This is a genomic window from Mycobacterium sp. 852002-51961_SCH5331710 (assembly GCF_001665535.1).
Lineage (GTDB): Bacteria > Actinomycetota > Actinomycetes > Mycobacteriales > Mycobacteriaceae > Mycobacterium.
The window spans coordinates 1-57,671 of record NZ_LZSQ01000044.1 but is presented as its reverse complement, the minus strand read 5'-3'; the positions used below and the strand labels follow the sequence as shown (position 1 = coordinate 57,671).

General features: G+C 61.1%; 34 protein-coding genes and 1 riboswitch (1 of these 35 running past the window's edge). Of the genes, 19 read left to right on the top strand and 15 right to left on the bottom strand.

Annotated elements, in window-relative coordinates:
- A protein-coding gene (locus A5752_RS07330; RefSeq protein WP_082963796.1) for an SEC-C domain-containing protein crosses the window boundary here: on the top strand, positions 1-733 show its final stretch. It extends 1,787 nt beyond the left edge of the window; 733 of the gene's 2,520 nt are visible here — the last part of the coding sequence; its start codon lies beyond the left edge, outside the window; the stop codon is at positions 731-733.
- Between the two features lie 222 nt (positions 734-955).
- Here the strand turns inward: A5752_RS07330 and A5752_RS07325 are convergent, their stop codons facing one another.
- The 7 genes from A5752_RS07325 to A5752_RS07295 form a co-directional block, all read right to left on the bottom strand.
- Positions 956-1,366 carry a type II toxin-antitoxin system VapC family toxin gene (locus A5752_RS07325; protein ID WP_156613686.1) on the bottom strand — a complete coding sequence of 137 codons (411 nt, stop codon included), beginning with the start codon at positions 1,364-1,366 and terminating at the stop codon, positions 956-958.
- The gene (locus A5752_RS07320; protein WP_067083748.1) at positions 1,363-1,620 is read right to left on the bottom strand and encodes a type II toxin-antitoxin system Phd/YefM family antitoxin; all 258 of its coding nucleotides are present in this window, start codon (positions 1,618-1,620) and stop codon (positions 1,363-1,365) included. The genes A5752_RS07325 and A5752_RS07320 overlap by 4 nt, the downstream gene beginning before the upstream one ends.
- A 72-nt stretch (positions 1,621-1,692) precedes the next feature.
- Positions 1,693-2,418, bottom strand: a complete 726-nt coding sequence (locus A5752_RS07315; RefSeq protein WP_197500566.1) for a hypothetical protein — start codon at positions 2,416-2,418, stop codon at positions 1,693-1,695.
- Positions 2,419-2,645: 227 nt separating this feature from the next.
- On the bottom strand, positions 2,646-3,794 hold the full coding sequence (locus A5752_RS07310) for a serine hydrolase domain-containing protein (protein WP_067083744.1): 1,149 nt from the start codon (positions 3,792-3,794) through the stop codon (positions 2,646-2,648).
- Positions 3,795-4,178: 384 nt separating this feature from the next.
- Positions 4,179-5,429 carry a serpin family protein gene (locus tag A5752_RS07305; protein ID WP_067083742.1) on the bottom strand — a complete coding sequence of 417 codons (1,251 nt, stop codon included), beginning with the start codon at positions 5,427-5,429 and terminating at the stop codon, positions 4,179-4,181.
- 128 nt (positions 5,430-5,557) lie between these two features.
- Positions 5,558-6,190: a hypothetical protein gene (locus A5752_RS07300; RefSeq protein ID WP_067083740.1), complete on the bottom strand. Its 633-nt coding sequence runs from the start codon at positions 6,188-6,190 to the stop codon at positions 5,558-5,560.
- 32 nt (positions 6,191-6,222) lie between these two features.
- Positions 6,223-6,334: riboswitch (SAM riboswitch) on the bottom strand.
- Positions 6,335-6,476: 142 nt separating this feature from the next.
- A complete protein-coding gene (locus tag A5752_RS07295; protein WP_067083737.1) occupies positions 6,477-7,151 on the bottom strand; it encodes an NUDIX hydrolase in 675 nt (224 codons plus the stop codon).
- Between the two features lie 79 nt (positions 7,152-7,230).
- Between A5752_RS07295 and A5752_RS07290 the strand changes: the two genes are divergently transcribed.
- The 3 genes from A5752_RS07290 to A5752_RS07280 all read left to right on the top strand — a co-directional run bounded on the left by A5752_RS07290 (position 7,231) and on the right by A5752_RS07280 (position 10,491).
- Positions 7,231-8,685: an ADP-ribosylglycohydrolase family protein gene (locus tag A5752_RS07290; RefSeq protein ID WP_156613684.1), complete on the top strand. Its 1,455-nt coding sequence runs from the start codon at positions 7,231-7,233 to the stop codon at positions 8,683-8,685.
- On the top strand, positions 8,672-9,409 hold the full coding sequence (locus A5752_RS07285) for an ankyrin repeat domain-containing protein (RefSeq protein ID WP_067083734.1): 738 nt from the start codon (positions 8,672-8,674) through the stop codon (positions 9,407-9,409). Before A5752_RS07290 ends, A5752_RS07285 begins: the two co-directional genes overlap by 14 nt.
- Before the next feature lie 548 nt (positions 9,410-9,957).
- The gene (locus A5752_RS07280) at positions 9,958-10,491 is read left to right on the top strand and encodes an HI_0787 family protein (RefSeq protein ID WP_067083732.1); all 534 of its coding nucleotides are present in this window, start codon (positions 9,958-9,960) and stop codon (positions 10,489-10,491) included.
- A gap of 46 nt (positions 10,492-10,537) precedes the next feature.
- On the opposite strand, the gene A5752_RS07275 is transcribed toward A5752_RS07280, so the two are convergent.
- On the bottom strand, positions 10,538-11,707 hold the full coding sequence (locus tag A5752_RS07275) for a M48 family metalloprotease (RefSeq protein ID WP_082963793.1): 1,170 nt from the start codon (positions 11,705-11,707) through the stop codon (positions 10,538-10,540).
- A gap of 1,121 nt (positions 11,708-12,828) precedes the next feature.
- On the opposite strand from A5752_RS07275, the gene A5752_RS07270 reads away from it, so the two are divergent.
- From A5752_RS07270 to A5752_RS07245, 6 genes are all read left to right on the top strand, one after another.
- A complete protein-coding gene (locus A5752_RS07270; protein WP_231983347.1) occupies positions 12,829-14,592 on the top strand; it encodes an ATP-binding protein in 1,764 nt (587 codons plus the stop codon).
- A gap of 2 nt (positions 14,593-14,594) precedes the next feature.
- The gene (locus tag A5752_RS07265) at positions 14,595-15,755 is read left to right on the top strand and encodes an exonuclease SbcCD subunit D (RefSeq protein ID WP_067083728.1); all 1,161 of its coding nucleotides are present in this window, start codon (positions 14,595-14,597) and stop codon (positions 15,753-15,755) included.
- A 22-nt stretch (positions 15,756-15,777) separates the two neighbouring features.
- A complete protein-coding gene (locus tag A5752_RS07260) occupies positions 15,778-19,173 on the top strand; it encodes an AAA family ATPase (protein ID WP_197500565.1) in 3,396 nt (1,131 codons plus the stop codon).
- 5 nt (positions 19,174-19,178) lie between these two features.
- Positions 19,179-20,147, top strand: a complete 969-nt coding sequence (locus A5752_RS07255; RefSeq protein ID WP_067083724.1) for a hypothetical protein — start codon at positions 19,179-19,181, stop codon at positions 20,145-20,147.
- 87 nt (positions 20,148-20,234) lie between these two features.
- Positions 20,235-21,257 (top strand): hypothetical protein, encoded by a 1,023-nt coding sequence (locus A5752_RS07250; protein WP_067083722.1) that lies wholly within the window; start codon positions 20,235-20,237, stop codon positions 21,255-21,257.
- A 59-nt stretch (positions 21,258-21,316) separates the two neighbouring features.
- The gene (locus A5752_RS07245) at positions 21,317-21,760 is read left to right on the top strand and encodes a hypothetical protein (RefSeq protein ID WP_067083720.1); all 444 of its coding nucleotides are present in this window, start codon (positions 21,317-21,319) and stop codon (positions 21,758-21,760) included.
- A gap of 5 nt (positions 21,761-21,765) precedes the next feature.
- Here the strand turns inward: A5752_RS07245 and A5752_RS07240 are convergent, their stop codons facing one another.
- Positions 21,766-22,443: a PDDEXK family nuclease gene (locus A5752_RS07240; protein ID WP_156613682.1), complete on the bottom strand. Its 678-nt coding sequence runs from the start codon at positions 22,441-22,443 to the stop codon at positions 21,766-21,768.
- A 366-nt stretch (positions 22,444-22,809) separates the two neighbouring features.
- Between A5752_RS07240 and A5752_RS07225 the strand changes: the two genes are divergently transcribed.
- From A5752_RS07225 to A5752_RS07215, 3 genes are read left to right on the top strand one after another with little or no spacing between them, the layout of a single operon-like run.
- Entirely contained in the window at positions 22,810-25,767 is a 2,958-nt protein-coding gene (locus A5752_RS07225) for a PD-(D/E)XK nuclease family protein (protein ID WP_156613680.1), read from the top strand.
- Entirely contained in the window at positions 25,757-29,071 is a 3,315-nt protein-coding gene (locus A5752_RS07220; RefSeq protein ID WP_067083708.1) for a UvrD-helicase domain-containing protein, read from the top strand. Before A5752_RS07225 ends, A5752_RS07220 begins: the two co-directional genes overlap by 11 nt.
- Before the next feature lie 12 nt (positions 29,072-29,083).
- The gene (locus A5752_RS07215; RefSeq protein ID WP_197500564.1) at positions 29,084-30,409 is read left to right on the top strand and encodes a restriction endonuclease; all 1,326 of its coding nucleotides are present in this window, start codon (positions 29,084-29,086) and stop codon (positions 30,407-30,409) included.
- A gap of 44 nt (positions 30,410-30,453) precedes the next feature.
- Here the strand turns inward: A5752_RS07215 and A5752_RS07210 are convergent, their stop codons facing one another.
- Entirely contained in the window at positions 30,454-32,301 is a 1,848-nt protein-coding gene (locus A5752_RS07210; protein WP_156613678.1) for an AAA family ATPase, read from the bottom strand.
- Positions 32,302-32,331: 30 nt separating this feature from the next.
- Positions 32,332-33,498, bottom strand: coding sequence for a DNA cytosine methyltransferase (locus A5752_RS07205; protein ID WP_082963790.1), 1,167 nt, complete (start codon positions 33,496-33,498; stop codon positions 32,332-32,334).
- Between the two features lie 36 nt (positions 33,499-33,534).
- Here A5752_RS07205 and A5752_RS27055 point away from each other — a divergent pair, with 36 nt between their 5' ends.
- From A5752_RS27055 to A5752_RS07180, 6 genes are all read left to right on the top strand, one after another.
- Positions 33,535-34,014 (top strand): very short patch repair endonuclease, encoded by a 480-nt coding sequence (locus A5752_RS27055; RefSeq protein WP_286159384.1) that lies wholly within the window; start codon positions 33,535-33,537, stop codon positions 34,012-34,014.
- Positions 34,015-34,163: 149 nt separating this feature from the next.
- Entirely contained in the window at positions 34,164-37,013 is a 2,850-nt protein-coding gene (locus A5752_RS07200) for a DUF1156 domain-containing protein (RefSeq protein ID WP_067083704.1), read from the top strand.
- Positions 37,013-40,420: a DUF499 family protein gene (locus A5752_RS07195; protein WP_067083703.1), complete on the top strand. Its 3,408-nt coding sequence runs from the start codon at positions 37,013-37,015 to the stop codon at positions 40,418-40,420. Before A5752_RS07200 ends, A5752_RS07195 begins: the two co-directional genes overlap by 1 nt.
- Positions 40,420-41,928 (top strand): ATP-binding protein, encoded by a 1,509-nt coding sequence (locus tag A5752_RS07190; protein ID WP_067083701.1) that lies wholly within the window; start codon positions 40,420-40,422, stop codon positions 41,926-41,928. The genes A5752_RS07195 and A5752_RS07190 overlap by 1 nt, the downstream gene beginning before the upstream one ends.
- A 9-nt stretch (positions 41,929-41,937) precedes the next feature.
- Positions 41,938-42,921: a PD-(D/E)XK motif protein gene (locus tag A5752_RS07185; protein ID WP_197500563.1), complete on the top strand. Its 984-nt coding sequence runs from the start codon at positions 41,938-41,940 to the stop codon at positions 42,919-42,921.
- 1 nt (position 42,922) lies between these two features.
- Positions 42,923-46,018 (top strand): Z1 domain-containing protein, encoded by a 3,096-nt coding sequence (locus tag A5752_RS07180; protein ID WP_067083699.1) that lies wholly within the window; start codon positions 42,923-42,925, stop codon positions 46,016-46,018.
- Between the two features lie 149 nt (positions 46,019-46,167).
- Here the strand turns inward: A5752_RS07180 and A5752_RS07175 are convergent, their stop codons facing one another.
- The 4 genes from A5752_RS07175 to proA all read right to left on the bottom strand — a co-directional run bounded on the left by A5752_RS07175 (position 46,168) and on the right by proA (position 56,451).
- Positions 46,168-47,952 carry a hypothetical protein gene (locus A5752_RS07175; protein ID WP_067083697.1) on the bottom strand — a complete coding sequence of 595 codons (1,785 nt, stop codon included), beginning with the start codon at positions 47,950-47,952 and terminating at the stop codon, positions 46,168-46,170.
- An 88-nt stretch (positions 47,953-48,040) separates the two neighbouring features.
- A complete protein-coding gene (locus tag A5752_RS07170; protein ID WP_067083695.1) occupies positions 48,041-49,906 on the bottom strand; it encodes a DUF262 domain-containing protein in 1,866 nt (621 codons plus the stop codon).
- Positions 49,907-50,037: 131 nt separating this feature from the next.
- Positions 50,038-50,424, bottom strand: coding sequence for a hypothetical protein (locus A5752_RS07165; RefSeq protein WP_067083693.1), 387 nt, complete (start codon positions 50,422-50,424; stop codon positions 50,038-50,040).
- A 30-nt stretch (positions 50,425-50,454) separates the two neighbouring features.
- Positions 50,455-56,451 carry an anti-phage protein ProA gene (gene proA / locus A5752_RS07160; RefSeq protein ID WP_231983346.1) on the bottom strand — a complete coding sequence of 1,999 codons (5,997 nt, stop codon included), beginning with the start codon at positions 56,449-56,451 and terminating at the stop codon, positions 50,455-50,457.
- Positions 56,452-57,671: the final 1,220 nt, after the last annotated feature.

The window sequence follows — 57,671 nt, the reverse complement described above, 5'->3', positions numbered from 1 at the left end:
CGGGGACACCATGCAGTTCTCCGGATCGGTCGAACCCGTCGCACTGCACGAGAGAGATGCGTTGATCGAGCTACTCGACAACGAGCCGGACCCGGCCACGTTGGTGGAACAGTTGAGCCGCCGGTTCGCGCCGCCGAGGCTGACCAACACCGAAGGCGAACCGACCGTCCTCTGCGAGGCGACCGTGCGAGTCGGACCGGGGATCGAGGCAGCGCTCGACGAGAATTACGACCGACCGGATGAGTCGCCGCTGTGGTTGGAACACGTTGTGACCCATGGCATGCGGCGGGTACGTGCCACGCTTGAGCTCGACGGCGACGCGTTGCGGGTCAGAACCAACAGCGAGCAGCGGATGGACCGAGTGCTGGCTGCACTGGCGGCTCTTGACCCGGAAGTGGAGGTGCTCGACGACGCCCGCGTCTCCGTGCCCACCGTCCGCGAGGCCACGACACTTGCCGAGCGGATGCCGCAGACCGGCGAGGGCACGCTGGACCCGGCCGATCCGCAGGTGAGCGAGGCGCTCACCGAGTTCATCCGGGAGTACGAGACCAAGTGGCTCGACGAGCCGATCCCCGCCCTGGACGGTTACACGCCTCGACAGGCCGCCGATGATCCGACGCGACGAGACGACTTGATCAGGTTGCTCGGTACCCTCCCCGCCGGCGAAGCCGCGCGCGGGGGCATGGACAGTGACCGGTTACGGGCCGCACTCGGGCTGATTCATCCTGGCTGACGTCTCCCGCTCCGGAAGCCGCGCTAACCTAATCCGCGGCCGCGTTAACTCCCGCGGGTGAGACCGTTGCGAGATAGTGCCCTTTCACCGGCGGCTTGGCGGCTCCCCTACCGCGACGAACTCATCAACGGGCCGGCACCTTAAGCGTCTCGACGTCAGCCGCCTCAGCGCCGCGCCTCGCAGTGCGGGCCGACCAGCTCGGGCCTTCACCCAGAGTCGTTGTCAGACATGGACTATCGTCAGACCCGCCACACCCTCTAGGACATCGAAGTTCCCGTCCTGAGTGACTACCGGCAGCTGCCTGGCGGCCGCGATTGCAGCGATCCATAGGTCATTGATCCGGACCCGTCGGCCCGCCTCGGCCACGTGGACGCGTAGCAGCGCCCAAAGTCGAGCCGCCTCTTCGTCGACCGGAAACGCGGTCATATCTGCGACCGCATCCAGCGTACGAAGGCGACGCGCCCGGATCTCCGAGGTCCGCGCCGCGAGGACACCTGCATTCAGTTCGGCGAGAGTCACCACCGTCGTGGCCAGCTGCTCCGGAATCAGTGACGTCTCCAGTTGCCGCCCGTTCTCGTCGGCGATGAAGACCGAGGTGTCGAGGATGCCGGCCACGGGCCGATCGGTCGTCACAACTCGTCGAGGTCCTCGGTGGTTTCACCGGCGAGCTCCGCGAGGTCATCACGCAAGCCGGGGTCCGCCTGGCTGGTTTGGAGCCGCTTGACCAATTCTGCCTTCGACACCCACCGCCGACGTTTCGGCTCGACCGCGGCGATCACCGCGACGGCTCGTCCATTCACCGTGATCGTCACCTCTTCGCCTGCTTGAACGCGACGAAGCACGCCGGCCGTGTCGTTTCGCAGTTCGCGGGAGGCCACCGTGGACATGCTACGAGCGTAGCACTTATGTAGCACATCGATGGCCGCCCGAGTAAGACGCCGACAGGTACTCCACGGTGGTCATGCGGTCGCTTCCCAGCCGTAACGGCTGTCGAGCAACGCCGTCACGCTTCTTGACTGCCAAGCGCGGCCGTCAGGAGCGCGTTGACCCGACGAATTCAGCACCCGCGCGGCCGCTGCGCGAGTCACTCCGCACCCATCTACCAGCCAACACACATAGCCGAGGAGGGCCTGGCGGCGCTCGGGCCATGGCAACCCGGCCTGGGGAAGTGTTGGTGGCCAATCATTTTCGTGCGAGCCCACTGGCATGGCAGTCGCAGCCTGCGCGACGACCCTCTCGAGACTTTCCACCCCTGCCGCGGCCAGCGCCGCCCGATCGAGAGCGTCGACGGCCTGCACCTCACACCGCAACGCGTGGTCGATTTCGTTTATGCCACCCGCGTCTGGGACGGGCCAGAAATCGTGGCCCACCAGCAGGTCGAGTCCGTGCCGTTGCAGCACCAGGCTCAACCGACGGTAATGCTGCTCGCGTCCGAGGTCCGCGAGCGGATCAGGCATCCATATCGGCAGCCGGGTCGCGATCGCCCGGGCTACCGCTGCGACGACGGCTTCGACCTCGGTCAAGTGGTCGTGCGAGGCGGGCGCGCCTGAGGCGAAAGCAAACATCGCGGCGATAGTGGCTGAACGCGGCTCGGAGTGAGCCGTCAATTGTTCACAGCGGCGGACGGTTTCGTCGTCGCCGAGCACGATGACCGGTGGTGCGGTCGCGTTGTTGGGTCGAATCAAGGCCAGCTCCCCTCGGCAGGCGAGACACCGGCCCGCGCTGAGGCGGGGCGTCTTCGAAGTTGATTCGACGGTATCGGGGCCTGCCGACAATTCTGTGCGTCCGCGACGAAGTTGCGAAGTCCCGCCCTGAGGAATGGGAAGACCCGACAGGAAAGATTTGAGGGCACGCGCGTCGCCGATACCCGTCTGTACAACGCCTGCGAGTGCGGGACAGGTCTATGACGGCGTCAGGACACCGACGCACCGAGCTCCGCGTAGACCGCGGCTTCGAAGCCGAGGATCGTCTCGACCATCTTGGCGTCGAAGAACGGCAGCAACTGCGTGGCGATGACGGCGCCGATCCCCGCCTTGCGGTCGATCCAGAAGAAGCTGTTGAACAGGCCGGACCAGTCGGCCGAGCCGGCGCTGCGCATACCGGGCAGGTCGACCAGGTACAGGTGGAACCCGAGGCCCCATCCCTGCGGCACGTCGAGCAGCTCGACCGGGTTGGCCAGCTCGGGGACGGTCGGTTCCATCTTCTTCGGTAGCGGCGCCCCGTCGAGATGGTCGCGCAGGGCGAGTTCCACGGTCTCCTGTTTGAGGATGCGCGTTCCGTCGAGTTCGCCGCCGTTGAGCCAGGCGCGGACAAAACGCCCGTAGTCGGTGATCGTGCCGTAGGAACCGTGGCCGGCGGCGTCCCACTCGGGGTTGGCGGGCAGGTCGAGGTCGGTCGGTACGAGGCTGCCGTCCGGCGCGCGAAAGCGGATGGGCAGCAACCGGGCACGCTGTTCGTCGGTCGGGTCGAACGTCGAGTCCGTCATCCCGAGCGGACCGTAGACGTGCTCGGCGAGGTAGTCGGCGAGCGTCTGGCCACTCACGGCCTCCACGACCATGCCGAGCCAGTCGGTGCTGACGCCATACTCCCAGACCGTGCCGGGATTGTTGACCAGCGGCGCGTGGATGCCCTGCTTGAGTCCGTCGAGCGGGGTGGGAAAGCCTTGCTCGGTGCAGAAGGTGAAGAGCTTCTGGTTCATGAAGTGGTAGCCGCAGCCAGCGGTATGGTTCATCAGCTGGAGGACGGTTGCCTGCGCCTTGGGCGCGCGGAGGACGGGTTCACCGCTCTCGAAACCGCCGAGCACCTGGAGCTCGCCGAACTCGGGAAGGATCGACGAGACGGGCGCGTCGAGGTCGACGCGGCCCTGTTCGACGAGCTGCAGTGCGGCGGTGGTGGCGACGGCCTTGGTCATGGATGCATTGCGGAACATGCTGTCGGGCTTCGCATCGCCGGCCACGCCTTCGTAGAGGACGCCGTCGCGGCCAACGACTGTGGCCGCAACTCCGTGTAGCGACCCGGCGGTCACGCTGTTCAGTAGGTCGTCGATTCGCTCAAACCCCATCTCAAGCTCCTTTGCTTGGGGATGCAGAGTCATCATCGTATGCGGTGAAGGGACGCGACCGACCGGAGCCGCCCACCACGGTCGCAGCCGCGGCGACCGCGGTACGCATGGCCGCTACCGGCCTATTTGTGTACCGCCGACCTGATGACCTTCGTCGACATAGCCGCTGATGCTCGGCTTCAACTCTGGGGTGAAGACTTGATGACGTTGGCGCGGTAGATCGACACCCAATCGCTGACCTCCGCAATCGCGGAAGGTGCGCCCGCCCCAGGGTGCACCGCAGGTAGCCAGTCGGGTGCGTGACTTGGTATCGATGGAAACACCGTCAATTGCTAGTGATTGGCTCTTGTCGCCGGTCTGACCCACATCGAGACGAAGCGCTTCCTACGGCGTGACCCAGCAATGAAATAGCGGAACGCCCTCCCAAGCACCGCCGCGAGCGACCGCCACGACGGCGTGCGGCCGGTCGAAGGTGACATCGACACGGTGGATTGTGCGCTCGACGAAGTGCGGAGCACCCGTCGTCATCGCTAGGGCTGTTACGGCGGCGGCCTCGAACCCGTAATCGTTGTACGCGGCCGTGGCCGCCTGCACGCACTCGAGCGGCCCGTTGAGTTCGGGGGCCGCCGCTCTCAGTGACGCGGCGAGTTCGTCCACCCCAGGAGCGGCGGTGAGCGAGCTCTCCACGGAGGCTTCCCAGCGTGGCAGATGACTGCGCCAGAGATAGTCCTCTCCGCCGGGCGCTTCCCACTCGACGAACGACTCGGTGGTCTCGCGGACTGACCACGCGTGGCCGTCGGCGGGAAGGCCGTTGGGCGATCCACCGTGCCACAATGCAGCCTCGTTGAGCTGGGCAACGACCTCATCGACACCTCGCCACACATCGGCTGGCGAAACATCTGGAGCGGCAATGACACTGACGACGTCGACACCATCCTCGCTAAAGGGCTTAGCGACGGCGACCAGCCCTGCGGTAGTTGTGTCGACGATTGTCTGCAGCCCATCGTCGAGGACGAGGAACCCGTTGTCGTCGGTGGCCAATTTCGTAGACCACCGCGGCTGCAGAACCAACGCTGTGGCCAGGACGAGCTCGGTCAACGGGTCGACCTGTAGCGGGAACTGCTCGATGAGCCCGCGGGTGTGCTCCGACGCCCAACGGTCCAGCCCTTCCTGATCGGGCAGCTCGTCGAGCGGGACCGGCAGCGTAGTCGACAGAGAGCGCGACCACGCGCCGAGCGCCGCGGCCACGGTCGGGTGCGGCGCGTCGAGCAGACCGGCGGCCAGCACAGCGGCGTCATCGCAGGAAAGATTGAGCACCTCGGCCAAGCGGACGCGGTGCGCACCGGTCGCGATCGGCGCGAAGCGGGAGAGCAACAGCCACAACCCAAGGTAGGAGATGGCTGGAGTCTGCTCCGCGCTCAGTGTCTGCCGCGCCGACGTCGCGTACGTCGCGATGAGCCCGGCAGTATCCGGGCGCCCCGACGTTGTCCACGCGGAATCGTCATATCTCCCAATGACTTCGCGCTGACCGCACGTCAGGCATTCGGCGGTCCACGCACCCTCCATCACGATGCACCCGCCCAGAGTGAGATCCGGCCGGCGCTCTGCCTCATCGAACAACTCCGGAGTTGGCATGCCAAACGCCCTGCGGTGCAGCGTGGTCGATCCACATCGGCCACAAGCCGGCCGCTCTCTCGTCATGATCGGGAAAATACCGCGGGCCAACGACATTGGTTCGGTGCGTGCTCACGCGCAGCCCGACCTCACACACTCTCCTCGGCGTCCTCCGGCGAAGCACCACCGACCAGATAGCCCGTCTTCGGTGTCGCGCTGAAGGGATCAACCCAGCTTCGAAGTCGTGCCAACTCGGCTGCAAAGGCTATCGAGGCGATGGAACCGCTCCTAGTCCCTGCGAAAGCGCGGTGTCCTTCCGCTCGGGCCGCAGCATCGATGGCGTCCCCTTCCACATCGACGTCGGCCGACATCCTCGCGTGTAGCGCCGCCTTTCTGGCGGGGTCCTTGTGATCGCCGCTCATGAACCCGGCCTTGGCGAGAACCGCGACCGAACTGGCGGGGCCGCTGCCACTGAGACGCAGATCGCTCGGGTCGTTCACCTCCTTGATGCCGCGGAGCATATCGACCGTCTGCGCGGCGACTTGGCTTGGTTCGTCACGCGAGACTTGAACGCTGGCGTCAGCCTCATCACTCCACGCCAACGCGCCGATACTGAGCCACAAGCGACCGTAAGCGTCGCACCGAAACTCTACGAGCGGCGGCATCACCGCGAATCTCGGCGAGATGGTGAAGACGTCCCGAGGGTGCAGCATGCCTGCGATGTACGCGGCGACGAAGGTCTGAAACGATCGCCACTGATCGTCCGAGGTGTAAGACGACATTTGAGAACTCCCCTATTCGAACCTCCGCGCAGGAGGCGCTCTTACCGCCACCGATTGGCGTCGGCCGCTTCGTCATCCGAGCCACCCACGAGCGTGGGGTTGGCGTACCGTCCAGTCGGAGCTTGACGACGGCATCTCGTGAAGCTGCGGCCAAATATACCTCGGCCCGCCGACAATCTCGGTGGAACTGCCCGACCGCACTGACGCCCTATGCCGAGCCAGTCCTGCATCGCGCACTGGAAGATGTGGTGTGGCAGGCGACTCAAGTCGCACGGGCAGGCCACTGTCAAGACTGGCGGCGGCGATTCGACTCGGGCTCGCGGCGGCGGAACAGCTCCGCAGGCCGCCCTCTCGTGCCAGCCGTGGTAGTGCCTGTGGGCTTAAGGTGCAACTCCATTGCCCGACGAAATGTATCGCGTTGGAGGGCGTGCCCGATTACTGCTTCGTGCGCGATGCGCAGCTGACGGAGTGTGAATTCCTCGCCGATCAGACGATCCGGGTCGGGCTTGTCGGCGTAGCGCAGACGTACGTTTTCAACCGCACGCAAGATGATTTCGTCGTGGTCGAATGCCAATCGGCCCGGCGCGGAAACCGGAACGATGCGTGTCGTCTCGGGAATGCGCAAGTCGAGTCGGCTCGCCTGCACCACGTCAACGTGGGCGACCGATAATACCCATCCCCGGTCATCCCGGTTGGGGTCATCAAAGACGTGCAATTGCCTCGGACTCAGGCCGCGCACGTTGGCCTTATCGCGCAGCGAGCGGTCGACGGCTTCGGCGAGGGTCTCTCTTTCGTGCAGGAAGGTCCCGGGCAGCGCCCAACCGCGGGCGCCGGGCCGCCGGACCTGCAGCACGGCCAGTCCGAGATCGGGATCCAAGGTGAGGACGGCCGTGTCCACCGCGACCGACGGCCGCGGATAGTCGGCCAGGCTACGCCCGCTTGGGTCTCGGTACTCGCTCATGTCGGAGCCATAGCGTACAGTGAAATTCAATTAGCGCAGAACTGCGCAAAATAATGCCCCTTGGATGGGAGGCGCGAGGATGACGTCATACAACGACCGTGTTGAGGGTGTTCTGCTGGCGACCGCGGCGGGAGATGCGCTCGGCGCGCCATACGAGTTTCAGCCGCCGCGAGGGCCAAACCTCGAAGTGGCGATGGTTGGCGGCGGCCCGTGGGCGGCGGGTGAATGGACTGATGACACGTCGATGGCGATAGCGATCGCCGAGGTCGCTGCTACAGGCGCCGATCTGCGTGACGCGTACGCGCAGGACCTCATCGTTCAGCGGTGGCGCGAGTGGTCTCTGACTGCCAAAGATGTGGGAATCCAGACGCGTTCGATCCTCGCGGCAGCTTCACGCGAAGGCGTCATCACCGCAGCCAAAGCCCGCGCTGAGTCCATCAAGATGCACAAACACTCCGGATGCACTGCGGGAAACGGGGCCTTGATGCGCACTGCGCCGGTGGCGCTCGCATATATCGACGATGAGCACGCGCTGGTGGAGGCTGCTCGTGCGATCAGCGAGCTTACCCACTTCGATCCAGACGCCGGTGACGCCTGCGTGCTGTGGTCCTGCGCGATCCGGCATGCGGTTCGTACGTCCGAACTAGACGTGCGGGTCGGCCTGCGGCACCTCGAACCCGGCCGTCGTGCGCTGTGGGCTGAGCGGCTCGTCGAGGCGGAGGCGAGGCCTCCGGCGTCGTTCCCGAACAACGGGTGGGTGGTCACGGCTATGCAGGCCGCGTGGTCAGCGATCACTACATCCCCGGCAGGAGCTTTCCCCGCCGACCACCTCCGACTGGGACTCGATGCCGCGGTGCGGGCGGGCTACGACACCGACACGGTCGCGGCGATCGCTGGCGGCCTGCTGGGAGCGGCGTATGGCGCATCTGCGGTCCCCGGTGAGTGGCGGCTGCTGTTGCACGGCTGGCCTGGGATCCATGCGCACGATTTGGTGGCGCTAGCGACGGCGATTGAACGCAAGGGCAAGCCGGACGAGTTCGACTTCTCCTATCCGGGGTCACCGATCCACACGTGCGCGCGCCACCCGTACGACGACGGTGTATTGCTCGGTGGAATCGGAGTCCTACGAAGGCTGCCTGACGAGGTCGACGCGGTGGTGTCGCTGTGCCGCCTAGCAGACGAGGATATGCGCACCGACATTCCCCACGTGGAGGTGCGACTGATCGATCGGTCAGAGCACGACGAAAATCCACATCTCGACTTCATCCTGCTCGACGCGGTGAAGCTGGTCGAGAGGTTTCGGCGGCAGGGGCGGACGGTTTTGGTGCACTGCGTCGGGGCGTACAGCCGCACCCCGACCATAGGCGCGCTGTACGGCGCGCGATTACGTCGGGTGGATGTCGACGATGCGATTCGCGACATCACGGCGGTGCTACCGGGCGCCAATCCGAACCGCGCGTTTCGAGTGGCGTTGAGGCGCATCAGGTTTCGCAGCTCAGATACCCAGACAGGTGGTCAGTATGTCGAACAATGATTCGCCGTCGAGCCGACAGCCCTTTGTCTGGCGTGGGGTGCTGGAGCCCGCGCTGCTTCACGAACACGTCGTGGTGGCGTCTCACCGATTCGCGGACGCCGCGAAGGCCGGGGACTGGTCGGTTGTGTTGCAAATGCTAAACGATCCGACACAACACGTCGACATCAATTGGTGGAGGCCGGGGGGATCCGCGTGGTTCACCGTTCTGCACCAGGCGGCCTGGCATGGCGCACCGGTCAATGTCGTCGCTAGCCTCATCCGGCACGGCGCCCTACTGAGCCTCACGGAGTCACGCGGACGTACCGCCTACGACGTCTTCAAGGATCGTGAGCGCGATGCCTTTCCGGGTACCGCTGTCGGGGTCGATGCGCGCTCACGCACACTGCTGGCACTTTGCCTTAAGCCGCCCGCACCGACGCTCGCGCCGGACGAAGTCCGCGCTCTCGACAACTATCTCGCTGACGTGATTGACGGGCGAATCAGTGTGCTGTTCGATGGCCGCAATCCGCGCAAAGTCCTGCGGTATCCGCCCGTCGACATTCTGCATGAAGTTACGGATCAACACCTTTGGTTTCCGGTGCCCGGCATGTACGGCGGATTCGACATCACGCTGCAGAGCGGCTTTCTCGATGTGAAAAGTTGGTGTCGTGTAGTCGGTGGATCCGGGCAGGAGCATGTAATCACTACTGCGGGCGCGATTCTCGTCGACGAGGGGTTCGTATGACAACCAAACCGACGTACCGCTGGCATCGGCTTCGTGCGGGCGCTCACACGATGACGGCATGGATCGGTGATGCCCAATTGATATACGTTGCGGTGCGCGACGAGACCGGGTGGGTCCTGAGGCGTCGTGTCGCCGGTGCCGCAAAGACAGTTACCTGGAAGCCGACCGCGACTCTACGCGCCGCCAAGCAGCTGGCAGCGGATGACGCTGAGGGAGGACTGCTTTGAAAGCGTAACTGCCGCGACCGGGTTCAAGATGGTCCGCCTCTCGGAGGCGAGCAAAATCTGCGTGAAGGGTGACATAGACATAAATGGTGCTGGGCCTGGCTTCTACAGCTTGGCCGCCCAGCTCACCATACTTCCGAATACAGCCACCCCGGAAGTCAAATTGGTGTTCTGGTCCAGACAGGTCGGCAAAGGTCCACGATCTCTACGCAACACCCCGCCGGCGTGTTCAGAGTTGTAGGGTGTTGTTCCACCTGCTGTGCCGCGTCGCCCTGCAGAGCACCCTTCGATTTCAGAGCGGCAATGTCGTCGAGCAGACGGCATGTGACGAAGCTCCTGGCGAAGTCCGCGGACTCGGCGGACTCGACGAGGCGGATGAACACAGCCGGCTGCCAGCGCAAGTCGCAATCAAGCGCGATAACGACTTCGGCCACGCCACGTCGTCGTCCCATAACCGGGATTGTCCAAGTAGCAACGCACATAGTAGAACTGGACGTCGACACGAGGCTCTCCGGCGACAATATGGATGCCAACCTCGTTGAGGAAATCGCCCGTGTCACGATCCGGGACAAGGTGCGCCGCAACTACTCGTTCGCAACCAAGTATTGCGCCTTCCACCGCCCGGGGCTTTACCCGATCTACGACTCTCTTGTGCATGACATCCTGAATACCCTGCTTAAGCAAGGCGAGACATTCGACAGCTTCGTCCCCGGTGAACAGTGGCGCACGAACTATGCGATCTGGCACAGTCGGTTACCACGGTCCGGGTTCATTATGGATTGGACTCGTTCTCGGTCCGAGATGTCGACAAGTACCTTTGGATGCTTGCAAAAGAGCGGCAGGCCACTGCGCCAGTGACCTAAGTTAAGTGAACAACTGCCCTCGGGTAGGTTGCGACTGGAAGTCAGTTCGGCTGCGTATCGGCCGTCCACGACGAGCCATCCCACCACCGCAACTGGCTATCCTGCTGCGGGTCTGGATACCAACCGGGTGGCTGCTGTTGTGCCGACTGGACACCACTCGCCGCAGAAGCCGATAGTTTCGTGCTCCAGGTCTTCCACTTTCCTGCGACTTCTGCCGCGGCCTGGCGCAGGACGGGAGCGGCCAGTGTCCCATCCAGCTCTTCTGTATCCAACTCCTCATCAGCAACCGTATCGGGGAGGTATTGGAACGGATATTTTTCAGCTTCAGCCAGGTTCCCGTCGCGTAGCAACGCATACTGCCGTGAATGCGCCCACTCTTCGAGTTCCACGAAACGTATCGCTGGCCACGGGTGTGATTTTAGGTCCGGATTGAGAATCAGCTCGGTAACGTAGTACTCGATCCTCTCCATCGTGGTCTTCGGTCTCTTGTCATGCCCGCTAGTTCTCCGGAATTCATCGGCTTGCTTCCGAAACTCGTCTGTCGAGAGCTCGTTTCCGACTATAGAGGCGCCACCGGCGAGCTGGATAAGCATGGTTTGAACGGTTTCGAGATCCTCTGTCACCAGAAGACCGAAACGGTCGGCGCTTAGTTCGGCTTTGCGGGACCAATCGTTCAGATGCCACTGCAGCGCCAGTGCAATCAAGGAGCCGCCAGGTACGGAGGCTGCCATCGCAGCGATAGGAGCGAACTTATTTGCTACCACTTTATAAAAGGTGTGTTGGCACTTGATGTGCCCGAGCTCGTGGGCGATGACGGCACGCAACTGCGCCTCTGTGAACTGGTCGACCAAAGCAGAGTGGAGCGTGAGGATGGGTTTGTACTGGCCGAGCGCTGATGCGTTGACCTCGTGGTGGGTGTTCAAGAACACTCGTGGCGTCTGCATTCCCGCGAGCGCTGAGATCTCCTCTACATGGCGAAATATCGACGCTGCTTGGCGCCGCGACAGGCGGGTGTCATCAGCGAGATGCTCAACGTAGTAGTGGTCCTCGGCCTTCCGTTCGGCGTTCTCTAAGATTCTCTTGATCCAAGAGCGGCCTTCGACGATTCGGTCAATTCGCCGCCGAGCCGAGACGTCTAGGGGATGCCCGAAGTGTCTCGGCTGCACCGACTCCATCCAAGGCCGCGTCACCAGAGATGAACGTTCAGTCATTGCAGTGCCTCCCCCAGCCGGCGTCGGGTTTCAGAAAGAAGATGTTTTAGTCGATTCAGTGATGCAGCGGATGATCACTCGCAAAAGTCACACCGTCCGGACTTCGGCAGCTCAATATGACATGTCTTGCAAACTAGTCCAAGCTCATAAGGGTCATCGCGCCGCAAGATCCGCTTTCTGACGAACCTGGTGACCCCCATTTGCCGGGTGTATCGATATGTGCTGGTTCGTTCGAATACGGGAGTTTGCGTGGGCATGTCCGTTTCATCGCGCACCTGCGAAGGCGAATGTTGAGGAGTTTCGGACGATAGGATCCGCGAGGACATATCAATTTGCGGGAGCTCCGAATTCGTTGCTGACGCCGACGGTGTAATACGAGCCTCACGAACTGTTGAATTGTCCGCGAGAAGCGTGGTCCGATTTCGCAGACTGTCATCGCTGTCTCTCTTGCCCTCGTGGCTCGGCGAGGAGTTAAGCGTCTGACACTCGGAGTCTGCGTCGGAGTTGTGCGGCTCATCTGGCTGCCGTTCCTCGCCATAGGACGTTGCCGCCGGAGACTCAGTTGAAGCGCAACCGGCTGCCAAATCCCGATCACCCACGGGTGTTGATTCAGGGCAACGAGCCGCGCGGCCATCTTTTTCGTGGCTTGCACCGCGCAGGCGGGTGAGAAGTCTGATGAGCAAGCTCGCAACCGCGACCTCTGACAAGAACCTAAAGACGAGTTTTCGTCTACGCATAGCGCTATTCCCCCAGGTAATCCTCAACACCGTGCATCTCCTCCGAAGCAGTCGAGCCGGCCTCGAGGCCTCGACTCCAGAGGCGCGATCCGAGTATGAGGCACGAATACGACAAACAGGTGTGGTTACGGCTCGACAGCGTCCGGATTAGCAGATCGAAGCATTTCGGTCGTCGGGCTCGAGTGCTCAGTTATCGGCTCCGCCGGCCAAGAAAGATCTAGCGTTTGGCACGCCACGCAGCGCCGCTGAAAGTTCGTGTCGGCAGGTGCGCAAACTCGTCAGCTATGTACACGGTTAGCCGAACCTCTGCCATCTGTCGGTGCGATTCTTTACACTCGGGCCCGGTTGCAGCTAACAAGCTGGCAGCTAAGGGGAGGTTCACACGTGGTCGCTGAAGCGGCGCCAAGTCGCGGTGGTAACGGGGCTGCAGCGCCTGATCCGCAAATTGTCGGCTTGGTGGTCGGCACCGAGGACGCGACCCCACTCGTTTTTCACGTCGCCATCCAGCCTGACGCATACCTACAACTCGACGACGTCGTCGCGACCAGCCGAGAAGTACCCGGCCGCGGCGAAGTCCTAACGTCGGGCATCGTCACTGACGTCCGCTCGCGTCACGAGGGCGCCTCCTTCGGCAGCGACGTGTTCCTCATTTCCGACGGTGTGCTGCCTGCCCGCGTGCAGGAAATCGCCGAGATTACGACCACCCGCGTCGAACCCGAGTGGTACGTCCCTCCCCGACCGGGGGCCGTGGCCAAGCGTGCCACCGGCAAAGAGCGGGAAGCCGCCCTCTACTTCGACCAAATGGAAGATAAGGTGCCCGTCGGCGTGGGTCGCGACGGCGAGACTGTCTATATTGACCTCGACTTCGTCGACGGCACCCGCGGCGCGCATGTTTCCATCAGCGGTATCTCCGGTGTCGCCACCAAGACATCCTTCGCTCTCTTTCTGCTGCACTCACTGTTTGCCGGCAATGTGCTGCCCAATGCCCACAACGCAAAGGCGCTCATCTTTTCCGTCAAGGGCGAGGATTTACTTTTCCTCGACAAGCCCAACAAGCGGCTCGCGGGTGAAGACGGCGACGACCTGAAGGCGGCCTACGCCAAGCTGGGCCTCCCGGCGCACGCGTTCAAGTCTGTCGGGTTCCACGCACCGCCCGTCCCTGGGGACCAGAACGCAAAGCCCAATGTCGTCGGCCGGACGTCTGGGGTAAACACATTCTGGTGGACACTCGAGGAGTTCTGCCGAGATCAATTGCTGCCGTACGTTTTTGCCGACGTGGAGGATGAACGCAGCCAATACACCCTCGTTGTGCATCAGGTCACCGCACAGCTGCGCAACAGCATCGACTCCACCACTACCGACGGCGCCGTCACCATCGACGGCGTGTACTGCAGGACCTACACCGAACTCGTCGACCTGATCTGTGAACGCGTCACGGACCAAGCGTCCATGCAGCAGTGGGCAGGCCCGGCGATCGGCGGCGGCACCGCCAACGCGTTCGTGCGACGGCTGCGGTCTAGCCAGCGCGCACTCAATGACCTGATCCGTGGCGATATCCCCGATCGCCAAACCCGCTCCATCAGCACGGCCAACAACCAAGTAACAGTCGTCGACCTACACAACCTAGTGGAGCGCGCCCAGCGCTTCGTCACAGGTGTCGTGCTCGCTGCCGAGACCGCTCGTAAGGAGGCCGCGGGGCCCGGCAGCCTCCTATTCACGATGCTCGATGAGCTGAACAAGTACGCGCCGCGCGAGGGAAACAGTCCCATCAAGGACGTATTGCTCGATATCGCTGAACGCGGTCGCTCTCTGGGCATCATCCTGATCGGCGCACAGCAGACGGCGAGCGAAGTCGAGCGCCGAATCATCAGCAATAGCGCTATCAAGATCGTCGGCCGACTCGACTCCGCCGAGGCCTCGCGTGCCGAGTACGGCTTTCTTCCGACTGGACAACGCCAGCGCGCGACTATCGCTAAGCCTGGCACGATGTTCGTCAGTCAGCCGGCGATCCCCGTTCCGCTCGCAGTCGAATTCCCCTTTCCTGCCTGGGCTACTCGTGCATCGGAAGTCGACGAAGCACCATCCAGCGTGACCAAGAACACCGCCTTCCCTTCGGGAATTCCCATGCCTAGTGACGCGCCGTTCTAACGATGAGATTCCTTCACACCTCCGACTGGCACGTCGGTAAGACGCTCAAAGGACAGAGCCGACTGGATGAACAGGCGGCCGTCCTGAGCGAGATTGTCGACATCGCGCGGCGAGAGGACGTCGACGCAGTACTAATTCCCGGTGATCTGTACGAGACGTCTTCACCGACCGCCGATGCGCAGCGTCTTGTGGTGCACACCCTCATCGAGCTCAGAAAGACCGGCGCCGAGATCATCACAATGGCCGGAAATCACGACCACGCAGCAACTTTCGATGCCTACAGGCCGTTGATGGCCATTGGAGGCATCCACGTGCTCGGCCAGGTGCGACCAGCACACGATGGCGGCGTGGTGTCGTTCAATGCAAAGTCGACCGGCGAACGCGTCAATGTCGCCGTACTGCCCTTCTTAACGACCCGGTTCGCGGTGCGCGCCGCACAGCTGCTCACCGAGACTCCAGCCGAGCACTCGGGCGCCTACGACCAGCAGATCCGCGATATGATCCGTCACCTGCAATCCGGGTTCACGCCAGACGCTGTCAACATCATGATGGCGCACCTCACCATCACGAACGGTCAGCTGGGCGGTGGTGAACGGACTGCGCAAACAATATTCGACTATTTCGTTCCTGCAACGGCTTTCGGCAGTGAGCCCCACTATGTCGCGCTCGGTCACCTACATCGCCGGCAGATTATGGACGCAGCCTGTCCAGTCCACTATTCAGGCTCCCCCATCGCCGTGGACTTCGGGGAAGAGTCCAACCGCAGCGTGGTGCTTGTCGTCGACGCCAGCCCATCCACTCCGGCCAGAGTCAACGACGTCGAGCTGCTCAACGGTCGGCGGCTACGCACGGTACGGGGAACCGTCGCGGCGCTGACAGCACAGGCCGCCGAGTTCGGTGATGATTACCTACGGGTGTACATCGAAGAGCCCACACGTGCCGGCCTTCGCGAAGAAGTTCTCGAAGTCCTACCAAACGCGCTCGAAGTACGCATCGACGTCGCCTTCGCTCCCGATCGGGAGCGCGAGGCGCCGCCAGATCGAACTGATCGCAATCCGATCGAATTGTTTGACGAGTTCTGTGCCGAGCGCCAGATTCAGGACCCACGGCTTAATTCGCTGTTCGCCCAACTACTCGACGAGACCACCTCAGGCCAAGGCTGATATGCGACCTGTATTGCTCGAAATGGAGGGCTTCGCTTCCTATCGTCAGCGGGCGACCGTCGACTTTCGCGACGCTGACTTCTTTGTCCTCGTAGGTGCGACAGGGTCCGGTAAGAGTACCGTGATCGACGCAATGATCTTCGCGTTGTACGGCACAGTGCCGCGCTGGGGAGAACGCAATGCCGTCGCGCCTGCCCTCGCTCCGACAGTCAACCGCGGAACCGTGCGATTGATCTTCGACGCCGGCGGCCAGCGCTATGTCGCGGCTCGCGACGTTCGACGCAGTAAGAGCGGCGGCGTCACCGTGAAGGAGGCGCGACTCGAACGATTCGTGGAATCCGACGCCGAGGGCACAGTCGACGACGAGACCACACCAATGGCGGTTGGCCGTGACGTCAGTCCCGCGGTGTCCGAGCTTCTCGGACTTACCTTCGAACAATTCACAAAGTCGGTTGCGCTTCCGCAGGGTGAGTTCGCTCAATTCCTCCACGCCACGGGCTCAGAACGGCAAGCTATCCTCAAAAGCCTTCTCGGCTACCGTATTTACGACGAGATAATGCGCAAAGCAGGCGCTCAAGCGACAAACGACGAATCACGCGTCAAGGTATTCGAGGAACAACTTGCGGGCTACGCCGACGCGACCACGGAAAGTGTCGATCACGCACAGACAGCTTTGAACGGCCTACTCATTCTTCAGAAGCACGTCGCCGACGTCGCGATACCAGCGTTGCTCGTATCGCTTCAGCAGGCACAAGACGCGCGCGCCAACGCAGACAAACTAGCCGCTGAGAGAATGGCGCTACTCGCACTCGAGATGCCCTCGAACATCGCGGAACTCGACGCCGAAACAGCAAGCCGAACTGAAGCGGTCGCGAGCGCACGAGCAGAGGTGGCACGCATAGAAGAGCTCGACACAATCGCTCGCGCCACGTTGAAGCAGGCGACACCACGGCATGAGCTTGAGCAGGTGATCGCGAGCTGGCAGACGTTGACCAGGCTCGAGGCAGAGCTGCCTCAGCTGAGAACACAGGCCTCAGTTGCCGCCGCTGATCTCGAAACCGCGACCGCGGCCCTTCTGGCAGCCGACGCGGAGGTCGAACACGCCAGGGAGGTGGCGTCTGAATCTGACAGGGTCGCAGAGACCAGCATGCGGAGGCGCGACGAAATCACCTCGCGACTCGTCGCTGTCGAGTCGCTCAGGCCCCCCGAAGGGCTAGACAACCTTGGCGCCCGACTGCGTCAAGCCGATGTCCATCTCGCAGAGGCCAGATCGGCAATGGACAAGGCCGAAACAGCACAAGTCAATGCCGCAGCTACGCTCAAGGCCTCACCAAACGCCGCCACGATCGCCGACATAGCTAGCGCCCTCGATAACATTCGTGCGGGCCTCGCGGACGACCTCGACAGCGCCGCCGCACGCCAGGAGGAGACCGTTAAGGCTGCAAACGCACGCAAGGAAGTGTCGAGAGCCGAGGAAGCGGTGAGAGACGCCGAACGTGCAGTACACGATGCTCAGCACTTCGACCTGGCCACCACGCTGCGGGCTGGTCTCAAGGTAGGTGACGACTGCCCCGTGTGCGGTCGAACCGTCAAGAAGGAACTGAGCGCAGGTGATTCGATTCACTTGGACGATGCACGTGAGAAGTTGCAACAGGCCCGTGAGGCGCACCAATTCGCCGAGCGCGCTGCGTCCGCGCTCGAAACAGCATGCCGACGCTCAGCGACCCTACGCGAAGAACGGCTAGCACGTTGCGAAACCGAGCGGCTCCGACTCATCGACAGCGTGGCCACGGTCGACATCGAGTTGGGGGCGCTATCGGCGTCGATCAACGATCACAGCGATATCGAGCACTTGGAGTCGGCGCGCGGACGTGCGGAGTCAGTCCTGATAGTTGTCCGCGACAAGCAACGCGAACGGGATGGCTTGGAGGAGCGTCGCCGCACCGCGGACACCGAAGTCGAGGCCGCGCGCAGCACGCTACGAAAAGCCGAGGCCTCAGCTAAGGCAGCTCACGCCGGGGCAGACCATGCGCGCAATGCGCTTCAGACCGCACGCGATTCGGTCAGCAGCTTGTCCCCACCGAAGATCGAAGACGTTGATATCGAATCGGCGTGGAGTGCTCTCTTGGAATGGGCTGCAGAACAAGTCAGTGAGCTGCAAGTTCAAAGCGCGTTATTGGAGACCGCTGCAAAAGAGGCACGCGATAGTGCAACTAGCAAGAAGGCAGCGCTCGCGGCGGCCGAAGCCAAAGCCGTTGGCGCACGTAATGCGGCGATCGAAGCGACCGCGCGCAAGACGGAGGCTGATACGCGACTCGACAACGCAGTCACCCAACAGGCGAGACTTGCAGGAGAACTCACCGATGCCCCCGACGCCGCGCAAGCGCAACAGTTGCTGACCGACGTCATCGCTAAGCAAACCAACGTCGACCAATTGGCGACTGAACTGACCACAGCACGCGATGTTCTCGAAAAAGCCACGAATGCACTGGAAGCAAATACGACAGCGCTATCGGCTAGTTGGCAACAGCTCCGCACCCTCCGTGACCCACTCGCCAGCTTTGGGGCACCGCCACTCGATGACCTCCCGCTGACGGATGCATGGACACTAATGGTGGAGTGGGCACAAGCCGAAGCAGCAGCCCGGGCGGCCAAGATCGACGCGGAGAATGCAGCAGCCGAGCAGGCGGATCTCCGCGCCGCAGACGCACAGGCCGCCCTTATCGCCGCGCTCAATGAGCGCAATGTCGCGGTGGCCGAAGATACCTCCGGAGCTGAGCTGGTAACGACTGCGCCAGTCACCGTGGCGACAGCCGTCGCCACTGCAACTGCTGAGAGAGACAGAGCCCAAGAGAGGGTCAACGAGTCGAGCGAACTACGGGCGAAGCTAGACACTGCGCGGGAAGATGCTGCCGTAGCCCGCAGGCTCGCACAGCTTATGCATGCCAACCAGTTTCAGCAGTGGCTCATTGCGAGTGCGTTGGACACACTGCTGGCTGAGGCCTCCACGATTCTGATGGAGATCTCGGGGAATCAATTCGAATTACGCCGAAAAGAGGGCGATCTCGAGGTGATCGACCACAATGACGCTGACATGTCTCGGCCCGTTAAGACATTGTCGGGCGGCGAAACGTTCCAAGCATCCCTCGCACTCGCGTTGGCACTGTCGTCACAGGTGACCGCCCTGTCCGCGGCCGGCGGCAAGACACTGGAATCAATTCTGTTGGACGAGGGTTTCGGAACCCTTGACGACAACACGCTCGACGTCGTCGCCAGTACGCTAGAGAATCTTGCGGCGGCAGGATCTCGACTAGTAGGGGTAATCACGCATGTTGTGGGTCTAGCCGAACGGATACCGGTGCGGTTCTCTGTTCATCGAGACACGCTCGGCTCTCATATACGGCGCGAAGCAGTCTGAGCAAGATGAAGTTCAGCGTCGACGGATGGGATCCTGCATACGGTCCGGCCTTCGAAGTTGACGAGTTGACGGAGTCCACGGCCGCAGTCGACCCCACGATCGAAACGTCGGCCGACGCGTGGGCACCTATGCCACTCAGTGCTCCAGTTAAGCTGCCGACCAGAGTACTTTTCGTTGACGGCGTGCGACGAACCGACGCCCGCGTCTGGATCGATGACGGCGACCCCGCCTCGGATGGCCAACGCGCCGTTGCAGGGTTATGCGCCAGCTACGCCGCCGGTGTCGTGCAGGCTGAAGGCAACACTGCAGAGGTTGTCATCTCTGAGGTCCGCCGACGGTTGATCACCGAAGCGCACTCAGCCACACACGTCGAGACAGAGGCCGGCAACTACACGCTGCATCACGTCACCGCAAAACCCAACCAGCCGATCGCGCTGACACTGTCCAACGCACTCCAAGAGTCGCTATTGGAACTCGAGGCGATCGTGGCCGCGAACGCCAGAGCCGCCGCGCCTCCCGGCCAAGACGACTTGCTAATTGTCGACGGCCCGATGCGCGGCAAGGCTGAACTGCCGAGAATTCTCGGCTACATCAAGACTCATGGCGCACAGTACCTTCCCCCTGACTTGAACGCCGTCGTCGCCGAGTTGGAGACAGACGAACGCACACCAGTGTTCTCCATTGCGACAGGGTGGCAACGCTACTCGTGGTACCTGCGGCTGCCATGCGCACCTGCAGGACCCTGGACGGGCGTGGTGCGCTTAGAGGCTTCACCCAACCTCGATGTCTCCGGGGTGACGGCGCTTGCGAACCTCAGCCAAGCGTTGCTCAAGCGGTTTGCTTCGGTTGAATATAAGGATAGCCGCGCACCCCAGAACCTGGTGCCAATTGCAGGTCTGGAAAAGGATTTACGTCACCGCCTCGGCGCGGCGCCGGTGCTCTACCGGGCGCTTCGGGTGGCGTCGCATGCTTGATTGCCGTTGGGGCGGGAGCGGCTCGAAGCCGTTGCCGAACAAGCGGGTGCACTCAAGTCAGTGTGACGACGTAGAAGGGTCGGCTGAATGACAGATGTCGGGCTCGACATGATCGAGAGCATCTACCAGCAGCTCATGATCGACGATCGATGGGCCGTGCGTACTGAGCGCGGATTCACCTGGTGGGGTTACCGATTGGCACAACATGTCGAGGTCGGCCACGCAGTCCGGTCCGGCGACCTCGACGTATATCAGCTGAGAATCTGGACGGAGGTCGCGCGGAACGTTAGCGCGGAGGCTGACGTGGCGGCGTTGGTTACACCCGCGAATTTTCACCAGTCGATGAACGCCCTGGTATGGGATCCAGCGTCAGCAACGATCAGAGAATGCTGCACCGCCGTTGTTCATCGGGAGAATATCGGGTGGCTTGGCAAGATCGTTGCTACGGCGGCGATTCTTCAGAACGTTGCTGCGCATACTCGCGCGCATGCAATAGCAGAAGTATGCCGTGGTGAGCCTGCTGCTTCCGACCACCCGAGCTCCGGGCATCGCGCCGAGATGGACGACATCCTCAATGTGCCTCAGGCACTGATCATTCCAGCCGGTGCCGAGCCATCGAAGTACGAGGGCCGATTGTCCGAAGGACTGGGCGATTTCGCCGCCCGAATGGGTTGGGTCGGCAACTCTGACGCCACCGGCGTGGTTTTCGAGGTGCCCTTCACGGGGAACCGGCCATTGTTCATGCAGGATCGCAACGCGCCGGACGTGGCTCTTGAAACGGCCCTCGTTCAAATTTTCACTGACCAACCCCACCCGGAGGCCGGCAACGGTGCCCTCACGGTCATGCAGCTGCCCATATCTCCGGGTTCCGAGCATGCGGCAGCGCTGGCAAACGAACTGAACTTGATCGAGTCTCAGGGTGACTTGCGCGCGCCGCTACTGGGGGCGTGGTGCCCCGACATCTTTTCGAAAGACGGCAACGGCCTGGCGTTCTGCAGCTTCCTGCCCAACCTAATTGCGCGGCCCGGGCTGCTTGAGAACCAGATGGTGTATCAGGGGGCACGGGCTCGTTTCGCTCTCGAACAGCTAGGGCGGCTGGGCGTGCTCTAGCAAAAGTCACGTGCCAATCAAATAACGAGAGAGAACGACGACGGGGGTGTAACAAAAACGTGGATACCATCAGACGTTCCATCGCAGAGGCCGAGCTAGACCAGACAATTCCGATGTACAGCGATGGCGACGACAGGTGGATACGGTACGAGGAGTTGTATGCGGAAGTCGACGCCGAGGGCTCAGCCCTCCCACCCGAGCAGTGGCGCGATGGCTACTGGGACGCCGGCGAGTACATCGTCGAGGCAACTGAGGTCGGCATCTACGAGCGCGTAGACACTGTGGCGATGATTGCGACTCGATACTCCGACGGCAAATCACTATGGACCTACGGGCAGATGCGAGACGAAGTCTTTCCTGCAAAGTCCGATCGACAGCTGACGTACGAAGACTGGCTTGCCGCATCGCTCAACACGGGCGCCTACACAAAGGTCGACGTTATTGAGTACCGGGACGAAGAAGCGGACGAAGTCATACACGAACGTCTTATCGTCGACGGATAGGGCCTTCAGCTGTCGGCTGGGGAGAGGTCGATGCTGACGCTGTACAGCAGCCACTCGGTACGCACGCCGTAGTGTGTGCCGAGCTCTTGAACTCGCGTTGCGAGTTCCGGATTGGCTTGCCCGGTCACAATGATCAACCGCGCACCGGCACGGCCCTCCTTCTTAGCTTGTGCCGATAAGCACGACATGTATCGGGCGGCTTGACCCAACAGCCGGTCGTCACCATCGGCGACCTTCAGTTCGAAGCCAACTAGCTCGTCAGTCTTCTTATCGACGGCGAGCAGGTCGATGATGGCGCTGCCGTCGAGGCGCACCTCCCGGTTGCGGAATCGCAATCCCGCCTTCTTAATGTATGGCAACGCGGCCCAATTCATCGCCAGGAACCGTGAGAGCTCCTTCTCCTCCGCGAACCGCTGGCGGGGTTGCTGAAACTTCGGAATCGGCCGCTTCAGGTCGAAGAAGAATATCCGCGTGTCAGGACCGATACTCGGATCCCTCAAGTTGGGGTGGGTCGCGATCCCGGCAGCGTCAAGTCGTTCGTCGAGCTCCTCGAGCAGCTTCTCAGACTTGCGTTCGTAACCCGCCTGCTGGATCAAAGTACGCAAGTAACTACTCGGGCTCTGCTTCAGATTGGGTGCGGAGTCGCCTTCGCGATCGACGCGCTTCCGCGCTTCGTCGACCAACCTCTGAAGCTTGCCTTCTCTAGTCAATCTCGCCGGCACCGCGTGCCCACCTCCGCAGTTCGATCGCCCGCCGAGCAACGGCGGGCTGGCCTTGTCCTATCACGCCTCCCCAGGCCGCCGCAGGCAAACGTGCTGCTCGAAGGGCTCCAGGTCCGCACCCGTCGCGGGGCCTCGAAACTGATTCGACAACTCGACTGCAAAGCACCGCGCTCATTCGCTTTAATCGAACCCGGACGGCCGAGCACCCGACCATCCGGGAGAGTCAAGATCGAAACGACGACAACTGCCTATGGCCGGCCGGCGATCGAGCACCTGGGCGCCCAGATCTCCGCGCTCAAAGACGGAGATCCCCTTGCACCGGCGACCGTGATCGTCAGATCAAACTTCGTATCGGTGTCGACCCGCCGAGCGTTGGCCGCGCGTCCCAGCGGCATCGCGAACGTCAGCTTCCTCACCCTGCGTCGCCTTGCCGAACAGCTCGCCGGTCCGAGTCTCGCCGAGAGCGGTCGACGACCGCTCTCGGCTCCTCTCATCGCATCCGCTATTCGCGGCGTCTTGTCATCTGAGCCCGGCGTGTTCGCTGCGGTCGCCGGTCACCCCGCAACCGAGCAGGCACTCGCCAGCGCGTATCGAGAGCTAAGGGAAGCTCCCGACTCAAGTCTTGATGAAGTGGCGACTTGCTCGGCCCGTGCAGCAGACATCATCCGAATTCAGCGATCTGCGCGTACCCAACTCGCACCTAACTGGTACGACGAGGAAGATCTGCTTTCCACCGCAGCAGCACTTCTGATGGCCGGTGAGGTGAGGCAGCCAAGTCCCGTCGTCCTTCATCTTCTGACGTCATTTACAGCCGGCGAAGCCGCGATGATCGCCGCACTCGACGATCACCACAGAGTCATCGTGAACGTTGGCGTAGTTGGGGACCACGACGCTGACGCCGCGACCGCCGCGGCATACCAGCTCGCCGACATCGCACTTTCTCACGATGATCCGTTCGAGCCCCCGCTCGCCAACGAGATCCTGAGCGCCAGCGACCCCGATGAAGAGGTGCGCGGCGTAGTCCAAGCGATCGTGGGTTGGATGCACGACGGAATCCGGCTCGGGAATATCGCCGTTCTGTATCCGACTGCTGATCCGTACGCTCGGCTGCTTCAGCAGCAGCTGGAGGCAGCCGACATTGCGGTCAATGGCACGCCAGTCCGCAGCATCGGTGAGATGCTCTACGGTCGCACCATCCACAACCTTCTAGCGCTGTCCGACCGAGACTTTCGGCGTGCGGATGTTCTCGGACTGCTCTCCGACGCGCCAATCCTAGGAAATGAAGGCCGCGTTCCCAGCCGAGCCTGGGAAAGAGTTTCCCGTCTGGCAGGCATCGTCCATGGTGACGACTGGGATGGTCGACTCCGGGGGTGGGCTGCCGCACAGCGTGAACGAGCAGACGCAGATTTCGCCGAAGGTCTTGAGTGGCGTGCTGACCACCGCCGTCGAGATGCGGACCGCGCAGACGAGCTGTCCGCCTTCGTTATCGAACTCCGGCGTGATCTCAATAACCGCCACCCGGATCAATCGTGGCGCGAGACCGTCGCCTGGCTGACCGACCTCGCCGGCAAGTACCTCGGCGGTGACCGGCGACGCATGTCATGGCCGCCCGACGAGGGCGACGCAGCGCACCGGATTGAGGAATTGCTGGACCGACTGGCCGGCTTGGACGCGCTCGGCGGATCTCCTCCGAGCATAGAGCTGTTTCGGCGCACCCTCGAAAGCGAACTGGCAGTGACGCTTCGAAGGGTCGGGCGGCCCGGCGACGGCGTTTTCGTCGGCCAAGTGTCAGCCGCAGCGGGGATGCTTTTCGACCGCGTCGCAATCCTTGGCCTGTCCGAAGGACGCTTCCCGACGCGCAGGTTGGAGGACTCCCTCCTCCCCGACGTCGAGCGCGAGGCCGCCGACGGCCACCTGCAGTTGCGGGCGCATCGCGTCCTGGATGACCGGCGCGATCTGCTCGCCGCAGTGGCAAGCGCCGATGCGACATTGCTCTCCCATTCCCGAGGCGATCTGCGCCGGTCGACTGACCAGCCCGCGTCGCGCTGGCTTCTGGCAGACGCCGCCCGCCTTGCCGGTGTCGCCCATGTCGACTCCGACGAACTCGCCGGTTACGCCGATGAGGCATGGCTGACTTACACCCCTTCATTTGCTGGGGGGCTGGCGCGCACGGGTGTCTATTGCAACGAGCAGCAGCTTCGTCTCGCTGCCATCGCCCGAGTAACGGTCGACCATCCGCTGCTCGCTGACGACCGGCCGTCGCAGGCGGCACTACAGGTAGTACGCGCCCGACGCAGCACCGACTTCACCCGCTTTGACGGCAACCTTGCCCATCTCGCTACCGAAATCGGCCTCCCTGAACACATTTCGCCGTCTCGACTCGAAGCATGGGCTAAGTGTCCGCGGACATACTTGTTGGGCCATGTGTTGGGGATCGAACGCGTTGAGGAACCTGAACGGCGATTCGAGATCGACCCACTTACGAGGGGTTCCATGGTTCACTCGATCCTCGAAGACTTCATCCGCACCGCACTGGACACTGGACACCGGCTCGACACGTGGACCGAAGCCGACCACATCCGCCTCCAGGAGATCGCTGCGCAGCACTTCGAGCGAGCCGAAATGCAAGGCAATACCGGCCGTGCCATACTCTGGCGCGCTGAACGAGTCCGCCTTGCGGGCGAACTCGACAAGCTGCTCACGGTCGACGCTCAACGGCTCGAGGAAGGTTATCGTCCCGTGGCGGCTGAAATGGGCTTCAGCGGCGTCCCAATCGAACTACCCAGCGGCCACACAATCCGCATGAGGGGCTCAATCGACAGGATCGACCGCCACTCGGATGGATCGCTGGCCGTCATCGACTACAAGACCGGAAGTGCGAGCGGCTACGCCGGGCTGAGTGAATCGAACCCGCATCACAATGGCCGGCAGCTGCAATTATTCGTGTACTCGGAGGCGGCACGTGCCGAATACCCCGACGCCTGCGAGGTCCGCGCAGACTACTGGTTCACCAAAGATGCTAGACAGCAGGGATATCCGATCACAGCGACTATCCGCCAGCTGGTAACTGAGGCCATTGACACCATCGTGATCGGAATCGGCGCAGGGGTGTTTCCAGCGCATCCGGTCGACCGACCAACCTGGGGGTGGGTGGACTGCTGGTACTGCACTCCCGATGGGCTAAGCGACCAGCACGCCCGCCGCGAGTGGGAGCGGAAGAAGAACGATCCTGCGCTGGCCGTCTACGGTGCGCTGTTAGCCGAGGTTGGTGACAATGTCGACTGACCTTATAACCGACCGCTCTGCGCGCGACGCAGTCATAAATGATCTCGACAGCACCATATTCCTTGAAGCCGGTGCAGGATCGGGCAAGACATCGTGTCTGGTGAATCGATTTGTTGCGCTTGTGGAATCGGGAGTACCCGCCGACCACGTTGCGGCGATAACTTTCACGGAGAAAGCTGCTGCAGAACTCGTCGACCGCATCCGCGCTGAGCTGCGTCGCCGCGCCCCGAAGAATGACGCATGCCGCGACGCGCTGCTGGTACTCGACAGCGCTGCGATCGGTACGCTCCACTCTTTCGCTCAGCGCATACTCACCGAACATGCCATCGAGGCGGGCCTACCGCCGCGATTTTCGGTTAACGATGAGATCGCCTCGCAGGTTGCATTTGAGACCCGGTGGGAACAGTTCGCGGATAACCTGCTGGATGACGCCGATCTCGAGATGCCGTTAAGACTTCTCTTCGCAAGTGGCGGCAGGCCCAAGCACCTTCGCGATGTCGCCGTTGCATTCAACGCAAACTGGGACCTGGTCGCCGATCGTATCGACACGGCACTACCGCCAATTCCATCCGTCGATGTCAGTGACATCCTTAAAGGTCTCACTGAGGTCATAGCTCTCGCGGAACACTGCACTAGCGAAAATGACCTGCTATTCCGTCATTTGACTACTAGCGTGACTGAGTTCGAGAGCCGACTGCGCGATGCTGTCGACGACGACGGCCGACTGCAACTGCTCGATGCACCGAAGCTGAAAACGGCTAAAGGGCAAGCACTCAACTGGGCAAGCATTGGCGTCCAAGTTATTCGAGACCGGCTGAGCGACCTCCAGGAAGCATGCGCGGCGCTGCGCTCTACAGTGCTCGAGGGAGTCCTACAACTGCTCGGAACGTCTTTGGCTCGATTCACAGTCGCAAGCGCCGACGTCAGGAGAGAAACAGGTGAACTCGAGTTTCACGACCTTCTAGTGCTAGCACGTGACATGCTTCGGCACGAAGCCACGGGACCTGCAGTCCGTCACACCTTGGCACGCCGCTACGAGCGGCTCTTGCTTGACGAGTTCCAGGACACCGATCCGATTCAGATCGAGATCGCCGTACTGATCGCGTCGGACGATCCTGATGCAGGACAGAAGGATTGGTCGACAGTTGAAGTGGCTCCCGGCCGTATCTTCTTCGTCGGCGACCCCAAGCAGTCGATCTACCGGTTTCGAAGAGCCGACATCGGCCTATTTATGAAAGCGCGCGACGACCTCGTGGGCGCATCATTGCAACTCAGCCAGAACTTCCGCACTGGAGACGCGGTTATCAAGTGGGTGAACGCAACGTTCACCCAGCTGATCGTGCGAGAAGGATTATCACAACCCGAGTACCAAGCGCTTATCGCCGAGCGCGACGATCCTGAGGTGGGGCCATCGGTCGCATTCTTCGGTCAGGAGCACCAAACCCGAATATCAGCTGATGAACTTCGGGGCAAAGAAGCTGCCGACGTATCGGCGACGATTCGTCGGGCCATCCGCAAAGGATGGTCCGTCGCGGAACGCACACCCTCACATGAGGACATCTGGCGCCCTGCTCGTTGGAGCGATATCGCCGTCCTGCTGCCTGCGCGCACGTCGCTGCCATTTCTGGAGCGCACCCTCGAAGATGCCGGTATTCCCTTTCGCGCCGAGACATCATCGCTAGTGTATGGAACCCGGGAAGTGCGCGAATTAATGTTGGTCGCGCGCGCAGTTGAAGATCCGACGGACTCGTTGGCCGTCGTGAGCGCCTTGCGCACAACAGCATTTGGTTGCGGCGACGACGATCTGTTCGTGTGGAGGAAGCGTTACGGCGGCGCCTGGGATCACCAGGCCGCGCTCCCCGACGGTGCGCCCGTCGACCACCCAGTCGCACGAGGCATCGCATGGATGCGCGAACTTCATCGAGAGCGCCAGTGGTTGTCGCCGAGCCAAGTCATCGATCGGGTATTGCGCGAGCGGCGGTTCTTCGAACTGGCGGCTGCGGAGCGCAGGCCGCGCGACCTCTGGCGGCGGCTGAGATTCGTCATCGACCAGTGCCGTGCGTGGGAGGAAGCCGGCGGTGGGACGTTACGTGAATATCTGCAATGGGTGGAAGGTCAGTCGGGTGAAGGTACACGGGTCATCGAGACAGTACTGCCCGAAACCGACGACGACGCAGTTCGAATTCTGACTGTCCACGGCGCGAAGGGGCTGGAGTTTCCCGTTGTGATCTTGTCGGGAATGACCACACTGATGAGATCGCAAGCGCGCGGTGTCGAGGTTCGCTTTCCCGAGTCATCTGGCTGGGCGATCAAACTCTCGAAGAGGTTGTCTACCAGTGACTTCGAAGATACCGAACCCGTGGAAGAACAGATGGATCACCATGAGCGGCTTCGACTCTTGTACGTCGCCACAACTCGAGCGCGGGACCATCTCGTCATCTCCACGCATCGGAACCCGCGCGGCAACCGAGTGTCACCGACCTCCGCGGAGGTTCTTCATGAGGCTGGATGGAACCCTGAGCTGGCGGTTCACCTCGACTATTCCGATGAGCCATCAGAGGGCTCGCCTACGGCGACCTCCATTGGAGAAGTAGCTATATTGCCCACATTGTCCGAATGGCAATCGGCTCACGACGCTGCATTGATTAGCGCGTCACGTCCGATAGCGACATCGGCGACTCAACTGGCGAGAGAAGCAGCGGCACAACGTGAGTCGAATGCAACTCCGCAGGATGGCCTCAAGAAGGGGGCTAAGGACATCGATCTGCCTCCGTGGCAGAAAGGCAGGTACGGCAGTGCGATCGGACGCGCCGTTCACGGAGTGCTTCAGGTAGTAGATCTAGCGACCGGGGATGGGTTGACCTCGGCATGCGCTGCGCAGGCCGCCGCAGAAGGGGTTCTTGGTAAGGAGGACGTGATCGAGGCACTCGCGCGAGCAGCGCTGGATTCCGCCGTCGTCAAGAGCGCTGCGGCCAGCCGTCATTGGCGGGAGGTCTATGTCGGAGTGCCCTGGGAGGATGCGTTGCTCGAGGGCTACATCGACCTGCTCTTCGAAGATGACAACGGCCTAGTAGTTGTTGACTACAAGACCGACGCGTGGAACTCGGACAGCGAGCTCGAGGCGAAAGTTGCCCTGTACCGCGTTCAACTTCAGGCCTATGCCGACGCCATCCGCATCGCTGTCGACCGCAAAGTTACCCAGGCGCTACTGCTATTTCTTCGACCGCACATGTCCGTGACTCGCTCGGTCATTCTCGCCGATTCCCCTGACACGGCTCTCCCGGGCGCAAGCCACCGACGTTGAAGGACAACGACGATGCTTCAGCCAAAAAGCGACAGCACTGCCAGGACGATGCGCATCACACAGGTGTATCGCTACCCGCAAGAACCCGCAGAAGAAGAACCCTTCATCGACGGCTTCCCGAACTATTACTACGCGACTGTTGACCCCAAAGGTACGCAACTCCAACTGGAGTCCGGGATCAACCGCGCGCGGATGGTAAGGGCCGAGGGAGGCACCCGAAGACCCGTAATTGCGCTGCGATCCAGCCCAGCCAAGGCCGGCGGCGAGATCACGCCGTGGCACGATGTGTTCGAACTGGATCACGGCTATGTTCGCTACTTCGGCGATCACAAGCGGTCAACGCCCGGCGTAGTCGGAAGCAGCGTGGGCAATAAGGCACTTTTCGACGCAGCGCTCCTGCACCAGGCAAAGACGGCCGACGAACGTATGCTCGCACCGCCGATCGCAGTTTTCCGTGGTGTCACTGAGGGTGGCGTCGCAAAGGGATACGTCGAGTTCTGCGGAGTCGCTGTTATCGAGCGTGTGGAGATAATTGTGCAGCGAGATCCGAAGAGCAACATGAGCTTCGCAAACTACGTTTTTGATCTTGCGGTCCTGAAGGCCGACGCCGAGAGTGAGTTCGTCGACTGGCGTTGGATCGACGATCGACGAAACCCGGACGTACCTCTGGGCGAAACGCCGCGTCATGCACCCAAGGCTTGGCGAAACTGGGTCGAGTACGGCAATACAGCCCTGCCTCGATTGCGCCGACAAGTACTTAGTTCGCGTCTGCTCTCGAGGACCGACCAACAACCGACTGTGGGCTCCGCTGATGAGAAAGTACTTAAACAGATCTATACGTTCTACGACCAAAGCAAGCACGCGTTCGAGCTGCTTGCGTCTAAGGTGGCCGCCGACGTGTTGGGGCGCGGCGGAACACGCTACCGAGAGGGATGGATCACCCGAGGGGGTGGCGACGGCGGGGCTGACTTCGTTGGCCGGCTCGATGTGGGAGTCGGACATGCCATGACATCGCTTGTCGTTCTCGGACAAGCAAAATGCGTATTGCTTTCGACGAGCATCAGCGCGGAACAACTTGCTCGCATCGTCGCCCGCCTGCGTCGCGGTTGGGTCGGCGTGTATGTCACGACGGGCGTGTTCAGCAGGTCGGCACAGATTGAGATGTATGACGACCAGTATCCAATAGTCCTGATCGATGGGCGAACGCTGGCAGACAGCGTGCGCCGCATGGCGATGGACAGCCACGGAGGCGATCTCGCAACATTATTGACGACCACCGCCAGTGACTACGAGTCGTCAATTAGCTTTCGGCGGCCGGAGGAAATCCTGTCGATATGAGAGCGACGAGCGCGCCATCAGGGCGCTACTCTTACAAACGGCGATCACCAGTTGATGATTCGCGCGACTGTCGCATGCACGTTGCGCAAAAGGTCGCAGTCGGCGGCGAGATCCGCCAACTGCGCACTCTGGAACTCAAGAATTTGTTTGGACGTTACTGTTTCGTGGTCCGTGAGGTGGTACTTGTCTCGAACTTTGCCCTCCCAGAATGACTTCCATCCGCCAGGTGGTTTCGTAGCGCTCGGATCAACCTCCAGGGCGAGGGCTTCCTCCGGAGCACGGCCCGGGAGAAAACCCAGATGTAAGTTGGCCCATCCGATACACGCATGAAGGATTTCTGCGTCTCGACCTCCCCCCGAATCCGAGTAGAGATTCGGCCGCGTCTTATGGAATTGCTCGAACCACAGCTGCGTCAGAGCGTCAGTGTCCGACTGCGCCCTCGCCGCATCTGCCGCCGGCCCAATATTGCGTGTCGGATCTGCCGTCGCAGGCTGCTGATCTCCGTCGAGCAGGATGCCGCACTTCTCGACGAGACTAACGGCGAAGGTCGGGAGCACGTTCTGCACGATTCCATCAGCACCGCCAGGAAACGGAACCACGTCGAGTGTGTCGAACTTTGTGGGCGCATGGCGGCGAAGCGAAGCTCGGACAATCTCCGCGGCGAGCTCATCTTCTACGATCAGACGAGGCCGGGTCGGACCCGCTGTTGTCTGACCAAGGTGGGCGAACGCCTCCGTTGGTGAACACCCGTCAGCAACCAGGACGACTCGCTGTCGACTGTTGTCGAAGCCGAAGACCTTGATTGCTTCGTCAGGCAAGCGTTCTGCCAAAGATGGCGAGTGCGTTGATATTACGACCTGATGCCCGTGCTCAAGGACCTCGCGCTCGACGAACTTCATTAGTTCAATCTGGGCACCGGGGTGAAGCGAGACCTCCGGCTCGTCAAGAAGAATCAGAGATCTCGCCTGCGCACGTCTTATCGCGTCGACGAGACGAACGACCGCGTACTCGCCGCTGCCGGCGTGTGCTTCAGAGTACGTCGCCCCCGCTCCCTCGAGATGCAGTCGGACGGTGTATCCGGTAGGACCAAAAAACCGATGTTCAACAATTGCAACTTTGTCGATCGGCTTCCCTAGAATTGTTGAGATAGCGGTTATATCGGCCGCAGCCATAAAGCGCACCGGCTTAATCAATTTCTTCCGCTGGGCCTTCGGCAGTGACTTGTCCGAAAGCGCACGCGCGATCCATCTGGACCAAAGCACAGCCTTGTATCGCTTCTGGGTCGCATCTGGAGTCCAGTGATTGAATGCCTGGTGGTGTATAAACTTATCGAAAGCGCTTAGTTCGCTCCTAAAATCAAGGTATAGAACATTCTTCTGAATCTGATTCCAACGGTCTCGATTTTTCGAGAGTCGATCGTCATAGCCTGAGGCCGGAATCTCTGCCATACCGTCAGATTCGACCCTTTTCGTCGGCTCCCAGTAGTCGGGATCGCGCTTTCCTCTAAGCTGAGCGGGGACATCTGCCGACCGGTATTTCTTTGATCCACGGTATTTTCGACACTCAGCGAGTGGACCATCACGCTCGAATCGGTACTTATAGATGAAGCGGTGAGTAGCCCCTGCACGCGGCCCTTGATCGATATCATCTACCTCGGTCGAGAACCAGAACTCGGCGAGACTACGTCCCTCCGGAGCCGCAGAAATGGCCTGAAGTACAGAAGATTTATTCGTGCCATTGGGCCCCACGAGCGCGACGATTGGCCAGTTCAATTGCACGGTCAATCCATCCAACAAGGATTTATACATTGGGAATCGAATTTCTTCAATGTACGGCAGGAAGCCCTCAGAATTTTCAAACTTATTTGCAATTTTATCGCGTATGCCAGTCACCAAGTTAAGCCGTCCAATCGGCGTACATTGTCAGCCTGACGATCTCTCGAATGCGCCTATTAACAATCGCCCGATTGCCTTGCCAAGAGGAATCGGAACGGCGTTGCCGATCTGGCGTGCAATCTCCTCGCGTGTCCCGACCCACCGATAGTCCTCCGGAAACCCCTGGATAAGGGCGGCCTCATAGTGCGTAATGACGCGGTCTTGATCCGGATGTATGTAGCGACCCTTCTCCGGCTTGAAGAACTCGGTGCGAATGGTCACTGATGGCTTCTCCCAACTCAGCCGGCCCATGACATCACCGGTTCCTCTGCTGTGCTTCAGCCAGCAATCAGGCTTCAGATGGTTCGGTAATTCTGCTCGGCTGCCGCCATTGCGTGAAATTGCTTTGAATCGATCGAGCGACAGCTGTGTGTAGAAGCGTCCGAAGTGGAGGTCGCGCGTGAAGAAGACCCCCGGCAACTCCTCCCCTCGGAACTCGATTGTGCCGTCCGGAATACCGATTCGATCGACGGCACGAGGCACGCCATGAAGCGCCTCTGCGAGAGAGCGGTGCTTACCTGCATCGCTCGGCTCGGGCAAGCCGAGCGATGCGACATCTTTGTGGTGGCCAATAACGATCACTCGTTTGCGCGCCTGGAACGCGCCGAAATCCGCTGCGTTCAGGACATCGAAATCAATCTCATAGTCCTTGAGGATCCCGTCTTCGAGCGCCTCCCGGAACACACCCCACTGGTTGGACTTCAGGAAGGCAGGAACGTTCTCCAACACGAAGTACTTCGGCGCTGCCTTCTGAACAGTCTGCGCATACATGCGCCAGAGCTCGTTCCTGTGCGCGCCGACGCCATCGCGGTTGAGTGTCGAGAAGCCTTGACATGGTGGCCCCCCAACGACCACGTCAACCTGTGGGACGGCATCTTCGGCGAGCCAGTCTTCGATCGCGCCGGCGAACACGGGTCCGCCTTCGACCCTTCCTTCGCGGAGGCGTCCGCCGTGATTGAGGGTGTAAGTAGCGGCAGCGGTAAGCTCCCACTCCACTGCCCGAAGGGGCTTGAATCTCCTGCCGGCAGCAGTATTAAGCCCTTCCGACAACCCCCCCGCCCCTGCGAACAGATCCAACGTCGTGATCTTCGCGACCCGTTTCCGTGACGTCGACAGCGCTGGCGCGGAGTCCGCTAGGGTCGAGGAAGTCGGCATGGTACGTCAGATTAGCCGGCACTGGGAGGACATGCCATGACGATCTCGGCGGTTTCCTCTAAAGCCGTTGCTGTCGCTACATCCCGACGCATGTCCCGTCAACGAACTCGTGATACCGAACCCGAAATGCTCCTCCGACGCGAGCTCCATCGACGAGGTCTGCGGTACCGAGTCGACGCGGCGCTTCCCGGACTGCCGCGCCGACGCGCGGACCTTCTGTTTACTCGCGCCAGAGTCGCGGTGTTCGTCGACGGGTGCTTCTGGCACGGCTGTCCCGACCACAAGACCGCGCCGGCCTCCAACGGCGCGTGGTGGACGGCCAAACTCGCCCGAAATATCGAGCGGGATCGCGAGACAGATGCTCATCTGCGCTCCTCCGGATGGACTGTGCTCCGAGTTTGGGAGCATGAGGCCATAGAACACGCGGCCACCGACATTGAACGCATCGTCCGAGCCAGCAGGCTTTGCGCAGCCGCCTCTGACGCCGATGCATCGGGTTCGGATCGAACGGGGTAAACGACACCGCGTCGGGCGCTGCTCCCGAAGCCGCTTCGATAATTGCGCGATGTCGCCGTGCATCCAGGCTTCCTTATTCCTGACCTCCATGTAGCTGTCGGGTCCGGCCGCTAGCATCGGAGCAAACGAGCCCCTGGAGTTCTTAGCGTATGACGACGACACCCGACGCTCCGATTCGCAAGAAGCTGATCGAGGTGTCGATTCCCCTGGAGGACATCAATGCCGCCTCAGCTCATGAGAAGTCGGTTCCGCGTAAAGGCCACCCGGCGACGATGCATCTCTGGTGGGCACCTCGGCCCCTTGCGGCCGTCCGCGCCATGCTCTTCGCACAAATCGTCGACGACCCGTCCTCAAACCCACTGCTTACTAAGGAGGAGCAGAAGGCGGAGCGTGAGCGACTGCACACGATTATGCGACGTTTGGTCAAGTGGGAGAGCATCAACGACGAAGCCGTGCTGGCGGAGGCCAGGCTGGAGATTATCAAGTCGACAGCTGGGCGGCCTCCAGTAATTCTCGATCCCTTCGCCGGAGGCGGCACAATCCCGCTCGAGGCGCAGCGCCTCGGACTCGAGGCACAAGCCAGTGACCTTAATCCTGTCCCAGTACTGAAGACGAAGGCACTGATCGAGATCCCACCGAAGTTCATTGGACGCCCTCCGGTGTTCCCAGCTGCGGCAGACGACAGGATCGGAGAATGGCCGCGTGCCAGCGGGCTTGCCGAGGACGTGAGGCGCTACGGCAAGTGGATTCGCGACCAGGCCAAGGACCGCGTCGGGCACCTTTATCCCGACGCTCAAGTTATTGCCGGAAAGACCGGCTCGAAGACTACTGCCACGACGATCGCTTGGATCTGGGCGCGCACGATCACCTGCCCGAACCCAGCCTGCGGGATCGAGATGCCACTCGTGCGGTCGTGGTGGCTCGGCAAGAAAAAGGGTAAGGAAGCTTACGTGGTGCCGAAGGTGGTCGACGACGCTCAGGCACCAAGCGGGCGGCGTATCGAGTTTACGATCGGGCACGATAAGTCAAAGGGCCCGACGGCATCGACGGATGGGACCGTGAGCCGCCGGGGTGCGGTTTGCGCCGCTTGTCAGTCCGCCGTCGAACTTAAGTACGTGCGTGAAGAGGGCCGCGCAAAGCGGATGGCTTCGCAGCCGATGGCAATTGTTGCTGAAGGCAATCGCCGCCGTGTCTATGTTGCCCCTTCGGCAGAGCACACCTTGGCCGCGGACGTATCTCCGCCAGCCGATTTGCCGCCACAGAGGATGCCCGATCACAGCCTGAGTCCCGCCCACACTCAGACAATTAAGATTTACGGGTTCGACAAATGGGTTGACCTCTTCACCAACCGACAGTTGGTGGCGCTGTCGACATTCAGCGACCTTGTGCGCGAGGCCCGCGACCAGATCGTGAAGGATGCTATGGTCGCCGGCGTCCCGCGGGGCGCACGCCTAGCGGACGGTGGAGTTGGCGCAGAAGCCTACGCTGACTCCGTCGTCACGTACTTGGCGATGGCAATTAGCAAACTGGCAGACTGGTCGTCCTCGTTCTGCAGTTGGATATCGCAGATTGAGGGCGTTCGTAATACGTTTCCGCGTCACGCGATCGCAATGACCTGGGACTACGTTGAAATCAACCCATTTTCAAACTCCGTCGGCAACTTCGGTTCTCATATCGAATGGGTAGCCGCCGGAATCGAACACCTGCCGGGGACGGGCCCCGCGGGGATATGTACCCAGGCTGATGCAGCAAGTCGCGCCTACACTGATCTTGTTGTCTCAACTGACCCTCCCTATTACGACAACATCGGGTATTCAGATCTATCCGACTTCTTTTACGTCTGGCTTCGGCGTACCTTGCGCGAAATCCACCCATCTCTGTTCGCCTCGATTCTCGTCCCGAAGGCGGAGGAATTGGTGGCGAACCCTTTTCGTCACGGTGGGACCGACGGCGCGGAGAAATTTTTCGAGGCGGGGTTCGAACGCGTCTTCGCAAGGGCTCGAGCAGGAGCGTCGGACGAGTATCCGATAACTGTCTATTACGCGTTCAAGCAGTCCGAACTCGCGACGGAAGGTGTCACCAGCACCGGGTGGGCAACCATATTAGAAGGCATGATCCGAGAAGGCTGGGCCATCACGGCCACTTGGCCGGTTCGGTCAGAACGTAGCGGTCGAATGATCTCGGTAGGCAGGAACGCGCTCGCCTCGTCTATTGTTCTGGTGCTTCGTCCTCGCCATGAGACGGCAGGGCAGACCACCCGCCGCGGATTCCTCGCGGCGCTACGGCGAGAACTTCCAGAGGCACTCGAGAAGCTGCGCCAGGGGGCAATTGCTCCTGTGGACCTCACCCAGGCGACTATCGGGCCCGGAATGGCGGTGTTCTCTAGCTACACGCGTGTAGTCGAGAACGATGGCACTGACATGACTGTCAAGGCGGCCCTCACTCTGATCAATCAAGCCCTCGATGAAGTACTAGCCGAGGGCGAAGGCGACCTTGATGCGGACTCACGCTTCTGCCTCAAGTGGTACGAACAGTACGGATGGGACAAGGGGAATTTCGGAAATGCCGATGTACTAGCGCGGTCGTACAACACGTCGGTTCGCGGCATCGCGGACTCCGGAGTATTGAAGCAGGGCGAGGGCGTCGTTCAACTCATCGCTCCTGAGGACCTTTCGAAATCTTGGGATCCCGCGAAAGATGATCGTATCTCCGTGTGGGAAGTCATGTGCCACCTAGGCCGATTACTGTCTGCCGAAGACGGCGGCGTGGAGCCAGCTGCGAAGCTCATGGTTGCCGCGGCCGCGCGACCTGAGATCGACCTCGGAGCGGTGCAGCGTTTGGCATACAGGCTCTACGAGATGACTAATAATTCCCGGACCAGCGATGCGCGACTGTTCAACATGATCGGCGGATCGTGGACGGACTTAACCGAGGTTGCTGGCCGCGCGCACGGGCCCGAAGCGGTACAAGCGGCAATCGACTTCGAGAATGAGGGCTGATGGCGAAGAGCAACATCGATGTGGTCCGCACGGCGCTGCAGTCCCTCTCCGACGTCCTAGATCCGTACATCGAGCAGGTCACCGCGAAGCATGTGCCAGCGGGCGAGGACTGGACGGCTCTGCTCGCAGCCAAGGACGCCGCGAAGGGCATTCGCGGCAAGGACTACTCGCGGACCGACCCACAGGATCAGTTCCGGATCATCACCGAGCCGATGCCCTCGCTCGGGTACATCTTCAACGATCACCTATCACGAGGCGAGCAGGGATTCGTGGGCGAATTGCGTAGCGTGCGCAACGATGTCGCCCACTTCAAGCCTTTCTCGCCCGATGACGCGGTCCGCGCGTTGGACACGATCGAGCGTGTCATGCGCGCGATCGGTGCGGTGCGGGAGGCCGATGCGGTTCGCACGTCGCGCCTGGACGTTCTGCGCGGCAGCTTCGAGCAACAGACACGAAAGGCGGTACGCGAGGCGGCGTCCCTGCCCGGCACGCCGGATGCGGAGCTTCCGTCGTGGCGTGACGTTCTTAAGCCGCACCCCGACGTGGCTTCTGGTCAATACAACAACGCCGAGTTTGCCGCCGACCTCTATTCCGTTGCCGTGCAACAAAACGCCGCCAAGGAGTACCAGGACCCGGTCGAGTTCTTCCGCCGAACGTATTTGACCGACGGACTCAAGGAGCTACTTCGCCGGGCGGTGGACCGAATCTCCGGATCCGAGTCAGCCAATCCGGTAATCAATCTGCAGACTACGTTTGGCGGCGGCAAGACGCACTCGATGCTGGCCGTCTGGCATATGTTCTCCGGTCGCGAGCTCCATGAGTTTCCGCAGAGCCTGCAGGATCTCCTGGCAGGTGAGAACAGCGGCATCCTAGGCAAGCCGGTTCACAAGGCCGCACTTGTGGGCAACGAGATCCCGCCGGCTAGTCCCTCGCAAAAGCCCGACGGCACCGCGGTGCACACCCTATGGGGCGAACTCGCATGGCAGCTTGGCGGCGCCGCAGGCTACGCAATCGTCGCCGAGGCCGACCAGACAGGGACCAACCCCGGGAACCTGCTACGCGAGCTGTTCACTACCTTCGGTCCAGCCGTCGTGCTCATCGACGAATGGGTAGCCTACGCCCGCCAACTACCGGATACCTACGACCAAGACGACCCACATGCCCGGCGCGTGGCAGCCGGTCTGTTCGAGACACAGTTCACCTTCGCGATGTCGCTGACTCTTGCGGCGGAGAGCGTGCCCGGCACCCTTCTGTTGGTGTCCGTGCCTGCCAGCGAGGGTCGGCAGGTGCTGTCCGGTGAAGGCAAGGGACGCGATGAGCTCAAGGCAAGCGATCTCGAGGTCGGCGGTCAGCGCGGCCACGACGCCCTGCACCGGCTGGACTATGTCATTCGTCGAGTGGCCTACCAGTGGAGCCCGGCCACGCGCGACGAATCTTACGAGATCGTGCGGCGGCGGCTGTTCGTCGAGCCGGACGCAAAGGCCATCGCAACCATCGCCACTGCGGCGCGGCGATTCACCGACTATTACCGCCACCACCCGAAGGAGTTTCCGACGGGTGTCGCTGAATCCGAATACGAGTCACGTATCAGGGCGGCCTACCCCATCCACCCCGAACTCCTCGACCGCCTCTACTCCGACTGGTCGACATTGGAGAAGTTTCAGCGCACCCGAGGTGTGCTGCGTCTGATGAGTCACGTGATCCATCAGCTGTACGCGCGCCAGGACCCGTCACCGCTAATCATGCCGGGGTCAATTCCTCTCGATGCACAGCCGGTGCGGTCGGAAATCACGCAGTACGTGGAAAACGCATGGGACGCGATCATCCAGTCCGAGATCGACGGCGACAACGCGGTCGCCCGAATCGTCGACGCTGAGCGTCCGGTTTTGAAAGACCGCTCACTCGCCTTACGCACGGCGCGAACAATTTTCATTGACGCCACGCCAACGCTCGATGCTGCGCTCAAGGGCAAGGACCGCAAGAGCATCACGCTCGGCGTCGCCATGCCCGGCGACGTGCTGGGCAACATCGGATCCGCACTGGACGGACTACAGGAAAAGTCATCGCACTATTACGCCGAGGACGGTCGCTTCTGGTACGACACCCAGCCGTCACTCAACCGGCTCGCCGCTGAACGCGCGGCGCAATTATCGATAGACATCGTCCACGGCGAGGTGACAGCCCGACTCAAGCGCGCGTTCAAGGGTTCCACGGACGTCATCGCCGACGTCGTTCACCCCGAGTCATCGTCGGACGTCGACGAAGCCGACTACCTGCGCCTGGTCGTCGTTCCGCCGCAGTACACCCACAACGGCAAGGACAAGGACTCCACTGCCTCCAAATGGGTTCACGACATGCTGCGTCAGCGCGGCAACGCTCCCCGTTCAAACGTTAACACCATCGTCGCTGTCGCCGCGGACGAAAAGCAATGGGGGACTTTGGAATCCGCCCTGCGCTCGTACCTTGCATGGAACTCGATTTTCGACGAAACCGGACGCCTCGATCTGACCCAATCAGCGGCCGCGCAGGCGCAGTCGATGCTGGAAACCGCCAACCGAACAGTGGACGACCGCCTTGCCCACACGTGGATATGGGGCTTACACGCTGTGCAGGACGATCCGCAGGCGCCGTTCGTGGTCGGGCAGGTTCGTGCGGACGGGCCAGAGAAAAACCTCACCAAGCGCATCGGCGCCAAACTCGCCTCGGTCGACGCCGCCCACTCCTACATTGCCAACCGTGTCGTCCGTCTGGACATCGAAGAGTTCCTGCGAGCGCGGTGGACCCGTGGTTTCATCAGCTTCAACGAACTGTGGGTCTACTACTGCCGCTACCCGTATCTGCACCGGCTGCGCGACAAGTCCGTGCTTGTGAGAGCTCTGGAGGAATCACTGCTCGATGCCGCCTTCGTTGCGACCGGATTCGCGCTGGCGACCGGATTCGACTCGGCGACAGGCGAATTCGGCGGTCTGGCGGTTCCGCTGGAGGACACGGAATTCGGCCCGTTTGATGAGAAGACGCTGGTGGTGCGGCCGGACCTTGCGGTCGAACAGAGACGGCGCGAAGAGAGCAAAGCGAGCGAGTCCGACACTGAACCGGAGTCGACATCGACGCAGGATCCGCCGGGGACGCAAAAGCCGCCCTCGACGGGACCTACGCGCCGAACTGTCACCAACGCAACGTTTTCGCTCCGGCAGGTCGTCGACCCCTCCGCCGACATGCCAGGTCAGCTTCACACGATTGCTCAGGAAATTCTTGAGGTGCTGCGTAACGCGAGCCCCGACGTTCTCGACATCACCTTGACGGTCGACGCGCAGAAGGCAGAGGGTTTCGACGAGAATACTGTTCGGGCCGTAACACAGAACGCGAGTGATCTAGGCGTGGCGGACAGCGGTTTCAAGGATCTGTAGTGGCGCTGGCCTCCACTCCTCAGCCGGTCGGCTCGAAAGTCGTCCCGCCAGACCCGTCCATCACATCGGCCATCGGCCGACATCATACGTTGGCCACGGCGGTGGCCGATCTGGTCGATAACAGCATCGATGCCGGCGCAACCCACGTTCTGGTCAGATTCCTCGTGCAGGGCGCGCGACCAATCGGCTTACAGGTGATCGACAATGCAGCGGGCATGGATTCCGCGGCAATCGACGACGCAATGACCTACGCCAAAAAACGCGAATACCGGGGACGCGACCTGGGCCACTTCGGAATCGGGCTCAAGGCCGCCTCGCTGAGTCAGGCGAACACGTTGATCGTGTGGTCGAAGCGCTACGGATCACCGGCGGTGGGTCGACGTTTGCGCAAGGAGACCATCGACACCGGACCTGTGGTCGAGGAATTCTCCAGCGCTGACGCCGCCCAACGTCTTGCCAACGCAGCAGTCGACTTCTCGATGGACACTGGCACCATCGTCGAATGGCATGACGTTCAAACGTTCCTGACCTCGTCGAGCGAGGAAGAACAGCGGGAGTGGGTGACCCGAACCATCCAGGATCTGGTTAACCATCTCGGTCTCGTCACGCATCGAATCCTCGACCGCGGCGATCTGACTCTGATGATCGATACCTTCGACGTCGGTTTAGGCTTCGCGGGGTCACCACGGACGGTCAGAGCCGTCGACCCCTTCGAGTATCGCGGTGTCGGACAGCCGGGCTATCCGAAAGATCTACCTGTAGAAGTCGCGGACGCGACGGGGTCCGCAAAGTTGCACATCTGGCCGTTCCGCGACAAGGGGCCGGGATTCGTGCAAGGCGGCCGGTCTGAGACCGAATCCCAGGGTTTCTACATTTATCGCAACGATCGCCTCCTACAAGCCGGCGGTTGGAATGGGCTGGCTACGCCGAGGGTCGACCTGGCTTTTGCGCGAGTGGTGTTCGATCTGACGCCAGAGTTGGAGAATCACGTCACGATCAACCCCGAGAAGGTCGGGACGACGTTCGACGATGAACTGCGCGGTGCATTGGCACGTGGGCGGGCAACCGACGGCACTACGCTCGCGTCGTTCCGCGAGGACGCAACGCATGCAGCTAAGCACGCCAGGCAACGGACAGCCTCCCCTATCGAGGCGCCCCGCCCCGGCGACGGGCTCCCGGCGTCGGTCAAGGACGCGTTTGCGACGCACACCGAACCCAACGACGTGTTCCCGATCGACATCAGGTGGAGCCTGCTACCAGAGGGGAAGGCCTACGACATCGACATTCACGAACACCGTCTTGTTCTGAACGCGAGGTACCGTTCGGCGGTAGTGGGGCGTAAGAGCCTGGACATCGACGACGCACCACTCATTAAGAGCCTGCTCCTACTCCTTCTTGAAGACCACTTCGTCGGGACAGGCAGCGGTGCGAAGAAGAAGCGTGAGGAGGCGGCATGGCAGGCCATCCTCCTTGCCGCAATCGGAGCGCAATCCGCGCCAGTGGAATGAGGGCCGAGCATGAGTGAACCACTGTCGAAGCTGAACCCGAACACCTTGGAAAGGTACTTCCGCAGCGGCGCGGTGACTACGCATCTTGTCAGCGAATCCCCGGAAGCCATCGTGCGGATCGACGGTGCAGGTCAGAAGATTTCACTGCTAACGCCTGACACCGGCATGGTTCAGGACACGGCTGTGATGAAGCGGGTAAGCACCGGGCTCGAGAGGCGGAACGGAATTGACTGGGCCCGCATCACCATCGATGCACGGAATATGTACACCGAGGCCTACGGACTGCTGCTCTCCGTCGTTCAGGCGATGCGCGGCGGTGCCACGTTTGCTGCCGCTACGTCGGCTGCGATGATGAACATGAAAGCCCTACTCGCCGCGAAGCCGCAGATCCCGGAAGCGAAGCAAATCGGGTTGATCGGCGAACTTCTGTTATTCCGCGCCCTGTTTGAGTCATTCGGTGAGCAATCGGTCATCGAATGGTGGCTGGGCCCGCTCGCCGAGGAGCGTGACTACGCTTTCCCATTATTCGACGCCGAGGTCAAGACCACAGTTAGCGAATTGCGATCCCACGTCATAAATGGGGCGGACCAACTTGAACCGAGCCCCGGCCGGCAGCTCTGGCTCGTGTCCATCCAGATCACACGAGCCGGTGGTGATCCGAACGGATTCACACTCCCTGGGCTCATCCAGCGGATCCGCGAACGGCTCTCCACAACGCGGGACCGCTTCATGACATATCTTGCGTCGCAGAACTGGGATGACGACGACGCAGCGATGTACCCGACCGCGTACATCCTGCGCACCGCCCCGGCGGCGTACCTAGTGGATGAGAATTTCCCGGCAGTCACCAGCAGTCGCCTGGCTTCAGTTGTTCCGAACAGCGATCTTGTCAGCGCCGTGACTTACCGTGTGGACGTCTCCTCGCGCACGCCGGGTGACCCCGGCGATCCGCTCACCGGATTCCTCAGTCCACCACCCGCACAGGAGGCATGACGTGACAGATACATATACCGACGCAATCGTCAGTGTCGTGCGCGGCATGAGCAAGAGCGAGCCCAAGCCGATGCTCAAGCGGGTGCGGTTCGAGCTGGAGGAAGCGGACGTCTCTGATGACTTCGCGGAAGCCGCCCTCGTCGAGGCGATCACGTCTACCGATGTGAACGCACCCGCTCGTTACGAATTCCACATCCAGCTCTCCAAGTGGGACGCCCTGCCTGATCCGACATGGGCGACAAACACGGCGCCCTATTCGCAAGAACGACGCGATGCGATCCTCACAGCCCTTGGCTTCAGCACTGAGGCTCAGGAGGCGATCAACGATGCATTTCACGTCAACCTGTCCGGCGCCGTCGTGATTTCGGGCAAGCCAGCCGATTGGGACCCATGGTACGACGTCGAATCGGGACGCTCTTTCTACTGGGATGGCTACCGCGGCGTTCTGGAGTCCAAGGGCTGGGACCCAGACGCGATCGGCGAGCTGAGCCGCTTGACCGATGAGGTCGTCAAGCGCCTGGCGAACCCGGCGCGTGAAGACCCCTACCAATCGAAGGGCCTTGTGGTCGGACATGTGCAGTCCGGCAAGACCGCCAACTTCACTGGGGTCATCGCAAAGGCGATCGACGCTGGCTACAAGCTCGTCATCGTGCTCACCGGAACCATCGAGCTCCTGCGCGGCCAGACCCAGCGTCGCATCGACATGGAGCTCGTCGGGGAAGAGAACATCCTCGGCGGAGTACCACGTGACAACGAAGAACTCATCGCCTCCGTGGACTACATCGGCGACGGTGACATCGACTGGTACGAGGGAAAGTTCGTCTCCTACGGAAAAGATCCCAAGGAGCTCGGGCTCCCTGGAATACGTCGACTGACCGGAGCTCGCGACGATTACAAACTTCTGAAAGCTGGTCTCGGTTACCTCGACTTCCGTCAGACGGACCATCTCGTCGATCCGGCGCGCCCGCTGTACGACCCGCAGAACCTCTACCGGCCCGACATCCGGGTGGCCGTCGTGAAGAAGAATTCGAGAGTGCTGCGAAAGCTTGTCCAGGATCTGCAGTCCACCAAGACGGACCTAGGTGAAATCCCGACACTCATCATCGACGACGAGGCCGACCAAGCGTCAATCAACACAACACGGCCGAAGAAGGACAAGGACAAGGACTCTGAGGAGGAGAAGGAACGTACGGCGATCAATCGCCTGATAGCGCAGCTCCTGACTGAGCTAAAGCGCGCCCAATACGTGGGCTACACCGCCACGCCGTTTGCAAACGTATTCGTCGACCCCGAAGACTCGGAGGACATCTTTCCGAAGGACTTCATCGTGAGCCTCGAGCCACCGCCGGGATACATGGGCGGCAAAGCCTTTCACGATCTCGACCGAGACAACTCGGACGAGGATAGCGAGGCTGACGAGGAACCTACCGTCGCGAACTCGAACCAAAAGGCCTTCGTTCGGTCACTACGCGCCGGACCGGATAACCAGGATGCTCGCGACAAGGAAATGCGTGGAGCCTTGGACGCCTACGTCCTCGCCGGCGCAATTAAGCTGCATCGGGCCGTTGCGCTCGGAAAGCCTAAACTCTTCCGCCACCACTCCATGCTCGTACATGAATCGGTCAGTACGACCGAGCACGAGATGCTCGCTAGCGATATCCGCCGCGTATGGGCATCGGCTGGCTACGACCTGCCGATGGGGCTCAAGCGGCTCCAAAATCTGTGGACTACCGATTTCCAGCAAGTCACGGCCGCTCGTGCGCCAGAGGCACCGGCCATCGGGAGCTTCGCCGAGCTCATCCCATTCATCGGGCAGGCAGTTGACCGGATTCAGGAGGGAGTGAACCCGGTTGTCATCGTCAACGGCAAGGCGGAGAAGGACTACCTGCAGGCCGACATCAATTTTCAGGCTGGCGATGTTTGGAAAATCCTGGTCGGCGGTACCAAGCTCTCTCGCGGCTTCACGGTCGAGGGACTGACGACTACGTACTACACTCGCAGGACGACGGCCGCCGACACGCTCATGCAGATGGGACGTTGGTTCGGCTACCGACTCGGCTATGGCGACCTAGTGCGTTTGTACATCGGCCGGAATGTGCCCGGCCCCAGAAAGACGGTCATCGATCTCTATAAGGCTTTCGAGGCAATAGTGCGCGACGAGGAAGACTTCCGCGACGAGCTTCGCAAGTTTCAGGGATTCGACGACGACGGACGCCCTCGCGTACGACCGATGGACGTGCCCCCGCTGGTCTACCAGAGCCTGCCGTATCTCAAACCGACCAGCAGCAACAAGATGTACAACGCCGAGCTGACCGAGCAGGGCGAAGGCGGCAAGGTCGTCGATTTCAACCAACAAGGCGAGCACGACGACGAGGTTAATGTTGCCCACTTCCAGGCGGTTCAACCGCTGCTGGATGCCGCCAATAAAGAAGGCAAGTTCTTCTATATCAATGAGTCGGGGACACCGCGACCGTGGAATGCGCGCTACGGCCTCGTCGACGCAGACGCACTCATCGAGGTGGTCAGCAAGTTCCAATGGGCGAACAACTTTAAGTTCGATCCGTACCTCGCATTCATGCGCAAGGCGATCGCCGAGGGCACCCTCAAGGATTGGGCGATAATTGTGCCAGAGCTCGATTCACTGCCGGAGCGGACCGTCGGCGGCCGGAACCTTCGGATCATTCGCCGGTATCGGCGCCCGGACCGACCCTGGCAGTTCTCAGGTTCGTCAACCCGCCAGCGCGACGCATTGCTGGCAATCTCCAGCGGGATCGACGCCGAGACTGTTGATGTAGACCGCGAGATTGAGTTCGCTCTCGAGAAACCCGAATATGCACACATCAAGCAGCTCAAGGTGCCGACCCGCGGTGCGTTCCTGTTAACGTTCGCAGGAGACAGCGCTTCGACGAAGTTTCATGATGCGAAGGGGGCAACCGACCCCAAGAAGCTTCCCGACCCGACCGACCCGAAGAACATCGCAACTCTGTTCTCGTATGCACTGCCACTTGCTTCGGCGCCGGCTGGACGCATCGCTTTCACGGTTCGCCGACCGGACCGCCCCGACGACGCGATCGTCGACGCAGAACCAGCCGACTGAGCGCGAGCATCGCTCTCGTCAAACCTGGCTTAACCGAGCTGCTTCGGGGTTTGAGGAGTTAGACCGGCAGGCCGCTGCCCGACTCTTGCGAATCGACGCTCGGCCGCCAACGATGGAATACCGTTGTCGCGCAAGCACTCTTGCATGGCCTAATCTTTAGACGACGGTAAGTGGCGTCCGATGTATCCAACGTAGATCTTCTTCGATCGTGCCGTGTCGTCGAAGTAGTGCATACGTGGAGTTACGGTCGCAGACTTCGCAATTTTGAAGTGCGCCTCCATGTATACGGTGCCACTGGCGTCTACCCAGAGTGGAACCGGCAGGATTCGGGGGTTTCGATATTTCGGGTTGTTGCCGACGTCCGAGCTCTCGAATGGCGCATGCCTGTTCGCTGAGAAGTCGTGGGCACCTGCGGGAGTGTTCTCGAGGTATGTGTGAACGCTCCCACTAAACTCTCCTGACAACGATAGCGTGGCATAGTCATTCAGCGCTAGTAGAGCATTCCAACAGCGGCTGGCCCACGTACCGAGACCCTCATGGTTATCGAGGTCGCGAGCCTGATCGGCGTCGCCCGTGAATAAAAGATTCTTGAGTTCATGAAACCTCTGCAACAGCTCATCAAAGGATTCGGGGCGAATATCAAGCGGCGACTTCTCAGGCGTGGACCAAGCAATGTCGAAACGACCTACTGCCGCTAATTCGCCTCTGAGATAACGAAGTTGACGCTCTGTCTCCGCAAGTTCGTTCAACGAAAGCGCCAGCTCGAGCTGTTCATCCTCGAGGCGGCGCCGAAGATCCTCAATAGCGTCGTCCCTGGCATCGATTCGATTTTCAAGAGTGCTAAGGCGCTGCTTCACATCCCTGCTGGCGGCGATTGCGGATTTTGCGTCAAGAGCCAACTGCCCCAAACGACGTACCGCTTCTTTAGTAACGGTCGCAACGCCAAACACTTGTCCAAGGACGAGGCCGAGCACACCTTGTACGGACTCGACGGGAGTTGGCGGTGTGATGTCCACGCCTGGGTCCGCAACCAGTTGTTCGCTGACAATCTCCGCCGACGATTCAGTCAGTAGCGAATCGAGTTGATCGCGCAGGCGCCGATCAATGCGCCGCACGGCACTGGGTAGCGACCCGCTATTGATCACGTCTCGTGCTCGCTGACCAAGAAGGCGACGCAGATAGCGCGGATCATCATTTACGATGCTGCGCGTCGACAGGATTCTGTGGCGCTCCGCGTCGAGTGGCTCGTCGAGTTGAACGCCGGGGCGGTAAGTACGAATTGTGTAACCGCGCAATTGATGTGATGCGGGAACTAATTGGTTGAAGCGCGAGGTAGCGTCGGCGTCGAGGACATAAGCGGAGCTCAAACCGATCGTCTCCACAAGGATCTTCGATACATAATCGGTCCATTGAGGCAGTGGAATGTCGACTTCAAACGACGAGCCAGCAAGAAATAGCAAACCTCGCCGAGAGTCGTCGAGCACACTACCGACCGCGCGGTCGACATCGTCAATGCCTATAGGCAACGGGCGAGGCGTCAACGGATAGGCACCGTCACTGACGGGGAGGACTTCGACCAGCATCTTCGCCAACCGCGGTGTACCCGTTCGAGGCGCGTCTTCTGGTTGATCGATCTCAAGCCATACCCAACCGGACGTTCCATCGCGCGCGACGTGGGCGGTCAACTCCGTAATCCAGACGCCACCCGCACTGTTCTCGATGAACCGGTACCGCTTGGTGCGAGCCCCATCGTTCATCGAGTCGGCAAGAACGACGCCCCGGGCATCGGGCGCGATGTCGACCAGGGCACCCTCCCTCAACGCATCAAATTGCCACCGTTTCTGAGCCAGCCAGGAGAAGGTCTGTTCGTCCACAAGGTGAAGTAAGTCCGCAGACCGATCCACGTTGAAAAACGCCCGGTAGCCCAGAACCATGACTGTCCCCTTCCTCTCACCTCGTCAGAGGCCGCACGACGCGTTCGAACGATGCCCATTTTCACTCCGAAACTGACCGGCTCGGTTCCTAACTCACGAGCGATTCTCCGACGTCGCTGTCTGGGGGTTCCTCTTCATCGAGCTCGTAGTCTTCCGGCAAGGTGAGCGGAGAAAGGTTCAACACCTCCTTGCCCATTGCGTTCGTGATCAGATCGATGAGGCTGCGCCGACGTGCCTCGAAGAAAGCGTCAAAGTCGTCGGCGCGAAGTGCGTTGAAGTCGACATGATGTTGTCGAATCCGCTCCTCTAGCTCGTCGACGGTGGTTTCTCCGTCACGCACAAGCAGCGGGATGTACTTGCTGGGCGCGCGGGCCAAGATTTTCCGATTGGTCGACGCGGAGATGGCAGTCTTGTTGACGATGCTCTCCCGCCGGAGTGCGTCGATCTTGCGGTCTTCGCACCACTTCTTGGGGAAGATATGGTGGATGTCGACAGCCAAACTGTGATGGCTTGCGATCGTGATGTCTTGGTCGTACATCCAATCTCTCGATCCGCCACGCATCAACAAGGCGTAAACGCCCTTGTACGCCGCACTATTACGAGTCCGAAGAGTCAGTAGACGCCCGGGGTCGAACGAAGACTCGTAGATCGTGATCGGCTCCGAATCAGCACCGCTGCACCAATCCGCGACTTGCTGAAGGTCGTTGGCGAATCTCGTCTCGATCGCACCGCCGTAGAGCTCTCCAAGAACCCCGCACCAATACCAGCGTCTTATCTTCTCGACTTTGCCAATCACCTCCGCGCCCGGACCGAGCGCAGCATGTATGGCCGCCAAGGGAACCAACTGCGACCGATACGGGACGTCACGGGCTTCGAAAATCATCTCTCCCGTTAAGAAGGTCGCTGCCCAGGCGAAGCCCTTCTCAGCGTGCGGTGCCCACTGCTCGTACTCTTCGCGGCTCAACCTCAGAATGTCTCTGCGCTTGCACGAGACCGCCGGCGCCTTATCTGAGTCTCCCGCCTTCCACGAAGCTCTACGAGCCCGCGTGGCAAGCAGGCAGATTGCTTGCAGGAAGTCAGTGTTCTGCATTCCTCGAAGTACCTTGTGTTCGTTGAGGCGCTTTCGCCGGATCTCCCAATCCTCTCGAAGGTCGAAATCCGACGATGCGAACGTCGCGGTCAGCAGCTCGAACACATCGAGTACGACGCCGCCCGTGTTCACCTTCTCGAATACAGTGCAGACCGCCTCTCTGGGCGTCTCTTTCCGCAGGACAATCACGGGCACCGTGTATCCGGTGAAGTTCGCAAGCACTTCTTGCTGGAATTGAGTCCAGCGGTCGAACCGTTCCTTTACAACCTGTGGATCGGGGTCCGAATTTACATACGCCATCATCCATTCCGCGGTTCGCGAGACATCGAAGACCGCAGTGAGTGGAAACAGACCGTTCTGACATTCGAGCTGAATCGAAGTCAAGTCCCTGACTACATTCTTGCCGAAGTTGTCGCGCTCCACCCGGTCACCCGGCACTGCCACGATCGCCAGCTCTCGGTCACCGTCAGGATCGAGCGCCTCCTCGATGTCGATGTAAAAGAATCGCTCGAGGCGCCGCTTGCGGCTGTCTTGAGTCTGCACTGGAATATCGCGAGCTAGCGATTGATAGAGCGCAGTCAGTCGCTGCTGCCCGTCGAGGATGAGACGTTCCGCAGGCTTCGCGTCGGCGCTCTGTTGTACTCCGCTTAACAGCCGCGTAGCGAATTGCACGTCATCGCCGCCCGTCTCAAGCAGCATGACGACACCTACCGGATAGCCCAGTGAGACGCTGGCAAGGAGGCCAGCGATCCGATCGACGTCCCACTTCCAGTCACGCTGAAAATCAGGCAACCGGATCTTGCCGGTGCCGACATCCTTGAGCAGCTCACTCCCAAGGTTCAGATCAGGACTATCGAACGGCATTGTGCTCCTCTATAGTGTCGGCAAGGCGAAGACGAGAGGCGTCTAAAACGCCTTTCTTCGCGTCCGCGACGAAGCGCGAAGTAGACGCCTCACACCCGGTACGACAGGTGACTTCATATCCACTGCTTGGCTCAGTCCTGGTACTTCTCGTGGACTAGTGCAACCTGTGACTGGAAGAATTCGAACTTCTCGACGCCTGGCCGCAAGTACCCTAGCTTTCGCGCGAACCTGTAGAACCCCTCCCCTGGGTCGCCGGTGGCCTTCTGAACCACTAGCGATGAGAGCATGGCACCGATCTCGTCGAGGGTACGGTCTGTGACCTCGCCTAGCAGCGCGCCTACCGCGGCTTGGTCCCGAGGTAGTTCGTATTCGAAGCGCGCATACCCGGTCCGATTTACGAGCTCAGTGCTGAGGTCGGAGTACGTCGTAAGGCGCCGGCCCCTGGCGACCTCGATGAGGTAATCGGTTGTTGCATCGACAAGTTCGTTCCACTCATCGTCCTCTCGCCCGTACTTCATCAGCAGACCTCCCTTCGCATATCGTCGTAGCTAGGTGGCAGAAACGTAGCCCGCACCCCGTCTGATCAACTTGCCCAAGCGTTCAGCCTTGGATATGCACTGCTCCAATCGATCGGCGGACTGCTTTGTCAGGCGCGTCTGATCGAAGTACGCCAACGTGTCTCGCATCAGCTGCTCCTGGTCGTAGACACCCTTGCGAGCTGCGTAACAGAGCGCATTGATGATCTCCTCACCGGCCACTTCATCCAAGGGACGGAAGAACCCGGAAGGTGTCGTGCGGAATCCGGTCCATTCCGTCCGATCGAGGTCCGTCGGCCAGACGAAGCTGCCCATCTCGTCTTCGTATATCAAGTCCTCGGGTACGAATTGACGAACGACCTGTTGACGCTTGGCTGCAGCGCGATCAAAGCCAAAACGATGAACTACATTGCGTATCAGACGGTTCAGAGCGATAGGGCCTTCGATCGCTACTGACTCTCGCACGGCATCTTGGATTCTTTTCCTGACGCTCTCCCACTGAGGATGATCCAACTCATCTCGACTGCCGACACGGTCGGTCGGTGCAGCAACATATGGCACCCGCACGCCGCGATCGGCCGTTGTCGACGTTGCGGTAGCCGACGACGCCACGGAGGCAACCGGTTTCAGACGCTCGGTAAGTACCGTCTCAACGAATGGAGCAGTATCGGCGGGCTCGGTCGACGAGGTGAGATCAGCAATGGTTGCAACGCTTGTATCTGCGACACGGTCGTCGTTTTGGCCCTTCGCTGTCGCTGATTGTTCGGCGCGCTGGGCGTCCTCCGCTGCACGCTTCGAGTCTTCATCGACTGCCTTCTCTACGGCCGCGGCGATTCGCTCCACGACTGACTGCTGATCTTTGATCCATTCGGGCAGCCAGACACGTTCGCATGACGTCCAGCCCATCATCGAGTCGAGCAGGCTGGGCGTGAGCTCGCGATCAGCGACTGTGGGCCGTCGCGCCCAGCGAGGACCGTCCAGCATGACCGCCACCTGCCAACGCGATGATCCGGGCGCACGCACTGCGATGTCGACGACGAACTCCGAGAGGCCGTAATCGAGCTCCACCTCTAGTTCTTGCGCACGAAGCGCAGCTGCGATCGTTTCCTGAATCTGTTCGGCCTGCTGCGGCTTTGAGCCATCTGATGCGACGTCGGCTTTATTCGCGGAGACCGCCGTCTCGAGGTACGCCTTCAGATGAGCCATTCCAACTGACCGCGTTCGTGAGAGATCGATATCGGTGGGGTCGAAGGACGTGAACACGATGACCTTCTCGCGCGCTCGGGTCACTGCGACGTTCAGTCGCTTTTCGCCACCGAAACGCGTCAACGGTCCAAAGTTCAACGGCATGCTGCGTTCGCCCGGGCGTTTCGAGAACGCCGTGCTGAAGAGGATTACGTCGCGCTCGTCGCCCTGCACGTTCTCGAGATTCTTAACGAAGATGCCGTTTTCAGTGTCGGGCTTCAAGAGGTGGATTATTCGCTCGTCGCCGGTCGCTTCAAGCAAGTCCAGTACCAACTCTTGCTGCTGGCGATTGAACGTGACAACGCCGATACTCCGCTCGATCCCTGAGTTGGAGCCAACGAGCGCACGCACTTCCGCGACGATCGCCTCTGCTTCGACACGATTGGTGCGGAACTCGTTCTTGCGATCTTCCCGGTTGAAGTGACCGTCCACCCGCCGTAACTCGAGACCGGTAGTCGAAGTACCGCCCGGCGCCGGCAAACTCGCCAATTTTCCTTCGTAGTACTTTTCATTCGAGAAGGCGATCAATGATTCGTCGCGGCTCCGGTAGTGCCAACTCAGCCAAATCCGCGGAACACTCGACTCGACGCACTCGGTCAGAATGCTATCTAGGTCCTCCGGGACGACCTCATTCTCCGCCTCTTCGTCCTCGTCATCACGATTGGTCGTCACCTGACCGAAGGCCGTGGGCGGCATCTGCTGCGAGTCGCCAACGACGATTGCCGCCTTCCCCCGCCCCATCGCACCAATGGCCTGCGCGACGGTGATCTGTGACGCCTCATCGAAGACGACGAGATCGAAGGTCAGCGCGCCCGGCGGAACGAACTGTGCAAGCGACGCGGGACTTACGAAGAAACATGGTGTTGCGGAGATGATCTCAGCGCCGTAGTCCTCCATCAGTCGACGCACGCTCTTGCCCTGCCGACGCAGATCAAGCTGTCGACGCAACTCGCCTATCTTGCCTTTCAGCTCACCCACGCGAAACGGGCGCTGCCTCATGATCCGGGCTGGTAGAGCCGACCTCTGCTCTCGTCGCACCAACTCGGCAACGTCGTTGAAGTCGGCTGTCTCACCGCTGCGGACCTGCGGATCGAACCCATCGAGATTATGAGCCTTCAACCGCTCTCTCAACGACGCTCGGGCAGCTCCGGAAAGGTATTCGAATTCAGCTTGACTGGCAGGGATTGAGCCGTCGAGCAGACCCGTGACGAAGTTCTCCAGGCCGCGTTGACGCAACGGCATCAGTGCGCGGATTGCGCGCGCAATGCGGCGCGGCAAGTCGGGCCCCTGCTCCTGAAGGTCCGTCATCCAAGCCGCGTGATCACGTCCCCAGGCTTCGAACCACGGCGCGCCGCCTTGCCAGAGCTCGACCGACTGGTTGCTGGCTCCGAGTGCATGCGTCCAGGCGTTCCACGCACGCAGCGCACCGTTCAGGCTGTCGATCACCGGCCTATCGACACGCAGACCCGACCGGAGGATCCTCCACTGCAACGGATGACGACGCGAGAACTCGACAGAGGACCTGATGTATTCGGTTAACTGCTGGAGATCTGGAATAGCATTGGGCAACAGCGGGTCCCAGGTGGGGGGTGCCAGCGCGCCGAGGGCCTGCTGCATCTGGTGTGCCACGTGCACACTGTGATCGCGGGCACTCGGTATTGAACTCAGCAACGGAATCGCCGTCTCCGCTGTCAAAGTCACACCCGGTAGTACCACCGCGGCTAGGCTCCGGACGAACTGCTCTTCTCGCTTCTTTTTACCAAGCAGCCCCCGTGTCGCTTCGGTTGCTTGTTGGACAAGCGCTGCATAATCGCCGCGGGCAAGGAAGACGGGGTTGAAGGTCGCGATGAGACCGGCCCACGTGGCTTGGAGTTGTGCGGTTTGATTGATAATGCCTGCAACGTGTCGCTCCCACTCCGCGGATTCGAAGCGTCGCCACTCGTCGTTGACGACAGGAGGTGCTGCAGCTTCCCTTGCCGCGCGCTCGAGCAGTGGCGGAATATCTTGAGGGGCAGCAAGACTGGTGAGTATATCGAGAGCTGTCGCGTCTGCGCGCAACGCGCCGAACGCGGCGTCGAGCTCGCGTGCGGCTCGCATGACCGACTCGTCGTCCGTAGGATTTGCGGCGAGAGTCCACGGATTTTTAGGTCGACAGTCACCGGGACGCACTGTACGGGCGAAAAGTCGCAATGCATCGCAATTTTCTCTGAACTGCTCCGGCGTCGCTGTCGCGGCGTGGACTTCGGAAATGCGCGATTCAGATGCGCTGTCGAGAGACAGCACCGCCTCATAGGCGGTCCAGAGTGAGTCGCCAAGTGAGTTCCGCGAGTGAACTCGTTCGGGATACTCGGACAGAGGCGCGTGCTTCGAGCGATACTCGGCGAGGCGGGCATCCCAAACGCGTTCGTTGTAGTCGGCGCGGTATTCGATCGATTCGCGAAGCTGGTTACGCACCTCCACGACACTCTGGTTCCGGCCGTGAAGATCGAGGGTGAACGGCTTCAGTCCGATCTTGTCCAGACGCTTCTTTACAACCTCGAGCGCAGCTTGCTTCTCTGCGACGAAGAGAACCGACCGGCCGGTGGCCAGATTTCGTGCGATGAGATTGGTGATTGTCTGCGACTTCCCGGTACCCGGAGGTCCCTCGAGGACGAATGTGCGTCCTTCCGCCGACAATTCGATGGCGCGAAGCTGAGACCCATCGGCATGAATCGGCGTCGGCTCCGCCGTCTCGTCGATCGAGATGCTATCGAGGTCGACTGCGTCGAACGCTCCGTCGACAAAACTCTCACCGGGTCGGTGCGTCAGGTGGTCCACCAGGGGGCTTTGCCCCAATATTTGCCATGAGTCGGTGAGGTCTTTCCACATCCCGAAGGTGCCGAACTGGCAGATCGCGAGGACGGCTGTCTCATCTACGCGGAACTGCAAGCGGTTCTCGACCAAACCACTACGGATCGCCACAAACGCTGCGTCGATGTCGATTCCCGCGTCGTCCAGCGGAGGGTTGCTCAGCGCCGGGATATTGACGTTGTGTTTGAGCCGCAACCACTCGACCAGGCAGTGGTTTGTCGTGGCGACATTCGCCGAGTCCATGACGATCTCGAAGGAACTGTTCCCCGTGCCCCCGACCAATCGAACCGGGAGCAGGAAGAGCGGCGCGCGCGCCTCCGCTCCGGTTGAGGTGGTGTGGACGAGTGAACCGAATGCCAGATAGAGATTCGACGCACCCGTCTCTTCAAGAAGGGTCCGAGCATCACGCTGCAGCCGCTTGAAACGGCGCGCGTAGGCATCCTCCCCTACCGCGACGAACGCCGTCTTCTCCTTATTCAGCATCTCGAGCAAGGTGGCGGGATCGACGTCCTGTGCCGTCCTCGCACCTTGCAGGCGATAAATCGAACTCAGGTCGTTGTGCGCCGCAAGTGAGATGCGCTTTCCGTCATGGATGAGGTCGTCCAGTATGGCGAGGCCCTGAGCTGGCACGACGAGGTCGACAACTTGCGCTGACTGTCGCAAGTTCAGCAGCCGGTTGCGTGTACTCAGGTCAAGGAGCGAGCGCTTCCATTTCTTGACTCGCGCGGGCGAGTCATCGTGGAAGTCGAGTACGGCGTCGTCACGCGCTCGCTGTTGCAATTCCGGTGGTAACTCGAGGACTGCGCGGCTGGACTTGTCGATCTCGACCAATTCGACGTCTGGAACGTCCTCGGCTGCCGATGGAAGGGGGCGCACCCCGTCGCGTCGAGCGGTCGAGACATCGATGACCGCGCGCAGCGTGGCTGGGTTCGCGAAATGGCGTCGAGCCGCGTCGACGGCCTTGCGGAATGAACCGTCGGCACCCTGCTCGTAGTACATCGCCTCGACGGCGATCGCACGGTGTGACTCGAACAGGTTCACCATCGTGTTGGTCTCGGTCAGCGAGGTGTGCTGGAGCGATTCTTCGTTCAGCATGAAACCGGTAAACGCATGCCCGTCGACTAGCCAGATAAGTGGGTGTAGCCCCGTCTGCTCAATGCACGCGGCGTACGTGACGGCGAGATCGATGCACGTACCGAAGCGCTCATCCAGAACTTGAGCAGTAGTCCGCACCTTCTGACCAGTGTTCTCGAAGGATGCAGGTGGCGAAATGTAGCGGATCTCGTGCGCGCGCAGTGCCTCGTAGACGGCAGCAGCGATGAGCGCCGCTCGTTCGGGTCCTTGCTGATAGGCATCCAATGACGCGCTTGACGTCTGCTTCTTCAGCAGATCGGACGCGTCGTCAAGCACTCTGCGCACTGCTCGCGTGTTCGGCTGGACGAAAGCCGCGAGCGAGTCGTAGAAGATCGGCGCGTTGAACCACTCGTTGTGAGCCAGGATCTGAATGGGAATCCGATGTACGACCTCGTCCTTGAAGCGTTGCGACGCGGCCACGACGATGGCGCCCGGGTAGCTCTCGTTGAGGTTCTTTAGGTGCTCGATGTCTGGGATGACGTCTGTCAGATCGTTCCAGGTTCGTGTGCTTCCAGGCGGCAACTCGTCGGCTAATGAGCGCGACCACTCTGGAGCCAGTGCACCGTCGGAGCCGTGCAGGCGGACCGATAGGTGAAGTCCCGAGACCGGCGATTCGGAGTCGTTCGTCACGGAGATTTCCGTGATCAGCGGCACGCGGTTATGGACAAGCGCGAGGTTCACGGCGGGTTGCGCGTGGACTTCGATGTGCAGTCCGTTTCGCTCGATGACGTGTGCTGGCCAGATGGCCGAATCCGACATTTTCCCCTCGATAAGGTCCATTTAGTACTTTGCTGAGTTATCTACCCGCCCGAGGTTGCAGCTTATGTGAGCAGACCGACACCCGTGTCAAGTTCGCGCCTCCGAGCGACTCAGCCCGCCACCGCGCTGCCGTTGCGAAACCGCACTAGTAGACGTGGTGGTCGGCCCGTTTGATGACTTCAGTGCGGTTTGCGAGCCTGCCGAGCACAGCGGCAGGCCTGTCATGGTCGCCAAACACGCGAGCCGGCCGCGCCGCGGTGATCCTGGCGTGACACGAATCCAGAACGGTGCATCTCGACACGGTTCGCGCTGTGGTAGCGCCTCGACGTTCACACCGCCAGATCGGTATATCTGTTGAAACACTGCCGAATTGCTCTTTTTACCCGCGCGCCGAAGTTATCGTCAGAAGAATGGGGAGCACTAGCAACGGCGGTGCAGCGAAGCGCCGGATGATCACGCAGTACTGCGTGGGATGCAAGGCGCGGAAGTCAATGAAAGGCTTCAGCGTCGGTCGGGGCCTGTGCGCAGAGTGCCTAGACGATCGCCGCCAGGCGCGTGCCAAGGAGGCGGCGAACGTTCGAGTGCGGCCTACGAGGGCGCCTTCGACGCAGGGGCCGAAGACTTGGAAGTGCCCGACCTGCTTGAAACGAATCGATGTCGACACCGCGCGAGCCGTCCTAGTTAGCCATCAGAATGCACGAGGCCAGCGATGCGCCGGCTCCGGGCATGAACTACCGCAGAAGAGTGCGGATGCGATGGATTACCGCGTTGCAGGGAGCTTCGAGGGAGGCCGTCGCTAGGGAGGCGATCCCGGCTCTGCCGGCCGAAGAGTTTGCCGCGCCGGTCCCTTTAACGTGTCCAGTACCAATAACCGAAGTCCGACACGCCGACGCGTTTCCCGAAGCCGCCCGGGTAGGAGATGCACGGTCTGTTCTACCGGCGTCCTAAACGACACCGAACGCGACGCCGTCATCTTCGCCGCCCCCACCGACGGCACCATCCTCCGGCTCAGCGGCTTGGAAATCGTGCGTGAAACCGCGACGACCAAAACAGCTAAACAGCTAACGCCAGTCGTGACACGGAGGAGCTTGGAGTTCTAATCGCTGCAGAGAGAGACGCCACGCGAGCGCGATGGAACGCATGACCGCAGCTGTTTGAGCAACTGCTACAGGTCAAGCCCCGACCGCACCAGCTTCACGCTCTCCGCGACAATCTGCCCCAGATCGCCCACACACCCGCCC

Excerpts from the sequence above, each read along its gene's own strand:
- A5752_RS07320 (WP_067083748.1), bottom strand. The coding sequence starts at position 1,620 with ATGTCCACGGTGGCCTCCCGCGAACTGCGAAACGACACGGCCGGCGTG.
- A5752_RS07310 (WP_067083744.1), bottom strand. The coding sequence starts at position 3,794 with ATGGGGTTTGAGCGAATCGACGACCTACTGAACAGCGTGACCGCCGGG.
- A5752_RS07305 (WP_067083742.1), bottom strand. The coding sequence starts at position 5,429 with ATGCCAACTCCGGAGTTGTTCGATGAGGCAGAGCGCCGGCCGGATCTC.
- A5752_RS07300 (WP_067083740.1), bottom strand. The coding sequence starts at position 6,190 with ATGTCGTCTTACACCTCGGACGATCAGTGGCGATCGTTTCAGACCTTC.
- A5752_RS07295 (WP_067083737.1), bottom strand. The coding sequence starts at position 7,151 with ATGAGCGAGTACCGAGACCCAAGCGGGCGTAGCCTGGCCGACTATCCG.
- A5752_RS07290 (WP_156613684.1), top strand. The coding sequence starts at position 7,231 with ATGACGTCATACAACGACCGTGTTGAGGGTGTTCTGCTGGCGACCGCG.
- A5752_RS07285 (WP_067083734.1), top strand. The coding sequence starts at position 8,672 with ATGTCGAACAATGATTCGCCGTCGAGCCGACAGCCCTTTGTCTGGCGT.
- A5752_RS07275 (WP_082963793.1), bottom strand. The coding sequence starts at position 11,707 with ATGACTGAACGTTCATCTCTGGTGACGCGGCCTTGGATGGAGTCGGTG.
- A5752_RS07265 (WP_067083728.1), top strand. The coding sequence starts at position 14,595 with ATGAGATTCCTTCACACCTCCGACTGGCACGTCGGTAAGACGCTCAAA.
- A5752_RS07260 (WP_197500565.1), top strand. The coding sequence starts at position 15,778 with ATGGAGGGCTTCGCTTCCTATCGTCAGCGGGCGACCGTCGACTTTCGC.
- A5752_RS07255 (WP_067083724.1), top strand. The coding sequence starts at position 19,179 with ATGAAGTTCAGCGTCGACGGATGGGATCCTGCATACGGTCCGGCCTTC.
- A5752_RS07250 (WP_067083722.1), top strand. The coding sequence starts at position 20,235 with ATGACAGATGTCGGGCTCGACATGATCGAGAGCATCTACCAGCAGCTC.
- A5752_RS07220 (WP_067083708.1), top strand. The coding sequence starts at position 25,757 with ATGTCGACTGACCTTATAACCGACCGCTCTGCGCGCGACGCAGTCATA.
- A5752_RS07215 (WP_197500564.1), top strand. The coding sequence starts at position 29,084 with ATGCTTCAGCCAAAAAGCGACAGCACTGCCAGGACGATGCGCATCACA.
- A5752_RS07205 (WP_082963790.1), bottom strand. The coding sequence starts at position 33,498 with ATGCCGACTTCCTCGACCCTAGCGGACTCCGCGCCAGCGCTGTCGACG.
- A5752_RS27055 (WP_286159384.1), top strand. The coding sequence starts at position 33,535 with ATGACGATCTCGGCGGTTTCCTCTAAAGCCGTTGCTGTCGCTACATCC.
- A5752_RS07200 (WP_067083704.1), top strand. The coding sequence starts at position 34,164 with ATGACGACGACACCCGACGCTCCGATTCGCAAGAAGCTGATCGAGGTG.
- A5752_RS07195 (WP_067083703.1), top strand. The coding sequence starts at position 37,013 with ATGGCGAAGAGCAACATCGATGTGGTCCGCACGGCGCTGCAGTCCCTC.
- A5752_RS07185 (WP_197500563.1), top strand. The coding sequence starts at position 41,938 with ATGAGTGAACCACTGTCGAAGCTGAACCCGAACACCTTGGAAAGGTAC.
- A5752_RS07175 (WP_067083697.1), bottom strand. The coding sequence starts at position 47,952 with ATGGTTCTGGGCTACCGGGCGTTTTTCAACGTGGATCGGTCTGCGGAC.
- A5752_RS07170 (WP_067083695.1), bottom strand. The coding sequence starts at position 49,906 with ATGCCGTTCGATAGTCCTGATCTGAACCTTGGGAGTGAGCTGCTCAAG.
- A5752_RS07165 (WP_067083693.1), bottom strand. The coding sequence starts at position 50,424 with ATGAAGTACGGGCGAGAGGACGATGAGTGGAACGAACTTGTCGATGCA.
- proA (WP_231983346.1), bottom strand. The coding sequence starts at position 56,451 with ATGGACCTTATCGAGGGGAAAATGTCGGATTCGGCCATCTGGCCAGCA.